Here is a 57,671-nt window from a genome sequence, read left to right as displayed (position 1 = left end):
GCCTGCGCGACACGCTCGAGAAGCACTATAACGTCGCGGAGCCGTTTGGCCTGCGTCTGAGCGCGGTGATGACCTTCTTCTTCGGCGGCATTTATTTTCAGTACAAGCTCAACCGCATCAATGAGATGAAGGAGACGCTGCGCTACCGGAACGCGGTGCGGTGATGACACGCGCGCGGCTCGCAGCCATCGGGCGGGCGGCAGCACCGCTTGCTGTCGTCGCCATTGCCGTTGGTGTGTTGCTGCGCTTTCCGCCGGAGAGTTACACGTTCTATCCGGCGTGCCCGATCTATCGCTCTCTTCATGTGCAATGCCCTGGCTGCGGGGCGACGCGGGCGTTGGCCGCGCTGTTGCACGGGCGCGTTGCTGAAGCTATGCGGTTGAATATGCTTACGACGATGCTGACGCCGTTTGCCGCGATCTATGGTGCGATCTGCTATCGCCGCTTCCTTCGTCGCGAACCTTTGCAAGTGCCGCGGTTACCACACTCTGCCGTGTATATAACTTTGGCCCTCGCCGCTATCTTCAGTATCGTCCGCAATCTTGGTCATATCTAGGGATTTCGCTTCGATCTCTGCTTGCATCCACAAGATGCAACCTGTGCAGATTCGGACTACGATATCTAACCGACTGGCACTTCCCGGCTATTCGAGCAGGGAAGTGTAGGAGCGGCACCATGAAAAACCGAATTGCGATGTGGGCAGTTGTGGGCTTTCTCATTGCAGTCTTCTGGGCATTCTGTGTCCTGGCAACGGCTCCGTACACCAACGAGCGGATGCATGATGTATGGCTATTCGCCGGCATCAGTTGTCTCATTATCTTCGTCCGCTCGCTCCCAGTGAGCATGTATCAGGTTCTTATTGCGAATGCTGCTACCTACGCTCTGATCGGTCTGGTGGTGGAAGCTCTGCGGAAAAATAGAACCTCAACCCACACCGTTTAGTCTTAAATGCAAAACGGCCCCGACTTGAGCCGGGGCCGTTTGTGGCGATGCGATATTGCGCTTATGCCTGGGTGGTGACAGGTTCGGGGCCGGGGGTTGCGGCGCTGGTGGCCGTGCCGCCCTTGAGGTCCGTGCCGCCGGGCTTACGGATGTCGATGCCGCCCTTGAAGAACGCGCCATCTTCGATCGAGATGCGAGCTGCAATGACGTCGCCGGTCAGCGAGCCTTCGCTGCGGATGTCGACGCGATCGCTGGCCTGGCAGTTGCCGCGCACCTTGCCCAGTACAACGACCTCGCGGGCGACGATGTTCGCCGCGACCTGGCCGTTGCGTCCCACGGTGACGCGATTGCCAGGCAGATTGATGGCGCCTTCGACCTTGCCGTCGATGTAGAGCGACTCGGAACCGGTCAACTCTCCCTTGACGATGAGCGATTTGCCGATCGTTGCCTGCTCGCCCGTCGGCACCGCCGAGGCTGGTGTCGCGCTGCCTACACTCGCCTGCCGCGTCGGGCTGGCCTCGTAGTTCGGGCTTGCTGCCGGAGTCGGACGCACTGGTTCGGGAGTTGAAGGGCTATTGCTTCCGGGCTGATTCGGTTTCCACATATCTGTCTCTGTCCTTTCGTACTGCTTAATATTCTCGCCGCGGGCTTTCGAACGCGCCACCACGACGGCAGCACGCATTCATTCCACGATACTACTCTGGATTTCGCCTGCATAACGCGGCCAACGACGACGAAATCCACAGATTTTATGCGCCTTCCATTGACTCGGAAGGTTCTTCCCGGTTTCCGGTTCCTTTCTTCCGAATATCGTCCCATTTATTCCACTCCCCAAAAGTGTTAGGCAAGTTACAGCCCTGTATACGCGGAAGATGTAGCCTGCGGATTAGCATGGCAACACTTTGAAATTTCGATGTTGCAGCAATCTCAAACCACAGGCCCAATCTTGAATTTTTCCTTGTATCTCTCTCTGCTTCGTAGATATCTGCCCACCTCGCTGCTGCTGGTCTTATCGTTTGTGCCTGCGCGGCTTCTCGCAGCGCCCAAGGTGCATACCGTTACTCTCGGTCCTAGCAGGCGTGCGCCCTATGTCCCTACGGATGCAACACCTGAGACCAAGTCGGATGAGGCCTCGACGTTGCGTGTTCGCGCCCTGTACGTGGATGACCGTCAGAAGGAGTGGACTACCGGGGAGATCCACGACGTTACTGATCGCACGTTTACTGTGCGCCGCGCTCTGCGGCTCAATGATGCTCTGCCCACCGATCCTGCTCCTCGCTGGGTGTGGGAGCCGGGGCCGTGGCTGATGGTCGATCGCATCAGCGGCCACATTACCGCGCTGCATCTGCCTGATTTTGATTCAGTTGTCTCTAACGTCGTCTGGTTCCGCGATTATGCCGCCTACTGCGGCATTGCGACCACGGCTCGGGGTGGACTTTTTGCTGTTGTGGCCCAGCTTGGAGCGCGCAAGGCCGTGGTGCAGAAGAAGATCGGTGAGTGGCCGCAGTCGAACCACTTCATCCCCGTGTGCCAGCTTGCGAGCTGGCAGAGACTGCCCATGCGCGTCACCATTCAGCCTACCGGCGGGCAGGCTACCACCTATGATGTGTTCGGTTCGAGCTCGCTGGTGGAGGAGGGGGATAACTCGGATGAGAACTAATCGGCTGCCGGACGCGTATCTTGCTCCATCGGCGGTAACATCGCTGTAGCGCTGAATCCCGACGGAAGGCCCGCAAGTGAGACTTGTCATCGCATTCTTCTTTCCCTGGCTGACCTTCTTCACCATAGGCCGCCCCTTTGCCGGGTTCATCTGCCTGGTGTTGCAGATCACGGTTCTTGGATGGATTCCCGCTACGATATGGGCCGTCTACGCGCTTAGTCAGTACAAGACCGACCAGAAGATTCACCGCGCACTCAGCCGGCAATATTAATTTCCTCGGAGTCGGCACTCTTCTATGAGCACAAGCAAGAAGTTTCGCGGTCTTCTCGAACCGTACAGCAAGCTCAACTGGGTGATCGTCAGGCTGCCCTTCGACGTTGCGAAGACTTGGAAGACACGGAATCGCCTGCACGTCAAAGGCACGGTCAACGGCTTTGCCTTTCGCACTTCGCTCTTCGGGTCTGCGCAGGACGGCCACTTTGTGCTGGTGAACAGGCAGATGCAGAAGGGCGCAGGCGCCGTGGTTGGCGGCATGGTTGAGATCGTGATTGAGCCCGACCTCGAAGAGCGTAAGACGTCCATTCCTACGGAGTTGGCGAAGCTCTTGAAGCAGCATGGCGCGCTCAAAAAATGGTACGAACAGTTAAGCATCTCTGCCCGCGACAACATTACCCGCAATATCAACACTCCCAAGAGCGCCGAAGCCCGCCTGCGCCGTGCCGAGCAGATGGTGGAGCGCATGATGCTGGCCATGGAGGGCGAGCGCGAGCTGCCGCCGATTCTGCAAATGGAATTCGCGCGTCACTCGCGGGCTCGTGCAGGCTGGGAGGCGATGACGCCGGTGCAGCGCCGTGGCCACCTGCTCGGAATTTTCTATTATCAAAGCCCTGAGTCGCGTGAAAAACGCGCTCGCAAAGCAATCGACGAAGCCCTTAAGATTGCGCGAACCAAAAGCCGCGAAGTTTAGCTGAATCGCTTTATGACTGGATATTGTTATCGGAGGCAAAAGAGGATGCTCTGCATGAAACGCTTCCGGCTCGCCAGCATTTGCATCTCTTCTTCTGATCTTTTCTGCCTTCTCTTTCGGCCCGCTTGACCTCCACGCACAGACGCCTACGAATCGATCGCTGCCTCGCATTGTCCAGAAAGATGGCGCGCCATTCCTGATGCTGGGCGCTCAGGTCAACAACTCCAGCGCGTGGCCCGCGATGTTGCCGAAGGGTCAGCCTGGCAACGTATTAGCTGTACCTGCTGCGGCGATTGCGCGAGCGTCTGCCAGTACGCGCTCGCGCAGTTGCTTCGGCTCCAGCACTCTCGCTTTCGGGCCAAAGCCCAGCGTGACGAACCGTGCCTGGTGTTCGTTTTCGAAGCCGACCCGCAGAGCAGACCATCCCTCGGGCAATTTCGTCGCACCAGGCTTAACCGGAACGGCGTGCATCCATTGGCCTATCGAGCGTGCCGCCTGAGGATCGAGCAGCAGAGTTACCTCATAGCTCTGTCGAGCCTGTTGTAACTGCGCGGTGGACTCGCTCCAGTACGCCCCCAGGCTGAACTTCGCCGGACGCTCAAAGCTGGTGGCCAGCACCGTTACAGCTTGCATGCGCGAGACGCGATAGGTGCGCAGGCCATTCGCCGCACGCCCCACCATGTACCAGGTCGAGCCTTTGGCCACCAGTCCCAGCGGATCGACCGTTCGCGGCGCCGTGTCTCCGTCGGCGCGTGTGTAGTCGAAGGTCAGGCGGCAGTCACGCGCCACCGCATCCTGCACCAGAGGCAGCATCGACAGATCTTCGGAAGAGGGATGCCATCCTGTGTGGTCGACGTGCAGGCGTTCGCGCATTGCCTCGGCCTGTCGCCGCATTGAGACAGGGAGTGCGGCCATCAGTTTGCCAAACGCCCGCTCTGCCGCCGCGGACAGTTTGGGATCGCCCAACGCACGTGGCTGTGTCATCAGCAGAGCGCGCAGCTCCGGCTCGTCCAGCCCCGGCACCTGCGTACGCCAGCCTTTCTCGAGTCGCCATCCGCCCTGTGCTCCACGCATCGCCAGCAGAGGAATTCCCGCGATGCAGAGCGCCTCCATATCGCGGTGCACGGTGCGCTGCGAGACCTCGAGCCGCTCTGCCAACTCGCGGGTGCTGAGTTGCCCGTGTGCCTGCAAGAGCATCAGCGCGGACATGAGACGGCTGGCCTTCACGCTTCCATCCTCCTTGCGAGCGGGGTGAACTTTTTTATCTTGCCAAAGATATATGACAGTACATGGCATATATACCTTTTTAGTCTCAAACATGTAAGCGAAGCAGACAGCTACCTCAAGGAGATCTACATGGAATTGAAAGAGTTTTTCCTCGCCCAGCTTGACCGCGAAGCAGCATCCTCCCGCAAGGCAATCGAGCGCACTCCTGAAGGACGCAACGACTGGAAGCCGCACGAGAAGTCCATGGCGCTCGGTTTACTCGCCGCGCTTGTTGCCACCATGCCCGGCTGGGTGTCGATGATGATCGAGACCGACGAACTGAATCTCGATGATCCTCGCAATGAAGATCTCAAGACCAAGCCGGTTGCCACCAAGGCAGAGTTGTTGAAGCTCCTCGATGAAGGAGTCGCCAAGGCCCGCAAGTCGCTCGAGGCCACTACCGAAGAGCACCTTCTCAAGCCCTGGAGATTCAAGATGGGTGGCCGTACCATCAGCGAGGCGCCGCGTCATGTTCAGATTACGGACTCTGTCTTCAGCCATCTTGCCCACCACCGCGGACAGCTTACCGTCTACCTTCGCCTTAACGAAGCCAGCGTTCCGGCCATCTATGGGCCATCGGCGGACGAGCAGTTCTAGGTAATCCGAAATGTGATAGAGCGCGGCGAATCCTTGCGGATGACGCTGCGCTTCTGTCCATTTCAGTTCTATTGCGAGATATAAGCCTCAAGGTGGCGGATTCTCGCCTCCTGCTCGGAGATGACGGAGTTCACCAGATCGCCGATCGAGATCATTCCCACTATCTTGCCGTGGTCCTCTACAGGAAGGTGTCGTATGCGGTGGTCGGTGACCAGGCGCATGCACTCGGCTACGGTGTGCCGCAGGGAGACGGTGATGACGGGGGTGCTCATGATCTGCCGCACCATAGTCTCCTTCGACGACCGCTCCTGTAGGATCACCTTGCGCGCATAGTCACGCTCGGAGATGATGCCCACCAGCACCCCCCGCTCCATGACGAAGAGCGCGCCTACCTGTTGCTCGGCCATGATGCCGATGGCTTCGTACACGGAGGCGTCCGGTGTCGTCGACCACATCTCTGCCTTCTTCTGCCGCAGCACTTCGCCGACTGTCGTGGTTAGTTCACTCATGGGCAGCCCTGGGCTTCGGATAATACCCCCGCTGCGCTGCCGTGTGCAAGGCTTGCTTCGCGTCGAAGTTGGTCGAGGGGGCGCGTTCCGCCTATCATCACTCCATGCAGACCTTTGACGAGCTCCTCCGCGAAGCCGAGATTGCCCACGGCCACCTCTGTGCGGGTCAGGTTCTCGGCGTGCGCATGGCCATGCTCGGCTGTCGGCGTCTCGGCATCGACGACCCCAAAGGGGCCGACCGCAAGCGCCTGGTCACCTTCGTCGAGATCGACCGCTGCGCTACGGATGCGATTGGAGTTGTCACCGGCTGCCGTCTCGGCAAGCGCGCGCTCAAGTTCCGTGACTGGGGCAAGATGGCCGCCACGTTTCTCGATTTAGGCGACCCCCAAAATCCCGATTTAGAGACCGGCAAAGCGATCCGCATCGCCGCGCTTGAGTCCTCCAAGCAGCGCGCCCGCGAGCTTTATCCGCACATCGAAAACAAGAACCAGCAGCAGATGCTCGCCTATCGCGAGCTTCCCGACGAAGACCTCTTCAGCGAGCAGTGGGTACAGGTGCCGCTGCAACCGCGCGAGATGCCGGGCTACAAGTCGGCGCGTATTGCCTGCGCGGTTTGTGGCGAGGGCATTAATTACGACCGCCAGGTGGAAATTAACGGAGAAATCATCTGCCAGGGCTGTGCCGATCCTGAGGCTCGTTATTACCGGCCAATTCCTTCGTCTACGCAGTCTCCAAACAAGTGATTCCGCAGTCTTTTTCTGTCCAAAGCCTTCTTTCATGGCCCTTTGGCAACTGCCTGCGGTAAACTAATAGTGACGCGCATTTCCATCTTCGTCCCATCCCCCAGCGCCCAGACAGGACATACATCGCAGTGAGCACTTCTACCGCAGTTGCCGTTAAGCCCATCTTCAATATCGCCATCATCGCCCACGTCGACCATGGCAAGACCACCCTCGTCGACGCCATGCTTCGCCAGTCCGGCACCTTCCGCTCCAACGAAGCTGTAGCCGAGCGCGTTATGGACTCGAACGACCTTGAAAAAGAGCGCGGCATCACGATTCTGGCCAAGAACACCGCTCTTTACTATCACGACAACAAGATCAATATCGTCGATACTCCGGGCCACGCCGACTTTGGCGGAGAGGTCGAGCGCGCTCTCAAGATGGTTGACGGCGTTGTTCTGCTTGTCGATGCCTCGGAAGGCCCGCTGCCGCAGACTCGCTATGTGCTCTCGAAGGCACTTGAAGCTGGGCTGACTCCGATGGTCGTTATCAACAAGATCGACCGTCCTGATGCTCGCGCACAGGAAGTTCTGAACGAGGTCTATGACCTCTTCATCGACCTCGATGCCGATGAGTCCGTGCTTGATTTCCCCGTGCTCTACACCAACGGCAAGCTCGGCACCGCGACCACCGATCCTAACGTTCCCGGCACCGACCTGCAGCCGCTCTTCGAGCAGATCATCACCACGATTCCTGTTGCTAAAGGCGATCCCGAGGGTGCGGTGCAGATTCTGGTCACCAACCTCGATTACTCCGACTACCTGGGACGTCTTGCCATCGGCCGCGTCTTCAACGGCACCATGCGCACCGGGCAGGAGTACAACGTCGCCAAGCTCGACGGCACCTTTACCAAGCACAAGATCACCAAGCTCTTCAGCTTCTCCGGCCTCAAGCGCACGGACATTGAAGAGACGCAGGTCGGTGATATCGTCGCCATCGCCGGTATCCCCGGCATCACCATCGGCGAGAGCTTCTGCGACGTGGAAGACCCCAAGCCGCTGCCGCCGATCACCATCGACGATCCGACGATTGCGATTCAGTTCAACGTCAACAATTCGCCTTTCGCCGGACGCGAAGGCAAGTTCGTTACCTCGCGTAACCTGCGCGACCGTCTCGACAAGGAGCTACTGACGAACGTCTCTCTGAAGATGGAAGAGACCGGTTCGCCCGACTCCTTCAAGGTGTTGGGACGCGGCGAACTGCAACTCGGCATTCTGATCGAAATGATGCGCCGCGAAGGGTTCGAGCTGATGGTCAGCCGTCCTGAGATCGTCACCAAGCGCATCAACGATGAGGTGATGGAGCCGGTTGAGCATCTCTCAATCGACGTTCCTGAAAACTTTGTCGGCACCGTCATCGAGCGCCTCGGACCAAGAAAAGGCGAGATGACCAAGATGACGAATCACGGTTCGGGCCGCGTCCGTATGGAGTTCCGCATCCCCAGCCGCGGTCTGATTGGCTTGCGTTCGGAGATGCTGACCGAGACTCGAGGAACGATCATCATGAACTCGATTCTCGACGGCTATATCGCCTATCAGGGTGAGATTCCGCAGCGTCTCTCCGGTGCGTTGATCTCCGACCGGCAGGGAACCACGACTGCGTATGCGCTCGAAGGTTTGCAGGATCGTGGCGTGCTCTTCGTCGGCGACGGTGTTGAGGTCTACGAGGGCATGATCGTCGGCGAGCACAGCCGCGACAACGACCTCGACGTCAACTGCGTTCGCGAGAAGAAGCTATCGAACATGCGTGCATCTGGTTCGGACGATGCTGTTCGCCTCGTGCCGTTCAAAAACCTCACGCTGGAGCAGTGCATCGAGTTCATCGCCGATGACGAACTTGTAGAGGTAACTCCCAAGTCGCTGCGCCTGCGCAAGAAGGTATTGCAGGCCAACCGTCGTCCTCGCAAGGGTTCGAGCGAGTAATCGCAGTTGTTATCAAGAATGGCTGGAAGCTGCTAAAGCTTCCAGCCATTTCTTTTTTAAGTTCCGGGTTGAATGTAAGGAGCTTGTTCGATCAGCTTTCTCTCTTCGCCGCGTGGATCGTCTTCAATCCGTGAGACGGAATCCCAGATCATCGTTGGCCTATGTTCCAGCTCGTAACGTGGCCAGTGGGGGATTGCTTTATTGTTCGGGTCGCCTGTTCGCGCAAAGGCGATGAAGGTGTTGCTTACCTGATCGGCAACGCGTTGTGCATCGGCTCCGCCTCCGGTCATCGAAGCTGCGATCTTTACGTTGTCGAAGGCGAAGGGGATGTCCATGGTATGCGGTGCGCCCCACTTGCCGCCGTCAACTGGCGACTTCCAGGCAAAGTTATAGGCCCAGGTTGGGCCGTGCTGTGCGGCGTGGCGGTCGCTTTCGATTACCATTCCATGCCAGCTTCGGAAGGCCGTCGTCACCGCGAAGAAGACATCGCTGGCCGAGTATGCCGGATACCACTTGCGATAGTCGGCGATGATGTCGGCTGTCTTCAGGTCGCCGAGAAAGGAGCGGTATTTTTCTAATCGAGTTGGCAGCTCTTCCCAACTAAGAGAGAACAGTGATGCATCGCCGCTCCCGATCAGGAAGCGCGTCTCGTCGTGGACATTGCCGAGAATCATCGGAATGTTTGCAGAGAGTGCAGGAGCGTCCGGAGAGAAAGGATCTCGCGGTAATACCTGATCGTCGAGGACAGGCCCGAAGTATTTGCCCGCGCGTATCGTTGCTACCAACTTCTCCATTGGTACTTTTTCTGGATCGCGAATGTCTTGGATGTTCGCATGCGATAGGCCAATCGCCGCGAGGACAGCCTCTGTCGATTCGGTGGCGTGCTCCTGAGTTCTCGCTGTCAGTTGCTGCCCGCTCATGGTGATGACGCGATGGAAGAGACCATTGGCTGCGGGCATCGCCATCAGCGTGGCGCACTTGGCGCCACCGCCACTCTGGCCGAAGATCAGCACCCGCGAAGGATCGCCGCCAAACTCGGCGATGTTGTCGCGCACCCATTTCAGCATCAGCACAAGGTCGAGTTGACCCACGTTGCCGCTTTCGGCAAACTCTGCGCCGCCCAACTTCGCCAGGTACATGTAGCCGAACAGGTTCAGGCGATGGTTCATGGTCACGACGACGACATCGCCGCGCTTGACCAGCCGAATACCATCGTAGACCGGGCCGTTGCTGGAGCTGCTGCTATACGCGCCGCCGTGGATATAGACCATCACCGGACGCTTGCGCCCATCGCGAAGCCCTGCTGTCCATACATTCAAATGCAGGCAGTCCTCGCTGTTTACCGGATTGACTTCATCGAGTGGAGAGAAGGACGAGTGGCCACTGCGCGTGTGGATCGGCTGCGGAGCCTGCGGGCCAAAGGTCAGCGCGTCACGGACTCCGGTCCACGGTGTTGGCTTTTCGGCAGGCATGAAGCGGCGCTTTGCGGTATCGCCCCCATATGGGATTCCCTTGAAGACGTTCACTCCATCCTGGATGAATCCGCGAACTTTGCCTGATGTCGTTGTTGCGATTGGGGAACTTGTCTGTCCCCACATGCTCTTCGGTGCGACCAACGATCCTGCTGCTACCAGGACTGAACTCTGCAACCACTCGCGCCGCGTCACCTGCGTCTTTTTCACTCTGTCTCCGTTCGTGACATCTTTTATAACGATACGGTCAGCATGTGTCGGAAGACGCAAAAAGGGCCGCCCGCAGGCAGCCCTTTTACTCTTGTTGAGACGAGTCTACTTCTTTGCTGTTGCGAAGCGCTTGTTGACCTCATCCCAGTTCACGGTGTTCCACCATGCGGCGAGGTAGTCGGGGCGCTTGTTCTGGTACTTCAGATAGTAGGCGTGCTCCCATACGTCATTGCCCAGGATCGGGTAGTGACCCTGCGAGATAGGGTTGTCCTGGTTGGCGGTAGTAACGACCTTCAGTTTGCCGCCCTCGAAGATCAGCCAGCCCCAGCCGGAGCCGAACTGCTTGGCGGTCGCTTCGTTGAACTGCTTCTTGAAGTCCTCGAAGGAGCCGAAGTCGGCCTTGATCTGAGCGGCAATCTCGCCGGTCGGCTCGCCGCCGCCCTTGGGCTTCATGATCTGCCAGAACATGGTGTGGTTGACGTGGCCGCCGCCGTTGTTCTGCACAACTTTGCGCACATCGTCGGGCACGCTGGCGAGGTCCTTCAACAGATCTTCAGGGGATTTCTTGCCAAGCTCGGGGTGTTTTTCGACTGCGCCGTTCAGGTTGGTTACATAAGCCTGATGGTGCTTGTCGTGGTGCAGCTTCATCGTTGCTTCGTCGATGTAGGGCTCAAGCGCCGCATAGTCATAGGGCAGAGGGGGTAGTTCGTAGGCCACGGTCATTCTCCTGTCGCTTTTTGTTTGGGCCAGGCTCGGTCACACACTGGCGGTTCGTTCTTTGGATGCCACCGGGGCATCTTGCGATGCCATTGGCGAATCCAGTCGACCCTCGAATCATAGCGCACCTGTGGCGTTCATCTCATATTCACCGTTTGATCAGAACCGTTTACCGGATTTTTGGAGTCTAATGGTGCAATGAGCGATCTCGCAGCCGCCTACCGCTGGCTCGACGATCAGGGAGCCGCGTTCGGTGCTCCCGGTCTCGAACCTCGTTGGACCTCCAGCCAAAAAGATGCTGTTTCCACTGCATATGCCGCTTCGAGCCGCATCTGGTTCACCCTCTCACACGGAATCCTCAACGAGATTTATTACCCCACGATCGATCGTCCGCAAACGCGCGACATGGAGCTGATCTTCACCGATGGTGAGACCTTTCTGCATGAAGAGAAGCGCGATATTCACTACGATCTGCAATATATCCACCCCAACGCGCAGGCCATCCGCGTTACTGCCACCGATCCTAACGGCCGCTATACCGTCACCAAGCAGTTCATCAGCGATCCGCATCGTCCCGCTGTGCTGATGCATGTGCGGATCACGGGCGACACGGCGTTGCTCTCCCGCCTCAAGTGTTATGTTCTGCTCGCACCTCATCTCGACGGCGGCGGGGCGGGGAACTCGGCCCGCTCCATCGAGGTTGCGGGCCAGCGCTGCCTGCTGGCGTGGAAGAACAATATCTCGCTGGCTCTGGGCGTCAGTTGTGGATTTACCCGCTCCTCCTGCGGTTATGTCGGCTCCAGTGACGGCTTTCAGGACCTCGCCGCCGATATGACCATGAATTGGGAGTTTGGCCAGGCGCTCGACGGCAACGTCGCCATTATGGGCGAGATCGATGTCGCCCACACGCACGAGTTTACGGTTGCAATCGGACTGGGCGACGGCCATCACGCCGCTTTGGCCAGCATGATGCAGACCCTCGCTACGCCCTATCGCGCCCACTGCGAGCGCTTCATCGAGCAGTGGCTGCGCGTTGACTCGCCGAAGCTGATCGCCGCTTCATCGACCGACGACGGCAGGCTTGCCAACATCAGCCATAACATCATCCTCACCCACGAGGACAAGACCTACTCGGGAGCCTTCATCGCTTCGGCCTCGATTCCCTGGGGCGCGTCGAAGGGCGACTCCGACCTTGGTGGCTATCACCTCGTCTGGACGCGCGATATGGTGCAGTCAGCAACCGCTCTGCTCGCATGCGGAGACACCGAGACTGCGCTGCGGGCGCTGGTCTATCTCGCCTGCACACAGCGCACCGACGGCAGCTTCGCGCAGAACTTCTGGATCGACGGCGATCCCTACTGGTCCGGCATTCAGCTCGACGAGGTGGCGTTTCCTATCATCCTGGCTTGGCGTCTGTGGAAGGAGAAGGGGCTCGGCAACTTCGACATCTTCCCTCTGGTCGAGCGCGCCGCAGCTTTCCTTGTCTGTTATGCGCCGGTGACGCAGCAGGAACGCTGGGAGGAGACCGCAGGCTACTCTCCTTCGACACTGGCTGCGGTAATCTCCGGCCTGATCTGCGCTGCCGACATCGCCCGCTCCAAAGATTCGGAAGAGCTGGCAGTCTTCTTAGAAAACTATGCAGACTGGATCGAGGCGCATCTCGACGAGTGGACAACGACCACGGAGGGCGTGCTCTGCCCGGAGGTCGCGTATCACTACATGCGGATCAATCCGCCTGCGCCGGGCGAGCCTTTTTATAACGACCAGATCGCTCCCGGTCACATCCATATCGCTAACCGTGCGCCGGACGAGAGGCAGGACTTCGAGGCGCGCGAGATTATCGATGGTGGATTTCTCGAACTGGTCCGCTACGGTGTCCGCCGTGCCGATGACCCGTTGATTGTCGACTCGATCAAGGTGGTCGATGCCATCCTGAAGCGCGACACGCCCAGTGGCCCCTGCTGGCGGCGGTATAACCACGACGGCTATGGCCAGAAAAAAGACGGCGGCCCCTACGATGGTTGGGGACAAGGCCGCGCATGGCCGCTGTTGACTGGAGAGCGTGCCCACTACGAGCTGGCCGCCGGTCGACCGATAACCGAACTGATCTCGGCCTTCGAGAAGTTCAGCTCCATTGGCGGCATGCTCCCCGAACAGATATGGGACTCTGCCGATCTTCCCTCTGAGGGCATGTACTTCGGCAAGTCGGCAGGATCTGCCCAGCCCCTGGTCTGGGCGCATTCGGAGTACCTCAAGCTGCTTCGCTCAGTCACCGACAAACGCGTCTTCGATCGCATCTCCGTCGTTGAAGAACGCTACGCCGTTCCTGCGGCAAAGCGCTCTTTTGCCAGCCAGATAGAGATCTTCAAGCTCTCCCGCCCGGTCTCGTTTCTACCCGCAGGCTTTAGCCTCCGGGTAGTCGATCGAGGCCGGTTCCGGATCGTCTATACCTTCGATAACTGGTCTACCGTCAATAACATGGATTCCCATAGCATGGGCCGGATCGGCTACTTTGCCGATATACCGACAACCTCGAAGCAGAGTGGGACCATTATTTTTACGCTGTGCTGGCCCAACCAGGGCCAGGATCCGAACCAGCCCGACCGTTGGCTCGGTAAAAACCTCGAAGTCGCGATCATTCCACCATCTTCGGGGCGATAAATCCCGAAGATGTGCAAGGCCCCCGTCCAGCTTGCTACACTGTCATTGAACGACCAAAATCATGGAACAGCAGAATCGCCGCCCCGCGCCGCGACTCTTCACACAGGAAAAAGGAAAAGAATGAGCGACCAGCAGCAGTCAGACAAGCAAAATGCGTTAGATCAGCTCTCCATTAACGCCCTCCGCTTCCTCGCCGTCGACGCGGTTCAAAAGGCCAATTCCGGCCACCCCGGCGCCCCCCTCGGCTGCGCCCCCATTGCTTATCTGCTGTACCACAAGATCATGAAGCATGATCCCGCGGACCCCAAGTGGATCGACCGCGACCGCTTCATCCTCTCGAACGGCCACGCCTCCGCCCTGCTCTATGGTTCGCTCCACCTCTCCGGCTACGATCTGCCGATGGCTCAGCTCGAGCAGTTCCGCCAGTGGGGTTCGCACACCCCCGGCCACCCGGAGTACGGTGAGGCCCCGGGCGTCGAAGTCACCACCGGCCCGCTGGGCCAGGGTTTCGGCATGGCAGTCGGCATTGCCACGGCTGAGAAGCACCTCGGAGCCGTCTACAACCGCGACGGTCACAAGGTCATCGATCATCACACTTATGTTCTCTGCGGCGACGGCGACCTGATGGAAGGCATCTCGCATGAGACGGCATCGCTGGCCGGAACGCTGAACCTGGGCAAGCTGATCGTCCTCTACGATGACAACCTGATCTCGCTCGACGGTCCTACCGAGCTGAGCTATACAGAAGATGTCACACTGCGTTTTGAGGCCTATCACTGGCACGTTCAGATGGTTCACGACGGCAACGACCTGGTCGCCCTGGAAGCCGCCATCGCCGCTGCCAAGGCTGAGACCACGCGTCCTTCGCTCATTCGTGTTCGCACCGTCATCGGCTACGGCAGCCCCAAGGCCGGCACCAGCAAGGTCCACGGCGAAGCGCTCGGCGCAGAGGCTGTGAAGGAGACCAAGAAGAACCTCGGCTGGCCCGAGGACAAGAGCTTCTACGTTCCCGATGAGGCCCGCGCCAACTGGGATACCGCCAAGGCTCGCGGCAAGAAGGCCCACGAGGCATGGACTGCCGACTTTGCAGAGTACAAGAAAGCCTATCCTGAGCCGGCGGGTGAGTTCGAGCGCGTCGTCAAGGGCGAGCTGTCGAAGGACCTGTCGAAGAAGGTTCCCGTCTTCCCGACCGACAAGGCGGTTGCCACGCGTAACGCCGGTCAGGTGGTGATGAATGCCATTGCCGGTGTTGTGCCCGAGCTCTTCGGCGGTGCGGCTGACCTTACCGCTTCGACTAAGACCATCTTCAAGGATTCGCCCAGCTTCCACGTCGATCCCAAGGGCCGCAACGTCTTCTTTGGCGTCCGCGAGTTCGGCATGTGCGCCATGGTCAACGGTATGGCTGCCCACGGCGGTCTTATCCCCTTCGGGTCGACCTTCTTCGTCTTCTCGGACTACGCTCGCCCGGCCCTTCGTCTGGCTGCGCTGATGTCAGTTCACTCGCTCTTCATCTTTACCCATGACTCCATCGGTCTTGGCGAAGACGGCCCCACGCACCAGCCGGTTGAGCATCTGATGGCACTTCGCGCCATTCCGCACTTCACCGACTTCCGTCCGGCGGATGCGAACGAGACCGCTGCCTGCTGGCAGCTTGCGCTCGAGCGCAAGAGCGCCAGCTTCATGGCTCTTTCGCGCCAGGACCTTCCCGTTCTCGACAACGAAAAGTACAAGGTGCACGAAGGCGTGAAGAAGGGTGCATACGCTCTCGACAACAGCGGCAAGGACATCATCCTGATCGCCACGGGCTCGGAGGTCTCGCTGATCCTGAAGGCTGCGGAAGAGCTGAAGGCGCAGGGCATCAATGCTTCGGTCGTCTCCATGCCGAGCTTCAAGGTCTACGACGAGCAGTCGGATGAGTACAAGGCCAGCCTGCTGCCGGAGAACACTCCCAAGCTGGCCGTCGAAGCCGGGGCCACGATGGGTTGGTACAAGTACATCGGCCACAACGGTGCCGTCATCGGTCTGGATCACTTCGGTGCATCCGCTCCGGGGCCGATCGTGATGGAGAAGTTTGGCTTCAGCGTTGCAAACGTCGTTGCGCAGGCAAAGAAGCTGGTCAAGAAGTAAGCAGGGAATGGAAGGCGGGGCCTATCGGGCTCCGCCTTTTCTTGCAGCAATACGGGGCTTCTTCGGAGAGAGTTATGGTCAACAGCGAACGCGAGATGGTGCGTCGAAACGACGAGTCGCCGGTAAAAGAGGAGCGATTCACTTCGTTACAGCCGACCTACGAAGACAGCGTTCCTCCAGAAGACGATTGGGAGTTCGAGCAGGATTACTCCTAGCGGTTTCTGCTCGAGACCGGCCTTTATCAACCTGTTTTGCCTCGATTCACACCATATTCATTACGTTACGGAAACCTGAGGTAGTTCAAATCATGAAAATCGCTATCGCCTCCGATCACGCCGGCTTTCCTCTTAAAGAAGAAGTTCGCGACTATGTTCGCAAGCAGGGCCACGAGGTCGAAGACCTTGGAGCCTACAACGCTGAGCCCTCCGACTATCCTGACTTCGCCCTTCTCGTCGGCAAGGCGTTGATGGCGGGCAAGGTAGAGCGCGGCATCCTAATTTGCGGCTCCGGCGTAGGCGTCTGCGTCGCGGCCAACAAGATGCCGGGCATTCGCGCCGGTATGTGTCATGACACCTACTCTGCTCACCAGGGTGTCGAGCATGACGAGATGAACGTGCTTGTCCTCGGTGCTCGCATCATCGGCTCGGCCCTCGCTTACGAGTGCGTCGATGCTTATCTCAAGGCGAACTTCATCGCGTCTGAGCCTCGCTTTGTCCGCCGCCTCAACAAGGTTAAGGCCATCGAAAAGACCTACATGCCCGAAGCTGCGGGAACGGCGCTGAACTCCTAGTCGCGTCGGATTTTCATACAGGCTCGACGTAACTTGCGCGGAGCGTCGAGCCGAAAGCCGCGCAAACGCATCTGAAAAGTACATGGCAAACATCACTACAACTCGCACCTGGTTCATCACCGGAGCTTCTACCGGCTTCGGTCGCATCCTGGCAGAAGAGGTTCTCAAGGGTGGTGGCAAGGTCATCGCTACCGCGCGCAGCCGGGATAAGGTCGCCGATCTTGAAGAGAAATATCCGGAGAAGGCCAGAGCCTTTGCGCTCGATGTTACTGATCCTGCGCAGATCCTTTCCATCGTGGCCCAGACGCTGACTACCTTCGGCCCGGTAGATGTTCTCGTCAACAACGCAGGCTACGGGCTAGCCGGTGGTATCGAAGAGGCCACAGAGGAAGAGTTCATGCCGGTCTTCGAGACCAACGTCTTTGGCTTGATCCGTGTGACTCGCGCTTTCCTTCCGCACTTTCGCAAACAGCGCAGCGGCAACATCGTGAACCTGTCTTCGATCGGCGGCCTGATTGGTTCGGCTGGCTGGGGATATTACAACGCCAGCAAGTTCGCTGTTGAAGGATTCTCCGAGGCGCTTGCCGTCGAGCTTGCTCCGCTGGGCGTTCACGTCACCATCGTCGAGCCCGGTCCCTTCCGCACCGATTTTCTCGGACGCTCCGGTGTCGAAGCGAAAGAACGTATCGCTGACTACGACTCCACTGCGGGTAAGACTCGAGAGTACTTCCACAATCAGGCAGGCAAGCAGAAGGGCGATCCTCTGCGCGCTGTTCATGCCATTATCCAGTCGGTCGAGTCTCCCCAGCCGCCGCTGCATCTTGTTCTTGGGGCGCTGGCGCTTCAGCGCATGCGGGGCAAGCTCGATCAGTGGAAGGCGGAGCTGAATACCTGGGAATCCACTACCGTCGGCGCAGATTTTCCGGAGGGCGAGTGAGCATCACTCCCATTAAGACGATCTTCTGGGACATCGGTGGAGTTCTGCTTGCCAATGGATGGGACAGGAACCAGCGTTATCGCGTTCTCACCTCCCTCGGAGTGAACGTCCCAGCGTATGAAGCGGTCCATGACGAGGTGAACTACTTTTGGGAGCGCGGCTTGATGACGGCGCAGGATTTTTTTGCCAAGACTGTCATCGATACCAACCTCGATCTCCATCTCACCTTTGAGAAGCTTTGGCCGTTAGTCTGTAGTGAAAGCAGGATTCTCCATCAGGGGAGCTTTGATATTCTCGCCGCCCTTAAAAGCTCCGGGCAATATCATCTCGCCACCATTAACAATGAGTCGAAAGAGCTGAACGCCTACCGTCTCGACACCTTTGGACTCCGCCAGTACTTCAACTACTTCATCTGTTCCGGCTATGTTCACGAGATGAAGCCTCTCCCCGACATCTATCGCGCGGCAATCGACATCTCCGGCCTTCCTCCCGAAACGGCTCTGTTTATCGACGACAAGCAGGAGAACTGCGAGGCCGCTCGCGCCTTTGGCATGAACGCCATTCACTTTGAATCACCCGCGCAACTTCGCGCTTCACTTACTCAACACGGCATCGCCGTTTAGCAACGAAAGGGAAATACATCATGGAACTGGGAATTATTGGACTTGGCAAGATGGGCTTCAACATGGCGGAGCGTCTTCGCCTCGCCGGTCATAAGGTCGTCGGCTTCGACTTCAACAAAGATGCCACTGCCAAGTTGACTGCAACGGGCAATCTCGGCGTCAACTCGGTTGAAGAGCTGGTCAAGAACCTCTCCACTCCTCGCGCCATCTGGATCATGGTTCCCGCAGGCGATCCCGTCGACGAGACCATCGCGCAACTTGAGCCTCTGATGGAGAAGGGCGACACCATCATCGACGGCGGAAACTCGAACTACAAGAACACGCAGCGCCGTCATGACGAAGTCAAGGCCAAGGGCTTCAACTTTGTCGACTGCGGAACCTCCGGCGGCGTTTGGGGACTCAAAGAGGGCTACAGCCTCATGATCGGCGGCGATAAGGAGCCGGTCGAGCGTCTCACCCCCATCTTTCAAGCACTCGCTCCCTCGGCCACCGAAGGCTGGGGACACGTTGGTCCCTCGGGCGCTGGCCACTTCGTCAAGATGGTCCACAACGGCATCGAGTACGGCATGATGCAGGCATTCGCCGAAGGCTTCTCTATCATGCAGGCGAAGGAGCCTCTCAATCTCGACCTTACGCAGATCGCGCACATCTGGCAGAAGGGATCGGTTGTTCGGTCCTGGCTGCTCGACCTCACCGCGGGAGCGCTCGACAAGAATCCAACCCTCGACGGCCTTGAAGCCTGGGTTCCCGACTCCGGCGAAGGCCGCTGGACCGTTACCGAAGCCATCGATCTGAACATCTCTGCTCCAGTCATCACCGAGTCGCTCATCCGCCGTCTCCGTTCGCGCGAAGAGAACAACTTCACCGATCGAATGATCTCGATTATGCGCGGCGCCTTTGGTGGCCACGATGTCAAAAAGAGCTAAGTCAGAGAGATCGAAGCCATCCACAAGCACTAACCAAGTACGAGAGGTAATTGATATGCCTACTGAACCACACATCACACCTGCTGCCGTCGCTCCGGTGAACCAGCAGCCCGAGCGCACGCCGGACCCATGCGTCGTCGTGATCTTCGGCGCATCGGGTGACCTTACCAAGCGCAAACTGCTGCCTGCGCTCTATCACCTCGAACAGGCCAACCTGCTTCCCAAGGACTTCGCGGTCGTTGGCGTTGCTCGTCGGCCGCTCGAGGACTCCTTTGCTGCGGACATGAAGGAAGGCATCATCGCCGGCGGCGGTGTTGAGGAGTCCGATCCCAAGCTGGCTCCGTTCATCGAGAAGATCCAGTACCACGCGATGAACTTTGACGATGCCTCGGGTTATGACTCGCTTAACAAGCTTCTTTCGAAGATCGACAAGAAGTTCGGCACCTGCGGCAACCGCCTCTTCTATCTCGCCACGGCGCCCGAGTACTTCTCCGACATCATCAACTACCTCGGTCAGCACGGCATGTCCAAGCCCTGCGAAGACGGCGGAGTTGATGGCAAGAAGAATTGGGTCCGCACCATCATCGAGAAGCCCTTTGGCCACGACCTCGAGTCTGCCAAGGCGCTCAACGATGAAGTGAACAAGGTCTTCCACGAAGACCAGATCTTCCGCATCGACCACTACCTCGGTAAAGAGACGGTGCAGAACATCCTCGTCTTCCGTTTCGCCAACGGCATCTTCGAGAACGTCTGGAACCGCAACTACATCGATCACGTCGAGATCACCGCTGCCGAGTCCATCGGCATCGAGGGTCGCGGACCTTTCTATGAGACTGCTGGAGCGCTTCGCGACGTCGTGCAGAACCACGTGATGGAGCTGCTCAGCTTCGTCACCATGGAGCCGCCTGTCTCGTTTGAGGCATCTGCTGTTCGTGCCGAAAAAGTGAAGGTCTGGCGCGCGATTCAGCCAATTCACCCGGCGGACACCGTTCGTGGCCAGTATGGCCCGGGCACCGTCGACGGCAAGCCTGTCATCGGCTACCGCCAGGAAGATCGCGTTCATCCTCGCTCGCAGACCGAGACCTATGCGGCGCTTCGGCTGGAGATCGAGAACTGGCGCTGGGCCGGCGTTCCTTTCTACATCCGTGCAGGCAAGCGTCTCGCCAAGCGCGTTACTGAGATCACCGTCCAGTTCAAGCAGCCACCGCTGTTGCTCTTCAAGGGCAAGGACGGCAGCAAGGGCAACGTGGAGCCGAACATCATCTCCATGCGTATTCAGCCTGACGAGGGCATCACGCTCCGCTTCGGCGCGAAGGTTCCGGGCCAGGGCATGAACATCAGCCCTGTCAACATGGACTTCAGCTACGCCGAGTCGTTTGGCAAGTCCTCGGCCAACGGTTACGAGCGTCTGCTGCTCGATGCCATGCTTGGTGACGGTACGCTGTTCGCTCATCGCGACGGAGTGGAAGCCACCTGGGCGCTGATCACCCCCATTCTCGAAGTGTGGCGGGAGAAGCCGGTCAAGGACTTTCCCAACTACGCCGCCGGAACCTGGGGGCCCACCGCCGCCGATGCGCTGCTCGAAGTCGAGGGCCGCAAGTGGCGCAAACTCTAAACTCAGCTTCGTGAGCTGAATTTTTCTTCGTTGATGGCGGGGCTTCGGTTCCGCCATCAACTTAATATCAAGTAGGCAGCTCTAGTTGTTGGGGAATAGTTTAACCTCGTCATCTAAGGCCGTCCGAATCATTTTGATAAGAGGCGAAACCGGATGCCGCGACCAATCACCGTCACCTACCGCATCTCTCCCACTCCTGCTGCTGTAGCTCAGGCCGCTGCCAAGCTCTTCGCCGATGCGGCTGTCGCAGCTGTTCAGGCTCGTGGCCGCGCTCGCATCGCAATCTCAGGTGGCACGACGCCCAAGGCGATGTTTGCTCTGCTCGCCGATCCCGCTCAGCCCTTTTTCAAGCAGGTTCCCTGGGCCAAGCTCGACCTCTACTGGGTCGATGAGCGCTGCGTTCCGCCAACAGACGCGGACTCGAACTACCGCATGACCAACGAGGCGCTGCTCTCGAAGGTTCCGCTCGCGCCTGAGCGCATCCATCGCATGGAAGGCGAACTCGACCCTGCCGTTGCCGCTGCTCGTTACGAGTCCACCATCCGCAATACCTTCCGGCTCGAAGGCGCGGAGACTCCTACCTTTGATCTCGTGTTGTTGGGCATGGGCGACGATGGCCACACCGCTTCGCTCTTTCCCCACACCGAAGCGATCAACGACCTCACCGATATCGTCACTGCCAACCACGTTCCGCAGAAGGACACCTGGCGCATCACGCTTACCTGGCCGGTCATCAATCAGGGGAGGGAAGTGGCATTTCTTATAGAGGGAGCAGGCAAGGCGCAGGTTCTGCACGATGTTCTGCTTGGGCCTTATCAGCCTGATACGTACCCCTCGCAGATTATTCGTCCTGCCAGCGGCCAGCTTACGTTGCTGCTGGACTCCGCAGCGGCATCTAAGTTACCAGCACCAAACGATTCGAATACGGCAGGTACTTTGGAGCTTAAATAAATGATCCTTGCGGGCGACGTAGGCGGCACGAAGGTGCATCTCGCGCTTTATGACTTTCAGGATGGTAAGTTGCATTCCATCCGCGACCAGAAGTTTCCCGCACACAAGTTCACGTCGCTCGACGCCGTCGTCGAGCAGTTTCTCGGCCCGGATCAGGGTGCTCGCAACGAGATCGCCGCCGCATGTTTCGGTTGCCCCGGCCCGGTTCGCGGAGGACGTCTCAAACTCACGAACCTTCCCTGGGTGCTCGATGTTCACGAGATGGAGAAGTCGCTCGATATCGAGCACATCTTCCTTATCAACGATCTTGAGGCCAACGGCTACGGCATCCTCGAACTAACGCCGGATAAGATCTACACTCTGCACTCCGCCAATACGGCTGCTGTTGGTCATCGCGGTCTCATCTCGGCTGGAACAGGCCTCGGTGAAGCGCTTCTGATCTGGGACGGCAAGCACCATCGCCCCATCGCCAGCGAGGGCGGCCACTGCGACTTTGCCCCTCGTCACGACCGCGAAGTGGCGCTTCTGCAATATCTGCGCAGCACGCTCAAGGGCCATGTCAGCTATGAACGTGTGCTCTCCGGCCCGGGTGTCTCCAATATCTACGCTTACCTTCGCGACGTTGAAAAGCTACAGGAGCCGCAGTGGCTTCGCGACCGCCTCGCCGCCGAAGACCCCAACGCTGTAATTGGCCAATGTGCTCAGGACGGCTCCAGTTCCATCTGCTTCGAGACGATGCGGACCTTCAGCGCGATTTATGGCGCCGAGGCGGGAAACATTGCCCTCAAGGTGCTGGCCATGGGTGGCATCTATCTCGGCGGGGGCATCGCGCCCAAGATTATCCAGACGCTTGAGAACGGCGACTTCATTCAGGCCTTCCTCGACAAGGGCCGCCTCTCGCCACTGCTCCAGGCCATTCCGGTGCGCATTATCCTCGACGACACCTGTGCTCTGCTTGGAGCCGCGGCCTACGCCGAGGCCCGTGCCGCCGACATCTCCAACCACTCCGAACGCGCCGCTTCTATCAAGCACTGAGGTCAGTTGGTCTGTCGCGTCAGCGCGGCACAGACCGCCTGATCGTTGACCTGCCGGAAGTCTTCGTAAAACTGCCCCACAGCATTAAGTCGCCGCGGCACATCGACGCACACCACTGCATCGGCTTCACGGCGTAATCGATCAATTGTCGATTGCAGGGCGACCGGGATAGCGACCACGATACGGCTTGCTCCTAACCTATGCGCAGCCCCGACGGCGGCGAGCATGGTGTAGCCGGTGGCCAATCCATCGTCGATGAGAATGGCCGTTTGTCCCTCCAAGGTTAGTGCTGGTTGGTCACCGCGATAGAGATGACTCCGGCGAGCAAGTTCCGTCTGTTCGCGATCGATTGTGGCCTTCAACAGACCTTCGGGGATGCGCATGGCAGCAATCGCCCGCTCGTCCAGCACTATCGTTCCATCTGCTGCGACTGCTCCTATAGCGAGCTCAGGCTCCGTGAGAGCGCCGATCTTGTGAACAAGCAAGAGGTCCAGCGGCAGAGCAAGCGCATCGGCCACAGCGCGAGCTACCGGGACGCCGCCTCGAGGCAAGGCCAGGACCACAGTCTGAGCTTGGCTCCGGTAATCGGCCAGCAAACCCGCCAGTAACTCGCCCGCATGTCGACGATCGTGAAACATGCGAATTTAGACGCCGCCATGCCGGTGCAGCGTTTGTCTCAAGCAGGTTGAACATGTACCGTTTAATCAGAACACATGCCGATTACAAAGAATCTTCTCTCCTCGACCCTCCTGCTTGTCTCCTGTTTTTTTCCTCTCGCGGCTTTGGCCCAGCGCCTCCCCTCCGGCGTCCATCCCGAGCACTACACATTGGCGCTCACTCCTGACCTCAAGGCCGCGACCTTCGCAGGCACTGAGAGCATCGACGTTACGCTCGATCAGCCTAGTACGACCATCACGCTCAACGCCGCCGAGATTAAATTCCTGTCTGTCACCGCCGGTGCACAGACCGCGCAGGTCTCGCTTGATCCCGATAAAGAGCAGGCTACCTTTACCTTTGCGCAACATCTCTCGGGCAAGGTCACCCTCGATATTCGCTACACCGGCATTCTCAACGACAAGCTTCGCGGCTTCTACCTTTCGAAGACGGCACGGCGCAATTACGCTGTGACTCAGTTTGAGCCGACCGATGCGCGCCGCGCTTTCCCCAGCTTCGACGAGCCTGCGCTGAAGGCAACCTTCGACATTGCTCTTACCGTTGACCGTGGCGACACCGTCATCTCCAACACCAACATCGTCTCCGACACTCCGGCGCCGGATGAGAAGCACACCATCAAGTTCGCCACGACACCGCGCATGTCCACCTATCTCGTGGCCTTTCTCGTAGGCGACTTTCAGTGCACCAAGGGCAGCAGCGACGGTGTGCCTATCCGCGCCTGCTCCACGCCCGACAAGGTCAAGCTCACTCAGTTTGCCGTCAAGTCAGCCGAGTTCGTTCTGCACTATTACGACACTTACTTCGGCATTAAATACCCCATGCCTAAGCTCGACATGGTTGCGCTTCCCGACTTCGAGGCCGGAGCGATGGAGAACTTCGGCTGCATTACCTATCGCGAGACCGACCTGCTGATCGACAGCAAGACCGCCAGCATCCCGGAGAAAAAGAATGTAGCCGCCGTGGTTGCGCACGAGATGGCCCACCAATGGTTTGGCGACATGGTTACGATGCAGTGGTGGGACAATATCTGGCTCAACGAAGGCTTTGCCACATGGATGGAGCACAAGCCGGTCGCAGCATGGCACCCGGAGTGGAATATTCCTCAGGATGAGGCGCAGGAACTGGATACCACGCTCAACTACGACTCGCAGGCTACCACCCGCACCATTCGCGCCAAGGCCGACACGCCGGCACAGATCAACGAGATGTTCGACGGCATCGCCTACGGCAAGGCCGGCGCTGTTCTTAATATGGTCGAGAACTATGTCGGCGAAGAGACCTTCCGCCAAGGGGTACACAACTATCTCGCTGCTCACCTCTATGCCAACGCTACTGCTGAGGACTTCTGGAACGCGCAGACCGCAACCAGCCATCTGCCCGTCGACAAGATCATGTCCAGCTTCGTCGAGCAGCCCGGTGTGCCGCTGCTTACCTTCTCTGACGCTTCGGCCTCTGGAGTACCAGTAGCCCAGAGCCGCTTCTTCCTTACGCCGACCTCTGCGGATCAGACCAGCCAGCAATGGACGCTACCTGTGTGCCTCAAGACCAGCGGCAAGCCTGCCTGCAGCCTGCTTGCTCCTGCCGAAGCCACTGTCTCTACCGCGCAGGGCAGCCCATTCTTTTATGCCAATGGTCTGGCCAAGGGTTACTTCCGCACTGTTTACACGCCGTCGCAGTATAAGGCGATTGAGGCTGCGGCAGAGACCGCACTGACTCCCACGGAGCGCATCAACTTTATCGGCGACCGCTGGGCGCTCGTTCCCTCGGGCCGCTCGTCCATTGCTGATTATCTCGATCTCGTCCTTGCTCTGAAGCAGGACCCTAACGCCGACGTCCTCGATACTGCGCTGGCCAAGGTCTACACGATCAAATCGAAGGTTGCTACCGGCAAGGATCTGGACCAGCTCAACGCGACGCTCCGCAGCCAGTTCGGCCCAGTCTATGCCGCTCTCGGTAAGCCCTCGAAGAACGATTCTTTCGACCGCAGCCAGTCGCGCGCCATCCTCTTTGAGCTTCTCGGAGCCGCCAACGATCCAGCCATCGTTACTCAGGCCAGGGAGATCGCAGACCGCAGCTTCGGCCGCAAGAAGGACAAAAACCTTGATCCTGCCCTGAGTGATGCGGCCGTCGTCATCGCCGCCAGCAACGACGACGCTGCTTTCTACGATAAAGTGCTTGCCGCCAGCAAGGACCCCAGCGATCCCGGGCTCCAGTCCGATGCCATCCAGACGCTCGCGCGCTTCCTCGACCCCAGCCTCGTGGCTCGAACGCTCGACTATGCGACCTCGGGTGAGGTTCGCAATCAGGATAGCTGGCGCATTCTGGCCATCCTGCTGAAGCAACGTGCTACCCAGGCGCAGGCCTGGGAGTACATCCAGAAGCATTGGGACAGGGTGCACGCCCAGTTCACCACCAACTCGGGCGTTCGTGTCGTCGCTGCCGCTGGCTCGTTCTGCACCGCCGAAGACCGCGATCAGGTCACCAGCTTCTTCGCCACCCACCCCGTCGATGCCTCGGCACGCACCCTTGCCAAGTCGATCGACAGCATCAACGCCTGCATTCAGTTCCGTGCCGCCCAGGAACCGAGCCTCCGCCAGTGGCTCGAAGCCCAGCCCGCCAAATAGCGTTTTCCTCTGTTGCAGGCCACTTTGAAAGAAAAAGTGACCTGCAAGGTACAACCAGTGAAAATTTGTATCAAACTTTGTCCCTACCGCCGTTGATTTGGAAGTAAAGCGGCGGCAGGGGCGCTTTATAACGCGTTTTTCCTATTTCATTTGTGACATTTCGTTACAAAACCAATAAAAATAACTCTTGACAGACGATGGTTCGAAGGTAGAAGCTTGCTTTCGGCCCAATGTGGTCTGACCTTTTAGGTCAATAATCGATAAAGGCGTATCTCAAGGGGTACGTCACGATAACGTTTTCTGTTTTTAAACTTTGTGAGGTATAGATGACGTCCAGCAATATCCACCCTCAACTACACTCGGTGTCTTCAGGAAAGCGTCCGGTCTGCTTCCTGCTTGCGCTCATCGCCGCGGTCGTTCTATGTTGCACTCTGCCGCTCCGCGCCCAGCTCTCCGGTAAGGGAGAGATCAAAGGAATCGTCACCGATCCTTCCGGCGCAGTTGTTCCCGGAGCTACCGTGGTTGTCACCTCGACCACCAAGGGCACTAAGGTTACCCGCACTACGACCTCCTCGGGAGACTACGATATCTCCCCGCTCGATCCTGATGTCTACACGATTGCGGTTACGGCGACTGGTTTTCAGACCACGACGCAGGAGCATGTCAACGTCAACGCCCTCGAGATCTCGAACGTGAACATTGCGCTGTCGGTCGGCTCCGAGGCGCAGAGCGTCACCATCTCGGCTGCGCCCCCTGCGCTTGAGACCAGCAACGCCACTCTTGGCGCCACCATGGAGCAGTCGATGTACGCCGCGCTGCCAATTCAGATGGGCGCAGGCGGCAATCCCGACCAGCGTCGCGCCACTGACTTTGCCGTCCTGATGCCCGGTGTTCAGGGTAACGAGACTAACGGCAACGCCACCACGAACACCGGCGTCGTCAACGGCTCGGGCAGCCGCGGCGCAGCCTCTGCGGTCTACGTCAACGGCATTCCGTTCACCTCGGTCGCTGGTGAAGGCGATACCCGCTTCGTCTGGACGGCGATCTCAGTTGATGCGGTCGACCAGTTCCAGGTGCAGACCACGGGCTATTCGGCCATGTACGAAGGCATGGGCGTTCAGAACTACTCCACCAAGTCCGGTGGCAACAAGCTGCACGGCTCAGTCTACGATTACTTCCGCAACACCGCTCTCGACACCTGGGGCTTTTTTGCTCCCGCGCAGATCGATCCTTCAAAGGGCTACGCAGTAAAGCCTCGCGAGAACATGAACGAGTACGGCGCTGTGCTGAGCGGCGCGATCAAGAAGGACAAGCTGTTCTTCTTCCTTAACTACGATGCCTACCGTTTTGCTCATGGTCCTCTGGCTGCGTACCAGACGGTGCCGACGCAGGCCGAGTACAACGGAAACTTCAGCGATCAGGGTCTGAAGATCTACGATCCTACCTCCACGGTCTGCAACACTGCCGGTACCGCCTGCACCCGTACGCAATATCCGAACAACACCATTCCTCTGTCGAAGCAGTCCAAGGTCGCGCAGTACCTGCAGGGCTTCTTCCCCAAGAACATCACCCTGCCCACCACCACCGGCAACAACTACGTTGGCGGCTACAAGTACGGTCTCTATAACTGGATGACCACCGACCGCGTGGACTGGGTCGTCAACTCGAAGAACACTGTGTCGCTCACCTTCGGCAAAGGCCGTCAGGCTACGACCGGCCCGGCCGTTCAGACCACCTCTGGCCGAAACGTCCTTCCGTTTGCTCCGTACAACTACGGACAGGAATATGCCCCCAAGACCACGGTCTGGGTGTTGCAGGACAACTACACAATCACTCCCAAGATGGTGAACCAGTTCAACTATGGCTTCGCCCGCTACAACGGCCCCACCTTCAACCCCAACAGCGGTGGAGATTTTGCCGCAACAGCAGCCGGTATCACCGGGCTTCCTACCGGCCAGGCTTCAAATGCTTTTCCGCTCGTCACCTTCTCGGGCAACGGCAGCAACCCCACCAACTGGGCGGGCAGCGTAGCCAACACGGCTATCTCCAATGCCTATATCGCAACCGACAACCTTCAGTGGATGCTCGGCAAGCACACTCTTACCATCGGCGCCCAGATCGCATGGTTGCAGTATCAGTACCTGACTAATGCAACCGGTACCAGCCCCCTGACGCTGGCCAATACGGCGTCTGAGACCCAGGGCTTTACCTGCAGCGTTAAAAATCTGAATCCGTGCCCTCTTGCCGATTCAACGACGACGCTCGATACGACGGGCGGCTACGCCTACGCCAGCTTCCTTGCCGGCGCAGTCGATAGCCAGTCGCTGACCGACAACCTCGCCATCGTCGAGACCGGAGCGCGCTTCCGTCCGATCTCTCCCTATATCCAGGACGACTGGAAGGTGAACTCCCGCCTGACCCTGAACATCGGTCTGCGGTATGACTTCTACCCGACCTACCAGGAAGAGCATGACAGACTCTCGTTCTTCAATCCGACAGAGACCAACCCGCTTACCGGCAATAAGGGAGCTCTGGAGTTTGCAGGGTCTGCCGCCGGTGCCGCAGGTTGCAACTGTTCCACAAATGTAAATAACTACTTCAAGAACTTCGGCCCGCGTCTCGGCTTCGCCTTCCAGAGCGATCCCAAGATGGTGTGGCGCGGAAGCTGGGGCGTGATGTACACCCACGGCAACGGCGTCGGCGGATCGGCGACCTCGAGGAGCGGCAGCGGAACGCTTGGCTTCTCCGCCAGCCCCAAGACGTCTTACATCAATGCAACCAACTACGATCCTTCGCAGCAGCTCGATGCCGGATTCCAGGGTCTGACGCCTCCGCCTGTTTTGCCGAACTATTCGTCCAGCTTCGGCACGGGTTATAGCACCTTGTTGAGCAATGCTTCCACGACGCCTCAGTCTGTCGGCTACGGCGATCCTTATCTCGGAGCGCGTGCGCCTCAGTACATCAACTGGAGCTTCGGCTTCCAGCGCTCCTTCACCGATACTCTGACGCTCACCATGAGCTACGTCGGATCGCAGGGACACTTCGAAGTTACTGATGGCAACAACGGTCGCGGTTACTGGATCAACCAGCTTGATCCCAAGTACCTGGGTCTCGGAGCTATTCTGAGCAACAAGGCCACTGCAGCAAATATCGCAGCGATGGAAGCTGAGGGCGTTACGCCGCAAAACGGCTACGCCTCGTTCGATCCGAAGCAGGCTCTGTCGACTCTGCTCAAGCCGTTCCCCCAGTACAGCGTCTCCGACACGTACGGAAACATCGGCAACTCCAACTACAACGGCCTGCAGATCTCGCTCAACAAGCGCGTATCGCACGGCCTTACCTTCATGGCGAACTACACCTGGTCCAGAGCCATCGACGATGGTGGTGTCTTCCGTTCCGGTTACGATATCCCGGCGCAGTTCTCCGGCGATGGTAAGTTCCACAAGGTCGATTCGATCGAGCGCACTGTATCGACCTCTAACCAGCCGCAACACTTCGTTCTCACCGGCGTCTGGGACCTTCCCTTGGGCAAGAACGGCTTCGGCGGTGGAAGCACCCTGTCACGCGCTCTTCTTAGCAACTTCAAGTTCTCCAGCATCGTCCAGATGTACTCCGGCTCGCCTTTGACTCTTACGGCATCTTCCTGCGGCACCAATGCCGCCAACGGAACCTGCTTGCCGAGTCTGGCGCCCGGCTTCTCCGGATCGGTGATGCCGAACGGTAACTGGGGACATGGCGGAAATACGACGACGCTTGCCAAGAGACAGTTCATCAACCCGGCTGCTTTCATCACGACGCCTTCGACGACAGCCAACCCTGTATTCAGCAACTCGCCTCGTACCGCTCCGTATAACCTCTACGGTCCCGGCAACTATAACGTGGACATCAGCCTCCGCCGCACCTTCGGTCTGGGCTTCGAGGGGGCTCACGTGATGTTGGAAGGCGATCTGTACAACGTCACCAACCACACGCAGTTCGGTGGTATTGGAACCCAGTTCGGCAGCTCCACCTTCGGTACTGTCAGCACTCAGGCCAATACCTCACGCGATGCCCAGTTGACCGCGCGCATCGAGTTCTAAAACTCAGCCTGCCGGTCCTTCGGTATCGGCAGGCTCATAACCGATCAACGTAAAAAGGGTTGCCGCCCGCTTCATCGCAGACGGCAACCCTTTTGCTTTGCTCTAAAGATGCCGCTAACTGTTATGGCATCACCTTGATCATGACAACGCCGTGGCTGGGAACTTCAGCCGAGTAACCGCCGGTCTTTTGTCCCACGTCCTTCTTAGCCCAGAGATCGCGTACCGAAGCGCTTAGCGTATTAGGATAGCCAATGTCCGTCCACTTCACCGAGATATTGGCCGCCGCAGCACTGCGATTGAGCAGCGCGACAGCGCGACCGCCATCGGCTAGTTGCTTAGACCAGATCTCGAGATCGCCATCCTTCTTCACTCTGCGTCCCTGCTGACCCAGAGCATCCTGATCAATCGCGATGACCTCTTTGTTCAGCAGAATCTCCTTCGTGTCGGCGGACATGTGCTCAATGTCATTGCCAGCCAGCAGGGGAGCCGAAAATAGCGCCCACATGCTGAAGTGCGCGCGATTTTCCGTCGTGGTCATTCCGCCGTTACCTACCTCGAGCATGTCCGGATCGTTCCAGTGGCCCGGCCCCGCGTAGCTCTCGATTCCATCCATCAGGTCCAGAATCTGCGTCACACCATTGCCGCCCCAGCTCTTCTTGCAGTCCCAGCAATCCTGAATATCGCCGGTAGCCCGCCACATATTGCCAATCGGCCCAGCCCACAGCCACGGTTTCGTCGACCCCCACTCGCAGATACTGAAGAGGATCGGCCTGCCCGAAGCCTTCAGTGCATCACGCATCACCGTATAGGATGCCTCGCTGTTCTGCCCCGGTACGGTGTGGCACCAATCTTCCTTCAGGTAGTCCACACCCCATTCGGCATACTGGCGCGCATCCTGATACTCGTGGCCGAGGCTGCCGGGGCGGCCGCCGCAGGTCTCCGTGCCTGCGTCGGTATAGATTCCGAACTTCAAGCCTTTTGAGTGGACATAGTCTGCCACAGCCTTAATGCCATTGGGAAACTTCTCCTTGTCCACGACGATGTTGCCTTCGGCGTCGCGACCCGTCTGCCAGCAGTCGTCGATGATGACGTACTGATACCCGGCATCCTTCATCCCGTTGCTGGCCATTGCATCCGCAGTCTCGCGAACGACGCCTTCATTGATGCCCTTGCACGCATACTTGTTCCAGCTGTTCCAACCCATCGGCGGAGTCCGAGCCAATCCATTCTCCAGCGCGTGCCCGGCGGCAGGTGCGAGCAGCACAACCATCAGCAGCGAACAAATCCAAACCCAACGCAGCATTTTCATCCTGTCTCCCTTTCAATTTTGCGAAGATGTCCATTCCTACTCGCAAGATGCGCAAAAGAGCAGGAGAACGGAACGGCCAGAGATCTCCTGAACCGTCGCGCCAATTGTAATGTAACCATTTACATCGAGAGAAATCGACGCTCAGCGCAATCGTTTTTCGTAGCAGACAACGCGCAGTCCGGGACGGAAGGACAGACTGATCTCGCCGGTCTTGCTATATCCCAGCCTGAGGAACAATCGCTGTGCGGCCTCGTTCTCGATGCTCGTATCGGTGCGCACCGCAGGGATGCCGCGCTCTGCCGCTACCTCTTCTGCTTGTCTCATTAAGGCTGTCGCTACGCCTGCTCCGCGAAATGCCGGATCGACTGCCAACCGATGCACCATCACCCCATCCTCTTCGACATTCCAGCCCGCGTGCCCATACTCCGGGTCCTGGCCGGTCGTCACCGCAATCATCCCTGCAAGGGTGCCCTCGGTCTCAGCTACCCAGAGCTGTCTCTGATCAACGTCATGCTCAAATATCGCCGCAGTGGGATAGTTTTCATCCCACTGCAGGTTTCCTGCTGCTCGCATCGATGGCACGACGCGCCGCAACAAATCAATCACTGCTGCTACATCCTCGTGCACAGCCAACCGTATCTGCATATTCTCGAGTGCCCGATAGGTATCAGTAGAAGTTACATGATGCGAAACCGCTCTCGCATCAGCCGCTGAAATCGCGGCTTCCAGATCAGGTCATAGGCCAGCTCTTTGCCCGGAAACATTGCTAGCGCTGCCTTCCTGCTGTCGCCGATCATCTGCGCTGCCTCATCGATGGTCAGCGACTCATCCTGCGCGATGACCTGCATCGTCATATTCATCATCATCTGCAAGCGACGAAGCAGCTTCTGCTCCTCGGCTCGCTCCGCAGCACTGACCTGTACAGCTACCTCAGTTGTTTGATTCAACTCCATTGAGTAACCTCCACATTCCATCGACATCTAGTTAGATATCCAAAACCCTCCCATAGATTCTTGCTTCCTTTCTTCTGCCCCATGCACCAAAAAGATAAAGGCCTGAGGCAATCGCCTCAGGCCTTTATTCATCCTGCAAAACGACTAAGCGTTATAGGTCGAAGAGGCAACCCGTCCGCCGCGTCCGGTCCAGTTGGTGTGGAAGAACTCACCGCGAGGCTTATCGACGCGCTCGTAGGTGTGAGCGCCAAAGAAGTCTCGCTGCGCCTGCAACAGGTTCGCCGGCAGCCGCTCCGTCCGGTAGCCGTCGTAGAACGCCAGCGCTGTCGAGAACGCGGGCATGGGCACGCCAATCTCGATTGCGTGAATGACGGCCTTCCGCCACGATGCGCCGTACTTGTTCAGCGCAGCCGAGAAAAAGTCGTCCATCAGCAGGTTCTGCAGCTTCGGATTCTTGTCGAATGCCGCCTTGATGTTGCCCAGGAAGACGCTGCGAATGATGCAGCCGCCGCGCCACATCAGCGCGATGCCGCCCATGTTCAGGTTCCAGTTCATCTCTTTTTCAGCTGCACGCAGCAGCATGTAGCCCTGCGCGTAGCTGATCATCTTCGAGCAGTACAGCGCACGCCGAACATCTTCAATGAACTGCGCCTTCTCTGAAACTGTCAAAGCCTTCTTCGGCCCGTTCAGCACCTTCGAAGCCGCAACACGCTCATCCTTCAACGCCGAAAGGCAACGTGCAAACACGCTCTCGCCGATCAGCGTCACCGGCATGCCCAGGTCCAGCGCGGAGATGGCCGTCCACTTACCCGTGCCCTTCTGTCCCGCTGTGTCAAGAATCTTATCGACCATCGGCTGGCCGTCATCGTCCTTCTTGGCGAAGATCTCAGCCGAAATCTCGATCAGGAAGCTGTCCAACTCGCCCTTGTTCCAGTCGTTGAAGACCGTGGCAAACTCGTCGGCAGTCAGGCCGAGGCCGTCCTTCAGCAACTGGTAGGCTTCGCAGATCAATTGCATATCGCCGTACTCAATGCCGTTGTGGACCATCTTCACGTAGTGGCCCGCGCCGTCTTCACCCACCCAGTCGCAGCAGGGAGTGCCATCTTCCACCTTCGCCGCGATGGCCTGAAAGATCTCCTTCACATGAGGCCACGCTTCCTTGTTGCCGCCCGGCATAATTGACGGGCCGAAACGTGCACCCTCTTCGCCGCCGCTCACGCCTGTGCCGATAAACAGAATGCCTTTGGCTGCAAGGTCCTTCGTGCGGCGGTTCGAGTCGGTGAACAGCGAGTTGCCGCCATCAATGATAATGTCGCCCTTCTCGAGATACGGCAGCACCGAATCGATCGTCTGGTCGACGACATCGCCTGCCTTCACCATAATCATCACGCGGCGCGGCGTCTTCAGCATCTGGCACATCTCTTCGACCGAATGCGCTCCAACAACCTCGGTACCCTTGGCCTCATTGTTGATGAACTCATCGACTTTAGAAACCGTCCGATTGAACACGGCGACCTTGTAGCCGTGGTCGTTCATGTTCAGTACAAGGTTCTGGCCCATGACTGCCAGACCAATCAATCCAATATCACAAGTTGCTTCTGCCATTTCCTTTTCCTTCTCCAAAGCGATGCATCTCTGCGCACCGCTCAATGTGCGTTTATTTTTATCGGCCCATTATCGTCGTGGAAACTGGTCCGCATCCAAAGCGATCCGTCCATACGCATCGCTCAATGTGTATCTGTCTTTGTCGGCCCATATCGTCGTGGAAAGTGGTCCTGCCAAGGTGTCTTTTTATCATACGGAAGCAACGATAGGATAGGCCGCAGCGCAGATTCTGTGCCGAGATTCAGCGTCTTTTTAGAGCTGCTGATTCTCATCAAGAGGAAAGAGACGTTATCACCTGCCTTGCCTTTACCGGTCCCTGATTTATGTAAGCGATATCATCCATGCAAATCTGTGTCTATTCATCTCCAGCCCCTGTGACCTCTCGAATCCCCCCGTCGCGGCCCAGCAGAAACGTAGTCAGTCCAAACTCATCCGTTCGGTAAAGCCGTGTATGCGCCGCTGCAATCCGGTCGATCACCTCGACTCGGGGATGCCCGAACGTATTTCCCTTGCCCACTGAGATCACGGCATCCTTGGGCGCGGCCTCCGCAAAAAACTCCGGCGTGGTCGAGCTATTGCTGCCGTGGTGTCCCACTTTCAGCAGCGTCATCGGCTGCATCTTTCCATCCGCCACCATGGCCCGCTCGCTCGGAGCCTCGGCGTCGCCCTCCAGCAGCACCGATGCCTTCCCAGACTGCATCCGCATCACCAGTGAGTCGTCATTCACCGGAGCGCCATCGTTCCTGTAGGTCGGCTCAGGAGCCAGCATAGAGATCTCGGTTCCGCCCCATACCAGATCCTCTCCGGCATGAAAGTGCTTTACCGCAACGCCCAACTTTTTGGCCTCTGCCAACAGCTCTCGATAAGCCTCTGAATCTGGATCGATTCCGACCCACAGCTCCCTCGGCCTGAAGTCCCGCAATATTGCCGGCATCCCTCCCATGTGGTCGCTATGCGCATGGCTCAACGCCACCACATCCAGCCGCCGAATCCGCCGAGACCACAGGTAAGGAGCCACTACCTCTTCTCCCACATCGAAGCCACTGCTCGCCGCCGCAGCCTCAGAAGGCCCACCCACCGGCCCTCCCGCATCCACCAGCATCGCTTTGCCCTCCGGGCTTACCACCAGCAGCGAATCTCCCTGTCCTACATCAATCGCGGTCACCTCCAGCATTCCCGGCGAAGTCACCGGGCGCTCCGGCCACAGCACCATCGCCGCGATCAGCGGCAGCACAGCCACAGCGACCCAACTCCACGCCCTCGATCTCCTCACTGCCCAGCAGCAGAAGCCCCACCCCACGACAGCCAGCAGAGCAACCGGCCAGACCGGTCCCGGGATTCGCATATCCGCCGTCCGAATCTGACTTACGCGTCCGATCACATCTGCGATTCCATGCAGCAGAAATGCTGTCGCCGCACCCGGCAACATCGCCAGCGCCGGGCTTACCAGCATGGCGCAAAATGTCACCACCGCCATGGGAGCGAGCACCGCTACCAGCGGCACGCTCAGCATATTCGCAGGCAGAGCAAATACTGTGGCCCGGTGAAAGTAGACTGCCATCGGCAGCACCATCACCAGTTCCACGATCACTCCAATCAGCCCCAGTTCCAGAGCCCAAAATCCGTATCGCACCATCAGTGCCGGAACTCCGCGCGCCCAACGTCCCAGCAGCTCTGCAAACGCCTCACCCCAAACCCGCAGCATTACGCGAAACTGCGCCACCTCCGGATGCAGCCGCACATCCTCCCACTCATCCCAAAGATGCCGCGCCGCCCGCGCATAATCTCCGGGGCCACGCTCCCACAGCGGAACCGCGATCCCTCCAATAGCGATGATTGCCAGAAACGTCATCTGAAAGCTCGCTTCGAATAAGCTCCCCGGCGACCATACCAGCACTCCCAGTGCCGCCGCCCCCAACGCATTCAGCACGTTCCTGTCCCGCGACAACAACCGAGCCACCAAAAAGATTGCCACCATCCACAAGGCCCGCTGCACCGGAACACCAAAGCCGGTCAGCAGAGCATAGCCAGCCGTCAATCCGATGGTCAGCAGCGTAGCCAACCACTCACTTAGCCTTAGCCGCCGCGTCACCCAGAACACCAGCCCTGCCAGCAACGCCACGTGCATGCCCGAGACGACGAACAAGTGAAACGACCCAGTCCGCTCAAAGCCCAGTCGCAGCGCCCGGTTCAACCCCGTGCGGTCGCCGAAGAGCATGGCGTTCAGCATCCCCGCATCGTCCGTGCTCAAGCGCAACGTAGGCGGCATGCGCCGGTTTGGGCTCGATCTCACATACGCCGAGATCTTGTCCGATGCCCAACTCTGCGCCGCATACACTCTGCATTGCAGGTCGCGCGCGCCCATGCCCAGCATCGTCATCTTGCGTGCTTTGACTGTTGCGTGAAAGCCCAGCCCCTGCGCCAGCAGATAGTCTGCATATTGCCAGGCGCCGGGATCGCGATACCGCTCTGGAACCTTCAACCGCATCGGCCCTTCGATCACATCGCCGCACTTCAGATCGGGAAGCGATCCGGCATCTGCCAGCACCGTTACGCGAACTCCGCCCGGAACCGGAACCATCCGCGAGATGTCCGGAGTCAGATACTCCACATCCTCTACGGCGAGGTCGACCGAGACCGCATCCGCTGCATCCGGCTCCTTCTCCAGCCACCATGCGGGATCGTTGTCCTGATCGACTGCCTTCTGACGAGGCGGCAACTCCCGCACCCTGACCACACGCCCTCGGACCTGCCTGCTTAGTCCATCGGCATAGTTCTGCAACGCGGTCTGTGGCGCCGGAGACGGCTGCACCTCAGCACACCACATCCCCACGACCATCCAGATTGCGGCTAAAGCCAGGGTTGCGCTTCGAAGCGACCATCGAAGTCCCGCCAGAGCCAGTCCTACCAACGCCACCAAAGCGATCAGCAGTACGATCGCAGGCTGCCGGTTGCGGGCCATTATCTCGCCCACCGCAAACCAGGCCGCCGCAGCCAGCAGAGGAGCACGCCCAAACCGCAGCCGCTCCGTCCCTGCCTCTCTCCAAAGCTTCGGATTAGGCCCACAGCCCGATTTGCCAGCTTCTAAAGCTCTGTTCACTGACCGTATCTACCGTTCATTTACCGTATTACGGACGGCCGAGTACCACCACTGTCTCCTGATGGAACGTCTGCGGAAACATATCGACCATATGTAGTTCATTGATTCTGTAGCCGAAGTCTACCAGAGCCTTTAAGTCACGCGCCAAGGTCACCGGATCGCAGGAGACATACACGATCTCCTTTGTGGCAACTCGTCCCAACAGCGCGCAAACCTCCGCTCCCACACCGGCCCGGGGAGGGTCCATTACCACTAGCTCAGGTCTTTCCCGCTGCACGACAGCCCCACGCAGAAACTCCGCAGTCGTAGCTGCAACAGCGCGCCTGCCATCGCCCTTGAAGGTCTTCGCCAGATCGTCCGCCGCAGCCTCCACCGCAACGACCTCATCGAAACTCGTCTTCAGCGCCCGCGAAAACAACCCAACTCCCGCATACAGGTCCCATGCCAGCGTCCCGCGACGGCCTGCCGCAACAATTCGCACTAACTCATCAACCAGGAAGCGGTTTACCTGAAAGAAGCCGCCGCGGCTCACCCAATACTTCTCTCCAGCCGCAGCATAACTCAGCCCCTCCGCTCCCCACGCAGCAATTGCTCGCGGACGTTCAGTCCTGCGCGAGCCTTCTGCTCGCAGCATCGATATGCCTGCCCCCACCAGCTCCGGCAGCAGTTCCCGAAGCCGCTCACAGAATGCATCGAACCCGGTAACGCGATGCTGTGTAAATAGAGACATCTGCAAAGCGCTCTCGTCCTGCGTGGTAAAAAATTCAACCTCGGCGATCTTCTCCATCCACCGCGCTGCATTGGAGGTCTCGGCCAGCTTCAACAATGCCTCTGCGGCTCGCCACAATATTGGCGCGGCAATCGGGCACATTGCTATCGGCAAAAAATCATTCGACCCGCGCCGCAGATATCCCACCCGCAGCACATCGTCCACCTTCGCAACGCGCAGCCGTATGCGGTTGCGATATCCCCACGGCTCGCCTGCATGAACCTCGATCGCGGGTAACTCAGCCAGCCCGGCACGCTTCAGCGTCTCCTGCAAAATCTCCGTCTTTATTTCAAGTTGAGCTTTGTAGTTTGCATGTTGATAATGGCATCCGCCACACTCCCCAAAGTGCGCGCACTTCGGCTTCACCCGATCACTAGAAGCCTCGACAATCTGTACCAGTTCCGCATGCAAAACCCCGCCCTTGTTCTCGGCCGCACTGGTCTCTACTAACTCTCCCGGCAACGTATACGGAACAAATGCAGCTCTGCCAGCGGCTTCACCCTCAACCGGATGAGCCAACCCCGCGCCGCCGTAAACTACTTTCTCAATTCGTAACTTCATTGGTTACGTTACTCGTGGCTCATATAAAAGAGGCTCAACCTCGGCAGCTTTCGTGCCTCCAGCATCCGCTTCTGCAAAAACTGCTGCTGCACCTGCCTGATCTGTACCGCCTGCATCTTACCTTTATACGGAGCAAGCTCACGCGCAGCCTGCTCCCTCAACTCAACCAACTCATCTTCCGGAGCAGCGGTCAATAGAGCCGCAAACAGCTTTTCTTCGAGCACGGTCAATGTTCGATCAAGCTCCTCCAGCGACATTGCAGGTTCAGCAACCAGCCCCAGAGCCAGCGCCCGCAACCGGCCCGCGACTTCAGCGGCCACTCCATCCGCCGGAGCATTCAGCGCAGCGCTTTCCACAGCTGCTGCAGTCGCCTCCAGATACCGCCCCACACGTTCTGTCTCAAAGCCGCTCTCCGCAGTCGCGGCTGCGGCGGAGACAGTCCCAATCGCAGCCTCGCGCGCCCGCTCCACTGCCTCCATCACACTCTGCGCACACCACGCCAAGCCATTTACCTTGCGGGTCCTGCCTGTGGCTCGCAGTGCCTTGGCGTCATGCTTGTCAAACGCGTTATCGATGCCGCGTAACACCGCTTCGAGCGGAATCCCGGCCTCGCGCCATGTCTCAATCAGCGCCCAGTCGAGCGTCGACAACATCAGCAACGATCCGCGCCGCTGCTGAAAGCGCTGCTCGATCTCGGTAAAGTAATTGAAGTAATTCTGCATCTATCTCTGCGGCTGCTTATTCTCTGGCAACGCTCCACGCTTCTTGTGCCGGTCCAGGTTGCGTTCATAGACAATGCGCAACCCGGTCAGGGTTAGCATCTCATCGACTGCGCCGATATACTTCGATCCCTCGGCAATCAGTTTCGCCAACCCACCCGTCGCGACGGTCTTCGTCTCCGGTCCCAGCTCCGCAATCATCCGCTCCAGAATTCCGTCCACCAACCCGATATAGCCGTAGTACAAGCCAATCTGGATATTGTCGACCGTTCCCGTACCGATGATCTTTGTTGGCTTCTTGACGCTGATGCGGGGAAGCCGTGCCGCCCGCGAAAACAGCGCATCGGCCGAGATTCCCAGTCCGGGCGCAATCGCGCCTCCCATAAACTCGCCCTTCTTCGAGATCACATCGAACGTCGTCGCCGTGCCCATGTCAACCACAATCGTCGGTCCGCCAAATCTCTCGAAGGCTGCAACGCAGTTCACGATGCGGTCCGCTCCCACCTCGGTCGGATTGTCGGTCAGCACCGGCAGCCCGGTCTTCACTCCCGGCTCGATAAAGACCGGCTTTACCTGGAAGTACATCTCACAGACCTGCCGCAGCGTCGAGTCCATCGGAGGCACGACCGACGAGATGACAATCCCATCCACCACGCCAATCTCCAGACCTTTGAGCCCAAATAAATTTCGCAGCCGTATGGCGAACTCATCCACCGTCAGCTTCGGCCAGGTGGTGATTCTCCAATTCGCAACCAGCTCTGTAGCCACCGCGTTTGGAGCGCTTCCATCCGCCAGGCGATACAGCCCCAGCACGGTATTCGTGTTGCCGACATCCATCACCAATAGCATCGTCTCGCCTCGTTACCCTTCCCGAACTCCGCCCGAAAGGACGGTATGCATGGTGCCATCGTCTCCGTCTACAAGCAGAAATCCGCGCCTATCCAGCCCATTCGTCACGCCAGTATAGCCGCCGCCTTCCTCTACCTTAACCCGCTTGCCGCGTACCCAACTCGATGCCTCGGTAAACCGCTCGAGCAGTCCGGAGCCGGTGATTTCGCCCCGGTTCTCCTGTACCAGCAATGCAATCTCTTTTGCCAGCGTCCGCAGCAGAGCGCCCAGAATATCCTCGCGCGAGACCCTGCCGCGGCTCTCCATCCGCAGGGAGGTGGCGAGCGTCTCTAACTCGGTGGGAAAACCTGCGTGGTTCACATTGATGCCGATGCCGATCACCGCATATCTAAGCATGTCGGCATCGACAGCTGTTTCCACCAAGATGCCGCCGCACTTCCGCTGATAGAGCAGCAGGTCGTTGGGCCAGCGAATATCGACCGTCATCCCCGTCACCTCGAGGATCGCCTCACGAGCCGCGAGCCCTGTTGCCAGCGAAAGCCATAATGCCATCGTCATCGGCAGCGGCGGCGCGACCAGAACGCTGAGGTAAAGTCCATCGCCTGCCGCGGAATGCCATCCGTGGCCGCCGCGGCCGCGGCCAGCAGTCTGCTCCTCGGCGACCCACGCGCCCACTCGTGCCCCGGCCTGTGCAGCCTCGAGCGCGAGTGCATTGGTCGAGCCCACCGACGCGAAGTATCGCACCTGTCCAGCGAATGGCGTTCCCGCAATCGTCGCCTCTACCGCGGCTAAATCGAAGGCGCTACTCTCAGTAGACATCTGCTGTAATCTTCATGCTCAGATCGACCGCGACCGCCGAATGCGTCAGCGCTCCTACCGAGATAAAGTCCACGCCGGCCAAAGCGTAATCGCGCACTGTCTTCAGGTTCATATTGCCGGAGGCCTCGATCGGCGCGTTCGGCAGTGCGGCGCGAATCTGCTTGACCGCCTTCTTCACCACAGCCGGCTTCATGTTATCGAGTAGGATCGACTCCGCTCCTCCAGCGATGGCCTGTTCCAACTCGAGCTGGCTGCGTACCTCGACCTGCACAATCTGCCCGGCTTTGCGGCCTTTCAGAGCACGCTCGAGCGTGATGGGAAGCCCCCCGCCCAGCGAAATGTGGTTGTTCTTGATGAGGATTCCGTCCTGCAGGTCAAGCCTGTGGTTCACGCCGCCACCGCAGCAGACGGCGTACTTATCGAGCGAGCGCAAGCCGGGGATGGTCTTTCTCGTGTCCAGAATCTTGGCCTTTGTCCCGGCAATGGCCTTGACGAACTGATTGGTCAGCGTAGCGATGCCGCTCATGCGCTGCATCAGGTTCAGAGTGACGCGTTCGCAGGAAAGAATCGCCGAAGCGTTGTGGCGAATCACCGCCAGCGACTGGCCCTTCTTCACCTTCACGCCGTCGAAGATCTCCGGATGGCTCACTACCTCGAAGCGTCCCAGAGGCGTCGTTGACATTTTGGAGAAGATGTCGAGGATCACCGGAATGCAGCCCAGCCCCGAGACGACGCAGTCTTCGCGGGCGATGATGGTGCCAGAGGCGCGCAGCCCTTTGTCGATGGTCAGTGCCGTGGTTACATCGTTGGCGACCTTGTCTTCTGCCAGTGCTGCTTCGAGAATTGTGCGTATCCGCTTGCTCTTCCAGTCCATTTTTTAATCCTAAACCCGCTCACCGAATCAGTCCGGCAACGCCTGCAACGCAGCCTTCGCTTTGTCATGCAGCATCTTCGTCTCTGCTGCCTGCTTTCTCAACCCTTCGACGATATGTGCCGGAGCTTTGGCCATAAACGCCTCGTTGCCCAACTGCCGCTCCGCCGCTGTCAGCCCTTTCTCAAACTTCGCTAGGTCCTTGGTCAAACGCTCACGCTCTGCAGCTACATCAATTTGCCGCTCGTAGACGACGGCCACGTCTAAGTTGGCCGTTGAGCGGGCATTGCCTCCGGTCAAAGGCTCGTTGGCGAACTCGACCGAGGCCACGCGGGCGAGCCGTGCCAGCATATCCGCATTCGCGTCGGCCAGCGCCAGAGTACGGTTGTCGGCATGGAGCACAATCGGCGCCGCCTCTTTTTCGGGAACGCCAAGCTCTTTGCGCAGGCCACGAACCGTCACAATCAGCTCCTGCAACGTATTCATCGCAGTGACCGAAGCCTCATCCGCAGGGAAGTCACTTGCCTTCGGATAGCGTGTCAGCGCAATCGATTTCGCCGGCGCATTGCCTTCGTAGAGCGCGTGCCACAGCTCTTCCGTGAGGAAGGGCATAAACGGGCTCAGCAGCCGCAGCGCAGCCTCGAAGACGCCGACCAGTGAGGCCAGCGAGATCGCCGTTGCCGCATTCTTCTCGGTGCTCTCGCCAAACTCCAGCCGCAGCTTCACCAGCTCCAGATACCAGTCGCAGAATTCGCCCCAGAAGAACTGGTAGACCGCCGCTGCCGCCTCATCGAAGCGGTAGTCGGCCAGCGAGCGATCAACCTCCGCGCTGACCGCGCTGAGTCGTCCGAAGATCCACCGCGTCTCGAGCGGAGTCTCCTGCGGCAACTCCGCCACCGCGCCGCTGGCGGCAAGCATCGACATGCTATAGCCAGCTTCCTTCGCCCGGTCGACCTGCATGAACAGGAAGCGCGCCGCGTTCCATATCTTATTGGCGAAGGCGCGATAGCCATCGGTGCGCTCTTCGCTGAAGGCAATATCGGTGCCGGGGCTGGCCATGCTGGCGAGCGTAAACCGCACCGCATCCGTGCCATATTTTTTTACGACCTCGATGGGGTCGATGACGTTTCCCTTCGTCTTCGACATCTTCTGCCGCTCAGCGTCGCGCACCAGCGCGTGAATGTAGACCTCGCGAAACGGCACGGCATTTTCTAGCGTTCGCGCTGACCCGTCAGGCATGGGCACATCCAGCATGAAGTGGCAGCTCAACATAATCATGCGAGCCACCCAGAAGAAGAGAATGTCGAACCCGGTCACCAGCAGTTGTGTCGGATAGAACGCTGCCAGATCGGGAGTCTTCTCCGGCCAGCCAAAGACGGTGAAGGGAAGCAGCCCGCTCGAGAACCACGTGTCGAGCACGTCAGTCTCCTGCACGATCTCGACGGAGTTGCAGTGCTCGCACTTCACCGGAGTCTCACGAGCTACGGTCGTCTCGCCGCAGGCCGCACAGTGCCACGCCGGGATGCGATGGCCCCACCAGAGCTGGCGCGAGATGCACCAGTCATGGATGTTCTTCATCCACTCGTCGTAGGTCTTACGGTACTGATCTGGCGTGAACTTGATGTAGCCCTTGTCGACGGCTTCGATTGCCTTGTCGGCCAACGGCTGAATCTTGACGAACCACTGCTGAGAAAGCCTCGGCTCGATGACAACACCCGTGCGCTGGCTGAGACCGATGGAGAGCGTGTGGTCCTTGATGTCTTCGAGGAGGCCCATCTCCTTCAAGTCCTCAACGATCTTCGTTCGCGCCGCATAGCGATCCAGCCCGTGATACGTGGAGCCCGGCAACAGCACATGCGCCGTCTCATCGAGGATGGTGAGGTTAGGCAGACCGTGGCGCTGCCCAATCGCGAAGTCATTAGGATCGTGCGCTGGAGTCACCTTCACCGCGCCAGTGCCGAACTCGGGCTTGGCCCAGTCATCGGCCAGAATCGGAATCTCGCGATCTGGGCCGCCGTTCACACCGCTCAACGGCAGGCGAACCATCTTGCCCTGCACGGCAAGGTAACGTTCGTCGGTGGGATTCACCGCAACCGCCGTATCGCCCAGCATCGTCTCAGGCCGTGTTGTCGCCACTACGATCGATCCCGACCCGTCAGCCAACGGATAGCGAATGTGATAGATCTTGCCCAGCCGCTCTTCGTGTTCAACTTCGAGATCGCTGACCGCGGTCTGAATCGCCGGGTCCCAGTTGACGATGTAGGCCCCGCGATAGATCAGCCCCTGCTCATGCAGCCGGACAAACGCCTCCTTCACCGCAACGCTCAAACGGTCGTCCATGGTGAAGTACTCACGGCCCCAGTCCACGCTAGCGCCGAGGCGCTTCATTTGGTCGAGGATGGCTCCGCCGTAGACGCCCTTCCACTCCCACACGCGCTGGACAAAGGCCTCGCGGCCAAGCTCCTGCCGTTTCTTGCCTTCACTGGCTAACTGCCGCTCCACCATCATCTGGGTGGCGATTCCGGCGTGATCGGTGCCGGGAACCCACATCGACACCTCGCCCGACATGCGGTGCCAGCGGGTCAGAATGTCCATCTCGGTCTGGTTGAGCATATGGCCCATGTGCAGTCGTCCGGTGACGTTGGGCGGGGGTAGCAGCATGGTGAACTTCTTGACGCCCTCCTGCGTACCCTCAGATGTCGCGACGTCGAAGAGGCGCTCGCGCACCCAATAGTCGGCCCAGCGTTCTTCAATAATGGACGGATCGTATGCTTTTGGCAGTTCGTGGCTCATGTTCTTTAAGCCTAGCATCGACAGCAGTCCACGCCGTACCGCATCAACCATTTGCAGAGGCCGCCGACGTTGCTCCTGGTCTGTCCTGGCGCTTTTCCTGCGCTGCATATCCTATAGTCGCCGTACACTACCTCCAACGAGGACGTTTATGACCAAACTGCTTCTCGCCGTCGCCCTCCTTCTTGTAGCCTCCGCTCCCTTTGCCCATGCCGATCAGGACCGTGTCGTCGTCGGTGGCAACATCGTCGTCCCGGAGGGAGAAAGTGCCGGCGACATCGCGTGCGCCTTCTGCTCCGTTCGAATTCATGGCGATGTCAAAGGCGATGTCGCAGTCCTCTTCGGCAGCGTTACGGTCGATCCCTCGCAGAGCATCGCAGGTGACGTAGCGATCCTTGGCGGAGATATCAACCTCGCCGATGACACCAGGGTTGGCGGAGATGTAGCCATTCTGGCCGGAAACGCAAACATGGCCTCGACCGCCACCATCCACGGCGACCGCACCATTATGCCCGGCCGTTTCTGGCTGATTCTGCCCTTCGCGCCGTTACTGATTCTGATCGGAATTATCTGGCTGATTGTGCATATGATTCGCCGCAATCGCTACCAGTTTCCGGCCTATCCAAATGGGCAAGGTATTCAGGGCCGGTAGTTCAGCACAAAGACGGGTGCCCCATGTCCCGTTTCTGGGACATGGGTTTCTACCACTCAGAGATTGAGTTTCTTGAAGATGCGCTCAGGGATGTTGCGAATAATGAACATGATCGGCTGCCACTGGAACGGCACATAGAGGACATCCTGCTGTTTATCGATCGCTTTGACGATGCTCTGCGCCACTTTGTCGGCGTCGGCGAACTTCTCGCTGCCCTTCATGCCCGCGGTCATGGCCGTCTTCACCGGCCCCGGCTTGATGGAGAGCACGGTGACGCCTTCGCGATCCACGCGGTTGCGCAGGCCACCCAGAAACGCCGACAGACCAGCTTTCGATGAGCCATAAAGATAGTTCGACTTGCGCCCACGATCTCCCGCGACAGAAGAGATGACCGCCAGAGTTCCTCCGTGACGCTGAACACAGAAGTTTGCCAGCCATGTCAGCAGAGAGACCGGCGCCATGTAGTTGGTGTAGATGATCTGGGCAGCCGTGTTAAAGTCCTGCTCGGCCTTGGCCTGGTCGCCGAGGATGCCGTAGGTAAGGTACGCCACATCGAGCCCGGTCAGCGAGTTTACAGCGTGGGCGAGCAGGGCTGGATGTTGTTCGGTGTTGTCCAGGTCGGCCACGGCGGTATCGACGTAGCTGGCGCCACGCGTACGCAGGTCAGTGGCGACTGCGGCGAGCTTCTCCGCATTACGTGCTACCAGAAAGAGGCGAGCGCCTTGGCTGGCCCAGATGCGGCAGGTAGCTTCGGCGATGCCGGAGGTGGCTCCAAGGACAAGGATTTTACGGGGAGTTGTATCCATCTGATTCATAAACCTGGTTTGTCTCCGGTGACACGCTCCCAGAAGCTGGAGGTAAGTTGCGGGTCACGGTAGCGGGCGAACTGCTGCCACTGCGGATAGAAGGCCTGAAACTGCGCCGCCGTCATTGCTGCATCTTTGGCCGGGTAGAGACGGCCGCCGAACTCGCTGGTCATGTCGGCGAGGCGTTCGAAGAGCGGAAAGCTCTTGTCGGGCTTGATGGGGAAGTCGAGCGCGAGCGTGATACCCGGCTTGGGAAAGCTCATCATGCCGGGCGAGGGGACATCACCGAAGGCCTTGAGCACCGCGAGGAAGCTGGCGAGGCCGGACTTCGCAACCTCTTTGAGAATCGTAATCGTGCCTTCGCGAGCATGTTCCCACGGGATGACGTACTGGAACTGGAGCAAGCCGCGCTTGCCGTACATGCGGTTCCAATGCAGCACCTTGTCCAGCGGATAGAAAAAGGGCTCATAGTCCTGTTCCGCAACCACGCGCTGGTGAATCTGCTTGTGGAAGAAGGCCGTATTGAAGAGGCTGACCGAAAGGTGGTTCAGCGCAAAGCCGGGAGCGTCGAACGGAAAGACCAGCTTCGGCTCGGGCGAAGGCTTGAGCGTGTCGCGCTTCTTCGAGTGGTCGCCCTGCATGAAGACGCCGCGGGCAAAGTTCTTGCCGGTAGAGGCGCAGTCGATCCAACTCACGGTGTATTCGATGTCCTGGCTCTGCCGGGTAAGGTCGAGAAACTCGTCGATGCCGTGGAACTGGATGCCCTCGTAGTCGATCAGCCGCGACACGATGGGCTTGAGCCGCAACTGCGCCCATGTGATCACGCCTGTCAGACCCAGCCCGCCGATGGTCGCTGCGAAGAAGTCAGGATTCTCGGTGCGGGAGCAGAGCTTGCGCGAGCCGTCAGAGCGGACCAGCTCAAACTGGGTGACGTGGCAGCCGAAGGTTCCCGCAACATGATGGTTCTTGCCATGAATGTCGTTGGCGATTGCCCCGCCCAGCGTAACGTACTTTGTGCCGGGCGTGACGGGAAGAAAGAAGCCTCGGGGAACAGCGAAGTCGAGGATCTGCGCCAGCGTGATTCCGGCCTCGGCGGTCAGCAAACCAGTCTCTGGATCGAACGCGATCAGGCGGTTCATGCCGGTGGTCACCAGCAGGTTGCCGCCGCTCAGCAGGCAGACATCGCCGTAGCTTCGGCCCATGCCTACAGGCAATACGCCGTTGTGCATCCCGCTGGAGACGGCAGGGTAGTCGCTCTGCCAGTGCAGGGGAACGACATTGGCGTCATAGTTTGGGTAACGGCCCCAGGACTCAAAGGGCGCCTGACCTGTGAACTGCTCGTCCGGGGTGCGGAAGTTCAATTCTGGCGTTGTTCCTGAAGCTGTGGGCATATGACAAGAATAGCTGATCCCAAAAACTGTTCAGTTAGCTGATTGCAAAAAGCTGCTTAGGATAATCAATTGCAAAAATAAGGGGCACGGCCTGAGCCGTGCCCCTTATTTTTATACGGTAAATTTATGCTGCGGCCTTGGCGCGTGCGTCCTTCGCCTGCTTCAGGGCTGCCTTGGCCTGCTCGGCCAATGCTGCAAAGCCAGCGGCGTCGTTGGCGGCGATGTCGGCGAGGATCTTGCGATCCAAACCGTTGCCGGCCAGCTTGAGGCCGTTGATGAAGGTCGAGTAGCTCATGCCGTTGAGGCGGCAGGCTGCGTTGATACGCACGATCCAGAGAGCGCGATACTGCCGCTTCTTCTGCTTGCGGCCGGTGTAGGCGAACATGAGTCCGCGCTCGACGGCCTCTTGCGCTGCCTGATAGAGCTTGGATTTTGTGAGGAAATAACCACTGGCGCGCTTGAGGATCTTTTTGCGCCGGTCATTGCGTTTCGTACTCCGTTTTACACGGGGCATGGTGCTTCTCCTTTTGCGTACATCGTTTAAGCGGCTGGAGGTAAGGTGGCCTCTTCACTCGCTATGCAACTTCAGATCTCGGTGGACTTCCTTCCGTTCGTCCAGGGGCCTTTACGCTTTGAGTGGCCCTTTGCTTCGGCTTTACCTAACGCCGAGCGGCTCGATCTGAAAAACCGACAACTCCCTGCCTGAAACTCAGGCGTAAGGAATCATGCGTGCGACTTTGGCCGAATCCGCCTCAGAGACCAGAGTGATCGAGCGCAGATGACGCTTGGTCTTGGTCTTCTTCGAGGTGAGGATATGGCGCATCTTCGACTGGCCGCGCTTGAATTTGCCCGTACCGGTCTTCTTGAAGCGCTTTGCGGCGCCGCTGTGTGTCTTCAGCTTTGGCATTGGTGTTCCTAACGAAGTGCTACTTTTTGTATAACCCTTTGAGTATATACGACGATAGCCCGATGGATGGAGGCGATTCGCCCCTGACGCCCCCTTCTCCGAGTTATGGTCTAGTAAGCTGTTTAGAATCAGTTGATTGATCGAGGCAAATGACTTGATCCCGCTCTCCTGAGATCATAGATTCATGGCGAAAGAAGAGATCAATTCCAGTCAGGACGAGCTAAACGAGAGCTCGGATCGGGTGAAACTGCTGCCCGGGCGAACGCCGCCGAAGCCGTTCACGAAGGCGGACAACGAAGCACATCTGAAGGTGGTAGCAGAGAACATCCGCAGGAACGCCGGAAAGCCGATGCACTAGGAAATAACCCTGTGCAACAAGGCGTCATCTCACCGGAGCCAAGCGGCTGTATCGCGCGGCGCACTGGAGAGATCCCTGTATTTCGTCTTTGTCGCTGCTCCGTTCTTCCGAACCCAGAGAGAAAACTTTATTCGAGCGAAGTTATTTCGGGGATGCCGGTGCAGTATCAGGTGTCGAAGGCGTCGCCGACGACTGCTGCATCTTCTCTGCGAACTCTTTGCTGAGCTGCTGGACCTGCGGCTGAAGCGTGCCCATCTGCTGCATCATGGCACTCATGGTCTTGGTCATCAGCTGAGGAGATTTGGCGACCATCGCCTGGCCGGCGGGTGAGCGATAGAAGTTGAGGATGCCGTTCAGCTCGTCGTCGGTATAGGTATCGGAGTAGACCTGCACCATGACCGGCTTCATCTTGTCCCAGTTCAGATAGTTGGCCAGCAACTGGTTGAGCTTCTGCTGGTAGTCGTCATAGATGGTCTTTTGCTCAGGCGTGAAGTTCATATTGGCAGCCTGCTGGTCGGCAGACGCCTTCATGCGCGCTGTCATCTGGTCGATCATCTGACTCATCAGGTGGTCCATGTGGGTAAGCTGCAGCAACTCTTCTACTTTGGCCTGCTTGCTGCTGCTGGTGGCGGTCCCCTGAGCGTGAACGGCAACCGGTGCCACAAGGAATAATACGAGGAGGATACGGGTAATGAACTTCATGACTGATTCCTTCCAATGGAAGCCCCGGTTTGCAGGCGGAGCGGCGGTGAGCTTGACTTGAGTGTGTGTTGCCGAGAGGAAGCATACAGGAGACAGATGAGAACCTGTGTCGAAATCTTCATCTTCTGCCATAAGAACTGCATCATTGTTCAAAAGGTGCCGAGAACAGCACTGGCGTTGCAGGGCTAGCAGACGCTTAATGGAACAGGCGCAGCCTCTGCGCTATCTCTTTTGCGGTCACGGTATGACATCCAACAACGAAGTTCCTCTTCTCCGTTTCCACGGGCTAGACACGCTGCGCGCCGTCGCGATTTTAGTTGTGATGCTCTATCACCTGAACATGTATAGCCTTCTTCCGGCGGTTCTGAACCCGATCGCCTCGGTCGGCTGGGTAGGAGTAGACCTGTTCTTCGTCCTGAGCGGCTTTCTGATCGGCTCCCAGTTGCTGAAGCCCTATCTGAATGGAGAGGTTCCTTCGCTTAAAGAGTTTTACGCTCGTCGCGCTTACCGCATCCTTCCAGCCTATCTCGCGGTGCTGTTCCTCTACCTCACTGTTCCCTCGTGGAGGGAAGCACCCGGCCTTTACGCACCGTGGCAGTACTTCACCTTCACCTGGAATCTGTTCCTGCTGCACTATCCCGAAGCCCACGCGTTCTCTCATGTGTGGTCTCTTTGCGTCGAAGAGCACTTCTATCTGATCCTGCCATTGCTTCTTCTTGTGTTCATGCGCAGTCCAGCCGTCTGGAAGACCGTGGTACTGGTGCTTTCTATCGTTCTTGGCGGAATTGCTCTTCGTGCCTGGGTGCTTTACCACGTCGTCCTGAATCCCGGAGTCCCCGATGAGATGCACGGCCTCTTGATGATGAAGTTCATTTATTACCCGACCTACACACGTGTCGATGGGCTGGCGATAGGGGTTGGTCTGGCTATTCTTCGCACCTTTCGGCCATCGTGGTGGTCGCGCATCGCTCGCCACGGAAATCTCTTACTGCTATGTGGCGTGGCCGCAGTCGTCGTTGCGCTTCGTCTTTGCAACTTCGATTATCCAAGTCCGGATCTGCCCGCAAGTATTCTCTTTGCCTTCCCTGCGCTGGCGGTTGGATTTGGCCTGATGGTGGCCTCGGCGGTTTGCGATGGGAGCATCCTGAAAAGGCGTGTTCCCGGAGCTGCACCTCTCGCCGTCCTTGCTTATAGCCTCTATCTCACGCACAAATCCGTAGCGCATGTCACCCACCGGATGCTGCCTGTCTTAACTGCGCAAGCCGATTGGCGTTCCGTTTGCATCTACTTCGTTGCCTGCCTGTGCGCCGCCACGCTCCTCTACTTCGCTGTGGAACGGCCGTTCCTGAGGCTAAGGTCCAGGCGCTCCGCAAAGCAAAAATCTGCTGCTGTCGGTTCGGAAGTTCGGCTTGACCCTGCGATTTGAGAGAACATCGAACCGCCATCCCAAGCGAAGTGGCGGAAGACAGGCAAAGTAAAATTTCGGGCGGGTTTTGTACACAAAACTCTGCCCGCAGGAGTCCTATAAACGATGCGTCTTCGCACGATACTTCTGCTGGTCGTCGCTCTGGCTGCGCTGCTTACAGCGCCACACTGGGTAAAAAACACCACCGCGACCGAAGCCCGCGCACTGCACGAAGCCGCTCATGACACATCCGCCTATACGCTTCCGCCTGCGAAGCTGAAGCAGGCAGAGGGGCTCTTCCGTGTGCGGACGGTTCTCTACTTCGCCGGTAGTGTGTGGAGCATTCTGCAACTGCTTCTGCTGCTGGCGCTGGGCGTTCCGCCACGGCTGCGCGACCTTGCGGCCAGTGCCACGAAGAATCGGCTGGCGCAGTGCTTTTTATTTACGCTGCTGCTGTTCGGTGTGATTGCGTTGCTCGATGCTCCGCTGTATATCTACGGGCATCACCTGGGGCTGACCTATGGGCTCTCGGTACAGCACTGGCCGAGCTGGTTGTGGGATCAGGTCAAGAGCTTTCTGCTGATGTGGATTGTGGGCGGCATGTTGGTGATGGTGCTCTTCTGGGTCATCCGCCGCTCGCCGCAGCGATGGTGGCTGTGGTTCTGGGTTCCAGCGATGGCGGCGGTGCTGTTCGGTGTCTTTCTCTCGCCGGTGCTGGTCGATCCGCTCTTCAATAAGTTCGAGCCGTTGCAGCAATCGAACCCCGCCCTGGTCGCGCAGTTGGAGAAGGTGGTTGCACGCAGCGGCATCAGCCTACCTCCGGATCGCATGTTCTACATGCGCGCCAGCAGCAAAGTAACCGATCTGAACGCCTACGTCACCGGCTTTGGCCCATCGAAGCGGCTTGTCCTGTGGGACACAACCATTGCGCAGTCGACACCGGACGAGCTTTCCTCCGTCTTCGGACACGAGCTTGGGCATTATGCATTGCACCACATCGCGCTTGGCCTCGTGTTCACTGGCCTTCTGCTGCTGGTGGCCTTCTTCGTTGGGCAGAAGCTGACAGAGTGGGCGCTCCGCCGTTATGGAAGCCGGTGGCGCATCGCCTCGCAGAACGACTGGGCCTTTCTCGCGGTATTGCTGCTGGCGTTGAACACCCTGTCCTTCTTCTCCGCTCCGATTGAAAATGCCTTCAGTCGATCGATCGAGCACGCCGCCGATGTCTACGGGCAGGAGGCGATTCACGGCATCGTGGCCGATCCGCAGAAGGTAACGCAGCAGGCCTTTCAACGGCTGGGCGAGGCGTCGCTCGAAGATCCCACGGCGCACCCCTTCGTCGAATTCTGGACAGGCAGCCATCCATCGATTGAAAGTCGTGCAGCCTTCGCCGCCGCTTACAACCCCTGGGCAACAGGCGAGCATCCGAAGTATTTCTCCCCGTAAACGTCTACGCTTCAATAACGTATCGAAGAGAGTCCTGAACCAATGGCTACTGATTGTTTATTCTGCAAAATCATCGAAGGAAAGATTCCGGCGAACAGGGTCCACGAAGATGAGCTCTGTATCGGCTTTCCTGATATCAATCCACAAGCTCCTGTTCATTTGCTGATTATTCCCAAACAGCACATTGCCTCACAGGCAAAGGTCGCTGCGGAACATACCCCGCTTCTGGGCCACCTGCTTGCCACGGCCGCCGAGATTGCACGCACGCGCAAGCTCGACGGAGGCTATCGCGTCGTCGTCAACACCGGCGACGACGGCGGCCAGACGGTGAACCATCTGCACCTGCATCTGCTGGGCGGACGCCATATGGACTGGCCTCCAGGCTAGAGCGCATTTGCCGTGATATTCGGCTATGCAAAGCTATTTCCTCTCGGCGTAGCTTCCTTGCTTGTCATCCTCTCAGGTGCGGCTTCCTTTGTTTGTCATTCCCGAAGGGAATCTGCGTTTTGCCCGAATCGGCAAAACTACATCTGGAGGAGAACCGCTCTAAATTATTGGCGATGGAACGATCTATTACAGTGGAAAAGCCCTGCGAGACCTCTCGCAGGGCTTTTCATTTCTCGTTCGTCTCTTTCGGATGATTACTGGTTGAAGTTCGGCTCGTCTTCTTCCTCGATGCCATAGCGGCGCAGCAGGTTGGGCAGGTTCTGCGAGAAGGCAGAACGCGGCATAACCGTGTCGCAACCGGCTTCCGTAGCCTTTGCCTTCAGGTCACCCTGAAGATGCGAGAGGAAGCCAACGATGGACGTGCCTCGCTTGAGCTTCGCCTTCAGCTTGGGGATCAGGGTCAGCGGCTTGGCGTTCGCATTGTTGAGGTCGAAGACAATCAGGCCCGGCTTCTCTTCGTCTTTGCCCGTCAACTGGGCGATCGATTCCTTATCGTTCTTGATGAAGGCGATCTTTACGCCCAGCTTGCGCGCGGTCTCCTGAATCTTCGCGATGAAGAAGAGGTCTTCGATGAAGAAGAAGATCTTGGTCGGCGCGTCTTCGGGAATCGGAATAGCACGGCCCTGTGAGTAGTCGATCGGCTGTGAATCGCTTTGATAAGCGCTACGGCTGCTGCTGCGCGGCTGGAAGTTGCCGTGAGTCTCGATGGTGGAGGGAGGCGCATCGGCGAAGTTGCCGTTCACGGCGCGGTAGCTGTGGTCCATGGGGCCCACAAAGCTGCGCGGGCCGCGTTGCTGCTGCTGGCGTCCGCCGCCACCACCCTTGCGCTTGAAGCCATTGTTGCCCGGCTGATGAGTGTTGCTGTCACGATAGCCGCCGCCGTTGCTACCGTTGGCTACGTTACCCGGATTTTCCTGGGAGCGCTGGCGGTCGCGATCGCGAAACTTCTTCTTCCAGCGTTTGCCTGTCGAGGATCCACCAGAACCGCCGGAGCCGTTCTGCTGTTGCTGGCCGGAGTTGGGTTGGGATTGAGAGGGCTGCGTGCTGGCAGCTTGAATAGAGCCGATGGGTTGTGCGGTTTGCTCGCCGGAAAGCTGTACCGGCTGGGGGGCATCCGCGCCCTTGCTCTTCCGCTTACGGCGCCGACGACGGCTGCTCTTAGACTGCCCCATTCCGTGGGGGACGTTCGCCCCGGAGAACTGCTCGTCACCGTCCTGCTGACCGGCTGACATTGACGAACCCTGGGGCGATTGCACCTCGGGCACATTCTGCTCTGAAGTCATGCTTCCACTTCCTATTGCATTAGATAGCAATTAGCGGTTCACTCTCACGCCACGGGCCTCGTCGTCGCCGCGCAGATTTCGCGGAGCCAACCAAACCGGGATTGCAGCGTCGGAGGAAACGGTCTCAAAATACACTCGAACGGACGTCTTGGTATTGCCTGTTGGTTGTGACCAGCGATGAACTGCCAGTGTATACAACCTGGAACGCCTTACTTTGGCGAACCCTCACCCTCTACCTCTTTGCGACAGAGTCCCACAACTTCACTGTGTCTGGCTGCTTGCTGCCAATCTCTACAGGATCGCTACCAAATTGACGGCTACACAATGAGCGGCACCCACAGCCGGTTCACGAGGTAAGACTTAGAGTACGCGTAAAGGTAGCGATTGGCAAGAACTCTCTTTGCCGAGCCGCCTGCCCATTCTTTGCTGCATTGCTTCCCTATACCTATATAGATGAAGCTCATGCGCTCGGCAGCCGGAGGCTGATCCGGAATAAAAGAAGCAAAAGCCGCTCAGGGGAGCGGCTTTTGCGTATCTAATGGCCAGTCACTGGCCTCCCATAAAGACTTCCGGTAAGGAAGTGAGCCACTCAGTCGATGGCTAAACCCTCATCGGGGATTAGCTTCTTTCGATCCGGGGCATTACAACTGCGCTTCGATATCGACTCGGAGGAGTAATGCTGAGATAGATAGCAATCGATTGGCCAAACTGTAACCACTGATTTGCTGGACTTAGCAGCCATCTTTCGGTTGAGCTACCCAAAAATAGAAGTACGGCCTTCGTCGCGCTATGTTTTTTAGGATATTTCGTCGGAGAAATCCCGTTTGACCGGCTTCGAGGGCAGCCCTATAATTCGAGATGTTCCGCCAACCCTCTCGCTTGCCGACGGTTTCTTTGTTATGCTGACCGCGGTGTTCGAGGCAAAAGGTAGTCACGCTTTTCGAGCGTCACCATCAAGAGGATGCAGGAATGGCTCGGAAGGTCGCGATTGGTGCGCCTACGGCCGGATGATTTGGAATGATCCCCGAAGGAGTATCACACACCGCATGAACCGTACCCTTACGCTAGTCTCCGCCCTTGGCGCGGGATTGTTGACCGTTGCCGGGATGGCCCAAACAACGACGCCCACCACCCAACCCGCCGCTCCTGCTGCTGTGGCGCCACACGCTGAACCAGCAAAGATTGCCCTGATTGAGTATGAGCAGGTTGCAGCCGCTACCAACGAAGGTCAGCGCGCTATCCAGGAGATTCAGAGCAAGTATGCCCCGAAGAAGACCCAGATCGATTCTGAGTCTGCCGAGGTGGATTCGCTGAAGAAGCAGCTGCAGAGCGCGCCTGCGACCCTCTCGGACGAGGACCGCGCCAGCAAGCTGCGCACGATCGATACCAAGGAAAAGCAGCTCCAGCGCGATGCGCAGGATGCTACCCAGGCCTATAACGCCGACCTGCAGGATGCTTTGGGCAAGGTTGCGCAGAAGCTTGGACCCACGGTTGTGAAGTACGTTCAGGAGAATGGCTACACCCTTCTTCTCGACCTCAGCGGCCAGCAGGCTCAGGGAGGCGTATCGGTGATGTGGGCAACCCCCGGAACCGATATCTCTCAGGCGATCATCGAGGCCTACAACGCCTCTTCGGGTGTCGCTGCTCCTGCTCCTTCTGCTCCGACCCCGGCCGCGCACCACTCGACTACAACGCACCCTGCAACTACCAAGAAGTAAGCAAGCCATCTTTCATGAAAAGGGAGACCTCCTCGGAGGCCTCCCTTTTCATGTTTCTGTGGAAAACTCTGTGGATTTTCCCGATCACATAGCGGTTTGACGATGCTGTGGAACACATCTTCCTATCGGGTAGATGCGTTCGGCCATGTGTAACTCTTCGCGAAGCATAGTGTTGCGAGTAAATATGCAGTATTTTGCAGCTATTTCTGTGCTGAATTAGCAAGCCTAGCGATTTCAAGGGTTTCCACAGAGCGATGTTACGAATGGATTACAGGGGCCAATTCTCCCCTGTAATCGTAAGGTATGCTCGCTCATCTGTTTCGCACTGGAAACCAGTCTTCGAGGTAACCAGCGCGATTACTTTCTACTCTTCTCCTACCTTGAGCACAGCGAGGAAGGCTTCCTGCGGGATGTCGACCTTGCCGATTCGCTTCATGCGCTTTTTGCCCTCTTTCTGCTTTTCGAGCAGCTTGCGCTTACGGCTGATGTCTCCGCCGTAGCACTTGGCGATGACGTTTTTGCGGATGGCGCTGACGGTCTCGCGCGCGATGACCTTGGAGCCGATGGCGGCTTGAATGGCAACCTCGAACATCTGTCGCGGAATCAGTTCGCGCATCTTCGATACAAGTGCGCGGCCGCGCTGCTGGGCGAAGTCCCTGTGGATGATGACGGAGAGCGCGTCGACGGGGTCGCCGCCGATCAGAATATCCATCTTGACCATGGGCGAGACCCACGAGCCTGCGAGAGCGTAGTCGAGCGACGCATAGCCGCGGGAGACGGTCTTGAGGCGATCATAAAAATCCAGAACGATCTCGTTCAGCGGCAGCTCATAGGTAATCATGACGCGGGTGTCGGAGACGTACTCCATGTTCTGCTGACGTCCGCGCTTCTCTTCGACGAGCTTCAAGATGCCGCCGACGTACTCTTCGTTCGTCAAAATCTTGGCGATGATGACCGGCTCTTCAATTTGCTCGATGTTGGAAGGGTCAGGCCAGCGCGAAGGATTATCGACCTCGATGACACTGCCGTCGGTGAGCGTGATCTTGTAACGGACACCGGGTGCTGTCGTGATGAGGTCGAGGTCGTACTCGCGCTCCAGCCGCTCCTGAATGATCTCGAGATGCAGCAGCCCGAGAAAGCCGCAGCGGAAGCCGAAGCCGAGCGCGACGGAGGACTCCGGCTCGAAGGAGAAGCTGGCGTCGTTAAGGCGGAGCTTCTCGAGCGCATCGCGCAGCATGGCGTGCTCGTGCGAGTCGACGGTGTAGAGACCAGCGAAGACCATGCTCTTGATGTCTTCGAAGCCGGGAAGCGCTTCGGTGCAGGGATTTTCGACCGAGGTGATCGTGTCGCCGACCTTGGTGTCGGCTACATTTTTGATCGTCGCCACGAAGAAGCCGACTTCGCCTGCGGTAAGCTCGACCATCTCGACCGGCTTGGGAGTCATGACGCCCATGCTCTCGACGTCGAAGGTCTTGCCGTTCGACATGACCTTGATCTTCATGCCCTTGCGCAGCTTGCCGTTGACGATACGGGCGAGGACTATGACGCCTCTGTAGGCGTCGAACCAGCTATCGAAGATCAGCGCCTGTAGCGGCGCCTCGGGATCGCCCTGCGGCGGCGGCAGCAGCGTCACGACGGCTTCGAGAATATCGGCGACGTTGAGGCCGGTCTTGGCCGAGACCGCAATAGCGTCATCGGCAGGTAGCCCTACAGATTTTTCGATCATCTCCTTGGTGCGCTCGATGTCGGCGCTGGGGAGATCGATCTTGTTGATGATGGGAATGATCTCAAGGCCGCCCGCGATGGCGAGATAGGCATTGGCGAGCGTCTGTGCCTCGACACCCTGCGAGGCGTCGACGACGAGCAGCGCGCCTTCGCACGATGCCAGCGAGCGTGAGACCTCGTAGCTGAAATCGACGTGGCCGGGTGTGTCGATCAGGTTGAGCTGGTAGGTCTCGCCGTCGTGCGCCTTGTACATCATGCGCACGGTGTGGGCCTTGATGGTGATGCCGCGCTCGCGCTCAAGGTCCATGGCGTCAAGCACCTGCGCCTGCATCTCGCGCGAGGTCAGCGAGCCGGTCAGCTCCAGCAGCCGGTCGGAGAGGGTGGACTTGCCATGGTCGATAT

51 protein-coding genes (2 of these 51 running past the window's edge) are annotated in these 57,671 nt (G+C 58.5%); 27 read left to right on the top strand and 24 right to left on the bottom strand.

Annotated elements, in window-relative coordinates; translation table 11 throughout:
- From IEW09_RS00845 to IEW09_RS00835, 3 genes are all read left to right on the top strand, one after another.
- Positions 1-164, top strand: partial view of a DUF4339 domain-containing protein gene (locus IEW09_RS00845; RefSeq protein WP_188552280.1) — the final stretch only. It extends 538 nt beyond the left edge of the window; only the last 164 of its 702 coding nucleotides appear in the window; its start codon lies beyond the left edge, outside the window; it ends in the stop codon at positions 162-164.
- Positions 164-556: a DUF2752 domain-containing protein gene (locus IEW09_RS00840; protein WP_188552279.1), complete on the top strand. Its 393-nt coding sequence runs from the start codon at positions 164-166 to the stop codon at positions 554-556. Before IEW09_RS00845 ends, IEW09_RS00840 begins: the two co-directional genes overlap by 1 nt.
- A 119-nt stretch (positions 557-675) precedes the next feature.
- Positions 676-942, top strand: a complete 267-nt coding sequence (locus IEW09_RS00835) for a hypothetical protein (RefSeq protein ID WP_188552278.1) — start codon at positions 676-678, stop codon at positions 940-942.
- 61 nt (positions 943-1,003) lie between these two features.
- Here IEW09_RS00835 and IEW09_RS00830 read toward each other — a convergent pair whose 3' ends face one another.
- Positions 1,004-1,546, bottom strand: coding sequence for a bactofilin family protein (locus tag IEW09_RS00830; RefSeq protein WP_188553134.1), 543 nt, complete (start codon positions 1,544-1,546; stop codon positions 1,004-1,006).
- A 354-nt stretch (positions 1,547-1,900) separates the two neighbouring features.
- Here IEW09_RS00830 and IEW09_RS00825 point away from each other — a divergent pair, with 354 nt between their 5' ends.
- The 3 genes from IEW09_RS00825 (at position 1,901) to IEW09_RS00815 (ending at position 3,569) form a co-directional block, all read left to right on the top strand.
- Positions 1,901-2,602, top strand: a complete 702-nt coding sequence (locus IEW09_RS00825; protein ID WP_229738987.1) for a hypothetical protein — start codon at positions 1,901-1,903, stop codon at positions 2,600-2,602.
- Positions 2,603-2,678: 76 nt separating this feature from the next.
- Positions 2,679-2,873: a YqaE/Pmp3 family membrane protein gene (locus IEW09_RS00820; RefSeq protein WP_188552277.1), complete on the top strand. Its 195-nt coding sequence runs from the start codon at positions 2,679-2,681 to the stop codon at positions 2,871-2,873.
- 24 nt (positions 2,874-2,897) lie between these two features.
- Positions 2,898-3,569, top strand: coding sequence for a YdeI/OmpD-associated family protein (locus IEW09_RS00815; RefSeq protein ID WP_188552276.1), 672 nt, complete (start codon positions 2,898-2,900; stop codon positions 3,567-3,569).
- A gap of 255 nt (positions 3,570-3,824) precedes the next feature.
- On the opposite strand, the gene IEW09_RS00810 is transcribed toward IEW09_RS00815, so the two are convergent.
- Positions 3,825-4,796 (bottom strand): helix-turn-helix transcriptional regulator, encoded by a 972-nt coding sequence (locus IEW09_RS00810; RefSeq protein ID WP_229738986.1) that lies wholly within the window; start codon positions 4,794-4,796, stop codon positions 3,825-3,827.
- 129 nt (positions 4,797-4,925) lie between these two features.
- On the opposite strand from IEW09_RS00810, the gene IEW09_RS00805 reads away from it, so the two are divergent.
- Positions 4,926-5,432 (top strand): DinB family protein, encoded by a 507-nt coding sequence (locus IEW09_RS00805; RefSeq protein ID WP_188552275.1) that lies wholly within the window; start codon positions 4,926-4,928, stop codon positions 5,430-5,432.
- Between the two features lie 68 nt (positions 5,433-5,500).
- Here IEW09_RS00805 and IEW09_RS00800 read toward each other — a convergent pair whose 3' ends face one another.
- Positions 5,501-5,941, bottom strand: coding sequence for a CBS domain-containing protein (locus tag IEW09_RS00800; RefSeq protein ID WP_188552274.1), 441 nt, complete (start codon positions 5,939-5,941; stop codon positions 5,501-5,503).
- 104 nt (positions 5,942-6,045) lie between these two features.
- On the opposite strand from IEW09_RS00800, the gene IEW09_RS00795 reads away from it, so the two are divergent.
- Both IEW09_RS00795 and typA read left to right on the top strand, forming a co-directional pair.
- The gene (locus tag IEW09_RS00795) at positions 6,046-6,684 is read left to right on the top strand and encodes an FmdE family protein (protein ID WP_188552273.1); all 639 of its coding nucleotides are present in this window, start codon (positions 6,046-6,048) and stop codon (positions 6,682-6,684) included.
- 128 nt (positions 6,685-6,812) lie between these two features.
- Positions 6,813-8,645, top strand: a complete 1,833-nt coding sequence (gene typA / locus IEW09_RS00790; RefSeq protein ID WP_188552272.1) for a translational GTPase TypA — start codon at positions 6,813-6,815, stop codon at positions 8,643-8,645.
- 56 nt (positions 8,646-8,701) lie between these two features.
- On the opposite strand, the gene IEW09_RS00785 is transcribed toward typA, so the two are convergent.
- Positions 8,702-10,327, bottom strand: a complete 1,626-nt coding sequence (locus IEW09_RS00785; protein WP_229738985.1) for a carboxylesterase/lipase family protein — start codon at positions 10,325-10,327, stop codon at positions 8,702-8,704.
- Between the two features lie 105 nt (positions 10,328-10,432).
- Entirely contained in the window at positions 10,433-11,044 is a 612-nt protein-coding gene (locus tag IEW09_RS00780; protein ID WP_229738984.1) for a superoxide dismutase, read from the bottom strand.
- A gap of 198 nt (positions 11,045-11,242) precedes the next feature.
- On the opposite strand from IEW09_RS00780, the gene IEW09_RS00775 reads away from it, so the two are divergent.
- The 10 genes from IEW09_RS00775 (at position 11,243) to glk (ending at position 22,709) form a co-directional block, all read left to right on the top strand.
- Positions 11,243-13,705: a glycoside hydrolase family 15 protein gene (locus IEW09_RS00775; RefSeq protein WP_188552270.1), complete on the top strand. Its 2,463-nt coding sequence runs from the start codon at positions 11,243-11,245 to the stop codon at positions 13,703-13,705.
- A gap of 120 nt (positions 13,706-13,825) precedes the next feature.
- Positions 13,826-15,832, top strand: a complete 2,007-nt coding sequence (tkt, locus tag IEW09_RS00770) for a transketolase (protein WP_188552269.1) — start codon at positions 13,826-13,828, stop codon at positions 15,830-15,832.
- Between the two features lie 74 nt (positions 15,833-15,906).
- Positions 15,907-16,047: a hypothetical protein gene (locus IEW09_RS00765; protein WP_188552268.1), complete on the top strand. Its 141-nt coding sequence runs from the start codon at positions 15,907-15,909 to the stop codon at positions 16,045-16,047.
- Positions 16,048-16,139: 92 nt separating this feature from the next.
- Complete coding sequence (rpiB, locus tag IEW09_RS00760; protein WP_188552267.1) at positions 16,140-16,622, top strand: ribose 5-phosphate isomerase B; 483 nt, start codon at positions 16,140-16,142, stop codon at positions 16,620-16,622.
- Between the two features lie 82 nt (positions 16,623-16,704).
- Positions 16,705-17,559 (top strand): oxidoreductase, encoded by an 855-nt coding sequence (locus IEW09_RS00755; RefSeq protein WP_188552266.1) that lies wholly within the window; start codon positions 16,705-16,707, stop codon positions 17,557-17,559.
- Complete coding sequence (locus tag IEW09_RS00750) at positions 17,556-18,182, top strand: HAD family hydrolase (protein WP_229738983.1); 627 nt, start codon at positions 17,556-17,558, stop codon at positions 18,180-18,182. Before IEW09_RS00755 ends, IEW09_RS00750 begins: the two co-directional genes overlap by 4 nt.
- Before the next feature lie 20 nt (positions 18,183-18,202).
- Complete coding sequence (gene gnd, locus IEW09_RS00745) at positions 18,203-19,108, top strand: phosphogluconate dehydrogenase (NAD(+)-dependent, decarboxylating) (RefSeq protein ID WP_188552265.1); 906 nt, start codon at positions 18,203-18,205, stop codon at positions 19,106-19,108.
- A 55-nt stretch (positions 19,109-19,163) separates the two neighbouring features.
- Positions 19,164-20,723: a glucose-6-phosphate dehydrogenase gene (gene zwf / locus IEW09_RS00740; protein ID WP_188552264.1), complete on the top strand. Its 1,560-nt coding sequence runs from the start codon at positions 19,164-19,166 to the stop codon at positions 20,721-20,723.
- Between the two features lie 153 nt (positions 20,724-20,876).
- Positions 20,877-21,674 carry a 6-phosphogluconolactonase gene (gene pgl, locus IEW09_RS00735; protein ID WP_188552263.1) on the top strand — a complete coding sequence of 266 codons (798 nt, stop codon included), beginning with the start codon at positions 20,877-20,879 and terminating at the stop codon, positions 21,672-21,674.
- Positions 21,675-22,709: a glucokinase gene (gene glk, locus IEW09_RS00730; protein WP_188552262.1), complete on the top strand. Its 1,035-nt coding sequence runs from the start codon at positions 21,675-21,677 to the stop codon at positions 22,707-22,709.
- 2 nt (positions 22,710-22,711) lie between these two features.
- Here the strand turns inward: glk and IEW09_RS00725 are convergent, their stop codons facing one another.
- Entirely contained in the window at positions 22,712-23,347 is a 636-nt protein-coding gene (locus tag IEW09_RS00725) for a phosphoribosyltransferase (RefSeq protein WP_188552261.1), read from the bottom strand.
- A 75-nt stretch (positions 23,348-23,422) separates the two neighbouring features.
- On the opposite strand from IEW09_RS00725, the gene IEW09_RS00720 reads away from it, so the two are divergent.
- Both IEW09_RS00720 and IEW09_RS00715 read left to right on the top strand, forming a co-directional pair.
- Positions 23,423-26,008, top strand: a complete 2,586-nt coding sequence (locus IEW09_RS00720; RefSeq protein WP_188552260.1) for a M1 family metallopeptidase — start codon at positions 23,423-23,425, stop codon at positions 26,006-26,008.
- A gap of 362 nt (positions 26,009-26,370) precedes the next feature.
- Entirely contained in the window at positions 26,371-30,087 is a 3,717-nt protein-coding gene (locus IEW09_RS00715) for a TonB-dependent receptor (protein ID WP_188552259.1), read from the top strand.
- 121 nt (positions 30,088-30,208) lie between these two features.
- Here the strand turns inward: IEW09_RS00715 and IEW09_RS00710 are convergent, their stop codons facing one another.
- The 11 genes from IEW09_RS00710 to IEW09_RS00660 form a co-directional block, all read right to left on the bottom strand.
- A complete protein-coding gene (locus IEW09_RS00710; RefSeq protein WP_188552258.1) occupies positions 30,209-31,396 on the bottom strand; it encodes a glycoside hydrolase family 27 protein in 1,188 nt (395 codons plus the stop codon).
- A 141-nt stretch (positions 31,397-31,537) separates the two neighbouring features.
- Entirely contained in the window at positions 31,538-32,041 is a 504-nt protein-coding gene (locus IEW09_RS00705) for a GNAT family N-acetyltransferase (protein ID WP_188552257.1), read from the bottom strand.
- 32 nt (positions 32,042-32,073) lie between these two features.
- On the bottom strand, positions 32,074-32,349 hold the full coding sequence (locus IEW09_RS00700) for a hypothetical protein (protein ID WP_188552256.1): 276 nt from the start codon (positions 32,347-32,349) through the stop codon (positions 32,074-32,076).
- A 144-nt stretch (positions 32,350-32,493) separates the two neighbouring features.
- On the bottom strand, positions 32,494-33,954 hold the full coding sequence (gene gnd / locus IEW09_RS00695) for a decarboxylating NADP(+)-dependent phosphogluconate dehydrogenase (RefSeq protein ID WP_188552255.1): 1,461 nt from the start codon (positions 33,952-33,954) through the stop codon (positions 32,494-32,496).
- A 355-nt stretch (positions 33,955-34,309) separates the two neighbouring features.
- The gene (locus IEW09_RS00690) at positions 34,310-37,054 is read right to left on the bottom strand and encodes a ComEC/Rec2 family competence protein (protein WP_188552254.1); all 2,745 of its coding nucleotides are present in this window, start codon (positions 37,052-37,054) and stop codon (positions 34,310-34,312) included.
- 28 nt (positions 37,055-37,082) lie between these two features.
- Positions 37,083-38,384, bottom strand: a complete 1,302-nt coding sequence (gene rlmD, locus IEW09_RS00685; protein ID WP_188552253.1) for a 23S rRNA (uracil(1939)-C(5))-methyltransferase RlmD — start codon at positions 38,382-38,384, stop codon at positions 37,083-37,085.
- An 8-nt stretch (positions 38,385-38,392) separates the two neighbouring features.
- The gene (locus tag IEW09_RS00680) at positions 38,393-39,106 is read right to left on the bottom strand and encodes a hypothetical protein (protein WP_188552252.1); all 714 of its coding nucleotides are present in this window, start codon (positions 39,104-39,106) and stop codon (positions 38,393-38,395) included.
- Positions 39,107-39,952 (bottom strand): type III pantothenate kinase, encoded by an 846-nt coding sequence (locus tag IEW09_RS00675; RefSeq protein WP_188552251.1) that lies wholly within the window; start codon positions 39,950-39,952, stop codon positions 39,107-39,109.
- A 12-nt stretch (positions 39,953-39,964) separates the two neighbouring features.
- The gene (locus tag IEW09_RS00670) at positions 39,965-40,771 is read right to left on the bottom strand and encodes a biotin--[acetyl-CoA-carboxylase] ligase (RefSeq protein WP_188552250.1); all 807 of its coding nucleotides are present in this window, start codon (positions 40,769-40,771) and stop codon (positions 39,965-39,967) included.
- Positions 40,761-41,645 carry a carboxylating nicotinate-nucleotide diphosphorylase gene (gene nadC, locus IEW09_RS00665; protein ID WP_188552249.1) on the bottom strand — a complete coding sequence of 295 codons (885 nt, stop codon included), beginning with the start codon at positions 41,643-41,645 and terminating at the stop codon, positions 40,761-40,763. Before nadC ends, IEW09_RS00670 begins: the two co-directional genes overlap by 11 nt.
- Before the next feature lie 27 nt (positions 41,646-41,672).
- A complete protein-coding gene (locus IEW09_RS00660; protein WP_188552248.1) occupies positions 41,673-44,435 on the bottom strand; it encodes a valine--tRNA ligase in 2,763 nt (920 codons plus the stop codon).
- A 148-nt stretch (positions 44,436-44,583) separates the two neighbouring features.
- Between IEW09_RS00660 and IEW09_RS00655 the strand changes: the two genes are divergently transcribed.
- The gene (locus IEW09_RS00655) at positions 44,584-45,084 is read left to right on the top strand and encodes a bactofilin family protein (RefSeq protein WP_188552247.1); all 501 of its coding nucleotides are present in this window, start codon (positions 44,584-44,586) and stop codon (positions 45,082-45,084) included.
- A gap of 56 nt (positions 45,085-45,140) precedes the next feature.
- Here the strand turns inward: IEW09_RS00655 and IEW09_RS00650 are convergent, their stop codons facing one another.
- The 4 genes from IEW09_RS00650 to rpmI all read right to left on the bottom strand — a co-directional run bounded on the left by IEW09_RS00650 (position 45,141) and on the right by rpmI (position 48,188).
- Entirely contained in the window at positions 45,141-45,899 is a 759-nt protein-coding gene (locus IEW09_RS00650; RefSeq protein ID WP_188552246.1) for an SDR family oxidoreductase, read from the bottom strand.
- Positions 45,896-47,281, bottom strand: coding sequence for an FAD-binding oxidoreductase (locus tag IEW09_RS00645; protein WP_188552245.1), 1,386 nt, complete (start codon positions 47,279-47,281; stop codon positions 45,896-45,898). Before IEW09_RS00645 ends, IEW09_RS00650 begins: the two co-directional genes overlap by 4 nt.
- 124 nt (positions 47,282-47,405) lie before the next feature.
- On the bottom strand, positions 47,406-47,795 hold the full coding sequence (gene rplT, locus IEW09_RS00640; protein WP_188552244.1) for a 50S ribosomal protein L20: 390 nt from the start codon (positions 47,793-47,795) through the stop codon (positions 47,406-47,408).
- Positions 47,796-47,990: 195 nt separating this feature from the next.
- On the bottom strand, positions 47,991-48,188 hold the full coding sequence (gene rpmI, locus IEW09_RS00635; protein WP_035350027.1) for a 50S ribosomal protein L35: 198 nt from the start codon (positions 48,186-48,188) through the stop codon (positions 47,991-47,993).
- Between the two features lie 184 nt (positions 48,189-48,372).
- Between rpmI and IEW09_RS00630 the strand changes: the two genes are divergently transcribed.
- Positions 48,373-48,546: a hypothetical protein gene (locus IEW09_RS00630; RefSeq protein WP_188552243.1), complete on the top strand. Its 174-nt coding sequence runs from the start codon at positions 48,373-48,375 to the stop codon at positions 48,544-48,546.
- A 141-nt stretch (positions 48,547-48,687) separates the two neighbouring features.
- Here IEW09_RS00630 and IEW09_RS00625 read toward each other — a convergent pair whose 3' ends face one another.
- Entirely contained in the window at positions 48,688-49,248 is a 561-nt protein-coding gene (locus IEW09_RS00625; protein ID WP_188552242.1) for a DUF2059 domain-containing protein, read from the bottom strand.
- Between the two features lie 199 nt (positions 49,249-49,447).
- Here IEW09_RS00625 and IEW09_RS00620 point away from each other — a divergent pair, with 199 nt between their 5' ends.
- The 3 genes from IEW09_RS00620 to IEW09_RS00610 all read left to right on the top strand — a co-directional run bounded on the left by IEW09_RS00620 (position 49,448) and on the right by IEW09_RS00610 (position 52,483).
- Positions 49,448-50,674, top strand: coding sequence for an acyltransferase family protein (locus IEW09_RS00620; RefSeq protein ID WP_229738981.1), 1,227 nt, complete (start codon positions 49,448-49,450; stop codon positions 50,672-50,674).
- A gap of 105 nt (positions 50,675-50,779) precedes the next feature.
- The gene (locus tag IEW09_RS00615) at positions 50,780-52,096 is read left to right on the top strand and encodes a M48 family metallopeptidase (RefSeq protein WP_188552241.1); all 1,317 of its coding nucleotides are present in this window, start codon (positions 50,780-50,782) and stop codon (positions 52,094-52,096) included.
- Between the two features lie 42 nt (positions 52,097-52,138).
- Entirely contained in the window at positions 52,139-52,483 is a 345-nt protein-coding gene (locus tag IEW09_RS00610; RefSeq protein ID WP_188552240.1) for a histidine triad nucleotide-binding protein, read from the top strand.
- 254 nt (positions 52,484-52,737) lie between these two features.
- Here the strand turns inward: IEW09_RS00610 and IEW09_RS00605 are convergent, their stop codons facing one another.
- Positions 52,738-53,826 carry a response regulator gene (locus tag IEW09_RS00605; protein WP_188552239.1) on the bottom strand — a complete coding sequence of 363 codons (1,089 nt, stop codon included), beginning with the start codon at positions 53,824-53,826 and terminating at the stop codon, positions 52,738-52,740.
- Positions 53,827-54,872: 1,046 nt separating this feature from the next.
- Here IEW09_RS00605 and IEW09_RS00600 point away from each other — a divergent pair.
- Positions 54,873-55,544, top strand: coding sequence for an OmpH/Skp family outer membrane protein (locus tag IEW09_RS00600; RefSeq protein ID WP_188552238.1), 672 nt, complete (start codon positions 54,873-54,875; stop codon positions 55,542-55,544).
- Between the two features lie 364 nt (positions 55,545-55,908).
- Here IEW09_RS00600 and lepA read toward each other — a convergent pair whose 3' ends face one another.
- Positions 55,909-57,671 carry the 3' portion of a translation elongation factor 4 gene (lepA, locus tag IEW09_RS00595; protein WP_188553128.1) on the bottom strand. The gene runs 40 nt beyond the window's last position, so 1,763 of the gene's 1,803 nt are visible here — the last part of the coding sequence; its start codon lies beyond the right edge, outside the window; it ends in the stop codon at positions 55,909-55,911.

This window comes from Edaphobacter dinghuensis, assembly GCF_014640335.1.
In the GTDB taxonomy this organism is placed as follows: domain Bacteria; phylum Acidobacteriota; class Terriglobia; order Terriglobales; family Acidobacteriaceae; genus Edaphobacter; species Edaphobacter dinghuensis.
This window is presented reverse-complemented; position numbering and strand designations above follow the sequence as displayed.

Coding starts and splice junctions, on each gene's coding strand:
- gnd (WP_188552265.1), top strand. CDS start 18,203: ATGGAACTGGGAATTATTGGACTTGGCAAGATGGGCTTCAACATGGCG.
- IEW09_RS00755 (WP_188552266.1), top strand. CDS start 16,705: ATGGCAAACATCACTACAACTCGCACCTGGTTCATCACCGGAGCTTCT.
- IEW09_RS00600 (WP_188552238.1), top strand. CDS start 54,873: ATGAACCGTACCCTTACGCTAGTCTCCGCCCTTGGCGCGGGATTGTTG.
- IEW09_RS00725 (WP_188552261.1), bottom strand. CDS start 23,347: ATGTTTCACGATCGTCGACATGCGGGCGAGTTACTGGCGGGTTTGCTG.
- IEW09_RS00765 (WP_188552268.1), top strand. CDS start 15,907: ATGGTCAACAGCGAACGCGAGATGGTGCGTCGAAACGACGAGTCGCCG.
- IEW09_RS00680 (WP_188552252.1), bottom strand. CDS start 39,106: ATGCAGAATTACTTCAATTACTTTACCGAGATCGAGCAGCGCTTTCAG.
- IEW09_RS00800 (WP_188552274.1), bottom strand. CDS start 5,941: ATGAGTGAACTAACCACGACAGTCGGCGAAGTGCTGCGGCAGAAGAAG.
- IEW09_RS00795 (WP_188552273.1), top strand. CDS start 6,046: ATGCAGACCTTTGACGAGCTCCTCCGCGAAGCCGAGATTGCCCACGGC.
- rplT (WP_188552244.1), bottom strand. CDS start 47,795: ATGCCCCGTGTAAAACGGAGTACGAAACGCAATGACCGGCGCAAAAAG.
- rlmD (WP_188552253.1), bottom strand. CDS start 38,384: ATGAAGTTACGAATTGAGAAAGTAGTTTACGGCGGCGCGGGGTTGGCT.
- IEW09_RS00655 (WP_188552247.1), top strand. CDS start 44,584: ATGACCAAACTGCTTCTCGCCGTCGCCCTCCTTCTTGTAGCCTCCGCT.
- gnd (WP_188552255.1), bottom strand. CDS start 33,954: ATGGCAGAAGCAACTTGTGATATTGGATTGATTGGTCTGGCAGTCATG.
- IEW09_RS00615 (WP_188552241.1), top strand. CDS start 50,780: ATGCGTCTTCGCACGATACTTCTGCTGGTCGTCGCTCTGGCTGCGCTG.
- IEW09_RS00645 (WP_188552245.1), bottom strand. CDS start 47,281: ATGCCCACAGCTTCAGGAACAACGCCAGAATTGAACTTCCGCACCCCG.
- IEW09_RS00670 (WP_188552250.1), bottom strand. CDS start 40,771: ATGTCTACTGAGAGTAGCGCCTTCGATTTAGCCGCGGTAGAGGCGACG.
- IEW09_RS00720 (WP_188552260.1), top strand. CDS start 23,423: ATGCCGATTACAAAGAATCTTCTCTCCTCGACCCTCCTGCTTGTCTCC.
- tkt (WP_188552269.1), top strand. CDS start 13,826: ATGAGCGACCAGCAGCAGTCAGACAAGCAAAATGCGTTAGATCAGCTC.
- IEW09_RS00700 (WP_188552256.1), bottom strand. CDS start 32,349: ATGGAGTTGAATCAAACAACTGAGGTAGCTGTACAGGTCAGTGCTGCG.
- IEW09_RS00710 (WP_188552258.1), bottom strand. CDS start 31,396: ATGAAAATGCTGCGTTGGGTTTGGATTTGTTCGCTGCTGATGGTTGTG.
- rpmI (WP_035350027.1), bottom strand. CDS start 48,188: ATGCCAAAGCTGAAGACACACAGCGGCGCCGCAAAGCGCTTCAAGAAG.
- IEW09_RS00625 (WP_188552242.1), bottom strand. CDS start 49,248: ATGAAGTTCATTACCCGTATCCTCCTCGTATTATTCCTTGTGGCACCG.
- IEW09_RS00705 (WP_188552257.1), bottom strand. CDS start 32,041: ATGCAGATACGGTTGGCTGTGCACGAGGATGTAGCAGCAGTGATTGAT.
- zwf (WP_188552264.1), top strand. CDS start 19,164: ATGCCTACTGAACCACACATCACACCTGCTGCCGTCGCTCCGGTGAAC.
- IEW09_RS00650 (WP_188552246.1), bottom strand. CDS start 45,899: ATGAATCAGATGGATACAACTCCCCGTAAAATCCTTGTCCTTGGAGCC.
- IEW09_RS00675 (WP_188552251.1), bottom strand. CDS start 39,952: ATGCTATTGGTGATGGATGTCGGCAACACGAATACCGTGCTGGGGCTG.
- IEW09_RS00830 (WP_188553134.1), bottom strand. CDS start 1,546: ATGTGGAAACCGAATCAGCCCGGAAGCAATAGCCCTTCAACTCCCGAA.
- nadC (WP_188552249.1), bottom strand. CDS start 41,645: ATGGACTGGAAGAGCAAGCGGATACGCACAATTCTCGAAGCAGCACTG.
- IEW09_RS00610 (WP_188552240.1), top strand. CDS start 52,139: ATGGCTACTGATTGTTTATTCTGCAAAATCATCGAAGGAAAGATTCCG.
- IEW09_RS00605 (WP_188552239.1), bottom strand. CDS start 53,826: ATGACTTCAGAGCAGAATGTGCCCGAGGTGCAATCGCCCCAGGGTTCG.
- rpiB (WP_188552267.1), top strand. CDS start 16,140: ATGAAAATCGCTATCGCCTCCGATCACGCCGGCTTTCCTCTTAAAGAA.
- IEW09_RS00805 (WP_188552275.1), top strand. CDS start 4,926: ATGGAATTGAAAGAGTTTTTCCTCGCCCAGCTTGACCGCGAAGCAGCA.
- IEW09_RS00815 (WP_188552276.1), top strand. CDS start 2,898: ATGAGCACAAGCAAGAAGTTTCGCGGTCTTCTCGAACCGTACAGCAAG.
- IEW09_RS00835 (WP_188552278.1), top strand. CDS start 676: ATGAAAAACCGAATTGCGATGTGGGCAGTTGTGGGCTTTCTCATTGCA.
- IEW09_RS00630 (WP_188552243.1), top strand. CDS start 48,373: ATGGCGAAAGAAGAGATCAATTCCAGTCAGGACGAGCTAAACGAGAGC.
- IEW09_RS00660 (WP_188552248.1), bottom strand. CDS start 44,435: ATGAGCCACGAACTGCCAAAAGCATACGATCCGTCCATTATTGAAGAA.
- IEW09_RS00840 (WP_188552279.1), top strand. CDS start 164: ATGACACGCGCGCGGCTCGCAGCCATCGGGCGGGCGGCAGCACCGCTT.
- IEW09_RS00775 (WP_188552270.1), top strand. CDS start 11,243: ATGAGCGATCTCGCAGCCGCCTACCGCTGGCTCGACGATCAGGGAGCC.
- IEW09_RS00620 (WP_229738981.1), top strand. CDS start 49,448: ATGGAACAGGCGCAGCCTCTGCGCTATCTCTTTTGCGGTCACGGTATG.
- pgl (WP_188552263.1), top strand. CDS start 20,877: ATGCCGCGACCAATCACCGTCACCTACCGCATCTCTCCCACTCCTGCT.
- glk (WP_188552262.1), top strand. CDS start 21,675: ATGATCCTTGCGGGCGACGTAGGCGGCACGAAGGTGCATCTCGCGCTT.